The following is a 53,774-nucleotide window of genomic DNA, read 5'->3' on the forward strand; positions in this document are numbered from 1 at the left end:
AATAAATATCCTCCGGCATAGCCGGAGGTTTTTCTGATGCGCCTATAAGGCTCTGTTACCAGCCGCGCCCTAACAGGCGCATACGATCTGACATTTGCATCAGACTTCGTTACTTACGGCCCGTAAACGGGCTACCCGGATAAGGGATCGATAACTGCTCGCCCATTTTATCCTCTGCAAGCTGGTGCTTTATGTATTCCTGTATCCTTGCTGTGTTCTTACCCACCGTATCTACGTAATACCCACGACACCAGAACTCCCTGTTCCTGTATTTAAACTTCATATCACCAAACTGCTCATACAACATCAGACTGCTTTTACCTTTCAGATAACCCATAAAACCGGATACGCTCATTTTGGGCGGGATTTCCACAAGCATATGGATATGATCTGCACAGCATTCCGCTTCCAGGATCCGCACGTTTTTCCACTCACACAGCTTTCTTAAGATGCTGCCTATCGCCCTACGTTTCTCCCCGTAGAATGCTTGTCTTCGGTATTTGGGCGCAAAAACTATGTGATATTTACAGTTCCATCGGGTGTGCGCTAAGCTCTTTTCGTCCCCCATTGGGACCCCCTTTTGATTTCTTGTTTAACCCTTGCAGTTGCCAGACCGCAAGGTGTTTTAACAAATCAAAAGGGGTTTTAATAACTGGCCCAAAGCTGAAAGCTTTCCGGAACCCCCAGCCTAGCTGGGGGTTTTCTGTGCACAAAAAAACGGCCTCCGAATGGAGGCCGTCAGGGGAAGCTTAACCCATCGCGCTTTCGCGCAGGCTGGCTTTCAGCTTGGTGTACTCATCAATGACATACTGCTCGGCAGCGCGCTGATCGGCAATGCGTTCAACGTTTACAGCACAGTACTTGTACTCCGGCGTTTTGGTAATTGGACTTAAGTTCTCGGTTACCAGTTCATTACATGCGCCAATCCACCACTGGTAGGTCATGTAAATCGCGCCTTTGTTTGGACGATCGCTGACTGCCGCACGGGTAATGACCCGGCCTTTACGCGAGTTCACCCACACCAGCTCTTCATCCTGGATGCCCAGGCGTTCTGCGTCGGCGGTGTTGATCTGGGCATAGCCCGGTTCATCCGCCAGCGCGGCCAACGCCGCACAGTTACCGGTCATCGAACGGCAAGAGTAGTGGCCGACTTCACGCACTGTAGACAGTACCATCGGGTACTCCTCAGTGAGTTTGTCGATTGGCGCTACCCAGTCGCAGGTGAAGAACTGCGCCAGGCCGTTCGGGGTGTCGAACTTCTCTTTGAAGAGATAAGACGTACCCTGGTCGGCTTCTGAGGTGTCGCGGCAAGGCCACTGGATATAACCCAGTTCGCCCATTTTCTCGTAAGTGGCACCGTAGAAATCCGGGCACAGATGACGCAACTCGTCCCAGATTTCCTGGGTGTTGTTGTAGTGCATCGGGTAGCCCATACGGGTGGCGATTTCACTGATAATCTGCCAGTCCGTTTTCAGATCCCACTTCGGCTCAACGGCTTTAAAGAAGCGCTGGAAGCCACGGTCAGCTGCGGAGAATACGCCTTCATGCTCACCCCATGACGTAGACGGTAAAATAACGTCTGCGGCAGCGGCAGTTTTGGTCATGAAGATATCCTGCACGATGACCAGTTCCAGATCCTCAAAGCCTTTGCGCACTGCGGAGAGTTCAGCATCGGTTTGTAATGGATCTTCACCCATGATGTACGCCGCGCGTACTTCGCCATGCGCTGCACGGTGCGGCAGTTCGCTGATGCGATAACCGGTATGAGCAGGCAGACTTTCCACGCCCCAGGCTTTAGCGAACTTCTCGCGGTTAGCCGGATCTTTCACATACTGATAGCCCGGATAAGTATCCGGCAGCGCGCCCATGTCACATGCGCCCTGAACGTTGTTCTGCCCACGAACCGGGTTAACGCCCACGCTCGGCTTACCGAGGTTGCCGGTCAGCATTGCGAGGCTGGTCAGTGAACGCACGGTTTCCACGCCCTGATAGAACTGGGTAACACCCATGCCCCACAGGATGGCCGCGCTTTTCGCCGTGGCATACATACGTGCAGCCTGACGAATATCCTGCGCGCTAACGCCAGTGATATCTTCGACGGACTCCGGCGTGTAGCCTTCGACGATCTTGCTGTACTCTTCGAATCCTTCCGTACGGGAGGCGACGAACGCCTGGTCATACAGTTTTTCTTCGATGATGACATGACCCATAGCGTTGAGCAGCGCGATGTTCGAGCCGTTTTTCAACGCGATGTGCATGTCGGCAATACGCGCGGTTTCAATTTTGCGCGGATCGCAGACGATGATTTTCGCCCCGTTACGTTTAGCATTAATCACGTGATTCGCCACGATCGGGTGGGAATCCGCCGGGTTGTACCCGAAGATGAATACTAAATCTGTGTTATCAATTTCATTGATAGCATTACTCATTGCGCCGTTACCGACCGATTGGTGCAGACCTGCAACCGATGGGCCGTGTCAGACGCGAGCGCAGCAGTCAACGTTATTGGTACCAATAACGGCGCGCGCGAATTTTTGCATTACATAGTTGGTTTCGTTACCCGTACCGCGAGATGAACCGGTCGTCTGAATAGCGTCCGGGCCATACTTCGCTTTGATGGCGCTCAGACGACTGGCGACGTAATCAAGCGCTTCATCCCAGGAAACGGATTCCAGTTTGCCGCCACGCTGGCGACGGATCATAGGGGTTTTCAGACGAGGGGTCAGGATCTGGGTATCATTGATAAAATCCCAGCCATAGTAGCCCTTCAGACACAGGGTACCCTGGTTGGTTTTCCCCTGCGCCGCTTCAGCCCGGACGATTTTGCCGTTATCGACCACCAGGTTGATTTTGCAACCTGATGCGCAATATGGGCAAACCGTGACGACTTTTTTCATCGGTCTCGCTCCAGTTAATCAAATCGCGCATACGCGCTTGTCGTTTTTGTTATGCATCTTTTATGCCATGTTTTTATCAGGGGCATTAGTCGATATTACGGGCGAATTTTGCGCAAAACCCTGACGAAAAACAGGCTGTCGTCATATTTGACGTGACGAATCTCCAATACGTGACGCCCCGGCAGTGTGACCGAGGTTATGTTTCCCGCACATCCTTGTGCCTTATCGCTGTCACTCTGTGCAGAATCAATCACACTCATTTAAGTTGGCCAGAAATGGGGAAAAACAATGAAGCCAGCCATACTGGTTGTGGATGATGACATCGCTGTCTGCACGCTTTTACAGGATGTGCTGAGCGAACACGTCTTTACGGTGACCGCCTGTCACACCGGGCAGGAGGCGCTGCGCTGCATTGAGACTCAGCCGTATATCGCTCTGGTATTACTGGATATGATGTTGCCCGATACTAACGGCCTGATGGTGCTACAACAGGTGCAGAAGTTGAGGCCCGGATTACCGGTGGTGATGCTGACCGGGCTTGGCAGCGAGTCGGATGTAGTTGTTGGGTTGGAAATGGGGGCTGACGACTATATCGGTAAGCCGTTCAATGCGCGGGTGCTGGTGGCGCGGGTAAAGGCGGTGCTCAGACGCGTTGGCGTGTTAACGGCAGAAAGCGGCAGCCCACAGACCACGGGGCTTTCTTTCAATGGCTGGCATCTGGATACCGCCGGTTGCCAGTTACATAATCCCCAGCAGTTGAAGGTGGAGTTGACGCAAGGGGAATACAGCCTGCTGTTGGCGCTGGCCCAAAATGCCCGCCGGGTGCTGAGCCGGGAACAGCTGCTGGAGCTGACGCGCAGCGACAGCGTTGAGGTGTTTGACCGCACTATTGACGTGTTAATCATGCGGCTGCGGCGAAAAATAGAGAACAATCCGCACCAGCCAATGTTGATCAAAACCCTGCGCGGGCTGGGTTATGTGTTTGCCGCCGACGTGCAACATCACGATAAGGCGGCGTGATCGTGTGCAGTTGCCGGATGCGGCGTAAACGCCTTATCCGGCCTACAAAAACGATAACGACCCCGTAGGCCTGATAAGCGTAGCGCATCAGGCGTCAGCCATTTCTGCTTTCAACTCTGCCAGCGTCTTCGCGCCATCTATCGCATTCGCGCACAGCAAGCTTGCCCGCGCACAGGCGTGTGCCAACCTGACGCTGTCCGTCAGCGACCAGCGCTCATGACAGCCATACAAAAATCCAGCGCAAAACGCATCTCCCGCTCCGACGCTGCCAACGATCTCCTCCTGCGCCAGGTACTGCGACGGGATCCAGACGCCCGGTAGATCCGGCGCTTCACCCCAGGCACCTTCCGGACAGTGGATCACCACCCGCTGGCGTACACCTGCATTCAATAATTCGCGTGCGGCGGTGGCGATGTGCGCAATATGCAGTTCGCCGTTGGGCTGGCGGATCTCCAGCCCGCTGAACTCCCCGGCTTCCAGCTCGTTAATCACCAGATAGTCGAGATGGCGCAGGGCTGGCATCACCAGCGGTTGATAGCGCGGGTCGCCCTTGCGTGAGACCAGATCCAGCGACGTTTCAAAGCCGTTGTCGCGCATTTGCGCCAGCAGCCGTGCGCTACGCGTCCCGTACTCCTCATCCGGCATGTCCAGACTGTCGAGCAGCAGCAGATATCCCAGATGGAAGATTTTCATCGAGGTATCCAGTTGCTCAAACGCAGGCAGATCGAGTAGCCGATTGGCACCGGGCGAGTGGAAAAAGGTGCGCTGACCGCTGGGATCGGTCATCACCTGCGACATCGACGTGGGGGCGAATGTGGTGCGCTGCACGTGTTGGCGATTAACGTGATACTGCTCCAGCATCGCCATAATGTAGTCGCCGTCGCTGTCCTGACCGATTAACCCCACCGCCTGCAACGGCAGCCCAGTGTGCATTTTTGCCAGCGTCAGCAGCACATTAAGCGGCGCACCGCCCGTGGCGCGTACGCTACGGGTGATTTCCGCCAGCCAGCCACGTTCCGGCCACTGCACAATTTGATGCACGTGATCGACCAGCATGTTGCCTGCGGCGATAACGCCTTTGCGTTCCATCAGACCCGTCCCGCGCTGCCAAAAATGCGCATCTGTTCCGAAACGGTATCGGTAATGGCCTCTTCAATGCCGAGCAGCAGTTCGGCGAATTCGTCGTACAGCGGCTGGCGATTCGCCATCCGTGTTTCTACCGCCGACAGCGCCGCCTGCGACATGCCGGTATAGAAGTTGATTTTGTGAATGCCGAGTTCAATCGCGCGCTTGAAATCGTCCTCGCTGATGCCGGAGCCGCCGTGCAGTACCAGCGGGATTGCCGCCTGCTGGCGAATGGCGTCCAGACGCGGGAAGTCGAGCAGCGGTTCGCCTTTGTATTTGCCGTGGGCATTGCCAATGGCGACCGCCAGCGCGTCAATCCCGGTTCTGTCGACGAAATCACGCGCCATCATCGGGTCGGTAAACAGCGACTCGTCGGCATGGCCGTACAGCGCGCCGCCCTCATCGCCGCCGACTGCACCCAGTTCGGCTTCCACCGACACGCCGACGGCGTGGCACATCTTCACCACTTCGCGGGTCTGGCGGATATTTTCTTCATACTCCAGCGTGGAGCCATCGAACATCACTGAACTGAACCCTAAGCGTAGTGCCCGAACTACCGACTCAAAGTGCAGGCCGTGGTCAAGGTTTAGCACCACCGGAATGTCATGCCGCGCGGCTTCGAACTTGACCGCTTCGACCAGAGAATCCAGCGAGATATATTTAAAATGTACTTCGGCGATATTGATGATAAACGGCGAACGTTCCTGCTTTGCCGCGGCAAACAGCGCGCGCAGGAAGTGTGAATCCAGAACATTAAATGCCCCTAAGGCATAGTGATGCTCACGGGCATGGGCAAGGCCATCAGCGAGAGATATCAACGGCATAATGCGCTCCTTGGTTAGCGGAACAGGCGATATTCGTTACACAGCACCAGCTGCGCCGGCTCGTCTTCTTCAATGTCGTTATAGCGGGCGATCGGTTGCAAAAAGTGATTATCGTGGTCGTCGTCATTAACAGAAGAAACCTCGCCGACCAGCACGTCGCCAAAACCTTCTTCCGCCCAGAAGCTGTGATACAGGCCCGGCGGCAGGCAGATGCTTTCACCCGGCGTCAGGCGTAACTGACTGCCCGCTGCATGGGTTTGCCGACAGCCGTCAATTACCACGCTGACGTCGGTCTCCTCCGTTTGTTCCCGGATCCCCGCATTCCACAGTTCCACAATTAAATTGCCGCCGCCGCGATTGATAATGTCTTCGCGTTTGCGCCAGTGAAAATGCATCGGCGTGACCTGCGCATCGCGAACATGCATGATTTTCTCGGCGTAGCATTTCTCGTAAGGCATGCCTTTCGGCGAGCCATTACGCAGAGTGAACAGCGTTAACCCTTGCGCGGCGAAATTGTTGCCGCCAAATGCGGTGACATCCCAACCGAGCTTAAGGTCGAACACTTCGCTCCAGGCTGCAGCATCAAGCTTGCGCCATTGGGTCGGGGGGAAGCTGGCAAAAGGGGGGAGATGCACGTCGTGCTGAGAGAAAAACTGGCGCGTGTGGCCAAGGATCTCGTTTATTGCGGAGCGTTTCATCGGCTGAATCCTCCTTAATATAATGCCGGATGGCACCGCGCTTATCCGGCCTACAAATTCATAGCGATCTTGTAGGCCGGATAGGGCATTTTTGCCGCCATCCGGCGTTGTTGTGGCGGGCTATTTAACCGTCCAACCCTTATAACTGCCGACGTTGTTTTTATCGATCATCGTCACCGGGATCAGCACGGGTTCTTTCGGGGCGGGTTTCCCCTGCAATATGTCATAGCCGATTTCGACCGCTTTGGCAGCCATCACCCGCGGATCTTGTGCCGGAGTCGCCACAAATAGTGAGTTTTCGCGCTTCAGCGCTTCTTCACCGTCCGGGGATCCATCTACGCCGACAATAAAGAATTCACTACGCTGCGCCTGTTTTGCCGCCAGATCGGCACCGATCGCCGTCGGATCGTTAATGGCGAATACGCCGTCGATCTTCGGATTCGCCGCCAGCAGCGCGGTCATGATCTCTAGCCCGCCTTCACGACTGCCTTTGGCGTTTTGGTTATGCGACAGCACCTTGATGTCAGGGTGGCGTTTAAACTCAGTCTGGCAGCCTTCCACGCGGTTCTGGACGGCGGAAACCGGCGGCCCGTTGATGATGACGACGTTGCCTTTGCCTTTCAGGCGGTCGGTAATGTATTTACAGGCCATTTCACCTGCCTGGGTGTTATCGGAGGTAATGGTCGCGTCTGCGCCTTCCGCTGCCACGTCAACGGCAACCACCACGATCCCGGCGTCTTTCGCGCGTTTTACCGCCGGGCCGATGCCTTTGGAGTCGGCGGCGTTAAGGATAATCATGTCGACTTTGGCGGCAATAAAGTTGTCGATCTGCGACACCTGTTGACCCAGATCGTAGCCGCTGGAAACCAGCGTTACTTTAACGCTATCACCTGCCAGCTTGCGTGCTTCCAGCTCCGCGCCTTTGGTGATCTGCACGAAGAACGGGTTGGCCAGATCGCCCACCGTAACGCCGATCGATTTCAGTTCTTTTGCCTGCACAAACGGAGCTGCAGCAAGCAGGGCGCCAGCACAGAGCGCGGTTACTAATGGCTTCAAACGCATACTCGTTTCCTCACGTAGGGTATTGTTGTTATACGCCTGATGGCGCTGCGCTTATCAGGCCTACGAATGAGCAGGCCAGTAAGCTTGTCTATGCACTTTGATGGTGTCGGGTACGGTATTTGTCGATCAGCACCGCTATGATGATCACCGCCCCTTTGATCACCAGTTGCCAGAAATAGGAGACGCCCATCAGCGTCATGCCGTTATTGAGCGTGGCGATTATCAACGCCCCCACCAGCGTGCCGGTGATGGTGCCGATCCCGCCAACAAAGCTGGTGCCGCCGAGGATCACCGCCGCGATGGCGTCCAGCTCGTAACCCATGCCTAAGTTGCCGTTGGCGCTATACAGCCGCGAGGCGCTCATCACCCCGCCAAGACCTGAGAGCAAACCGCTCATGCCGTAGACGAACAGCAGCACCAGCCACACTTTGATCCCGGTTAAACGTGCGGCCTGCATATTGCCGCCGACCGCGTAGATATGAACGCCGAGCGTGGTGCGGCGCAGAATGAACCAGCACACCACCACCACCGCCAGCGCAATGACCACCAGCCACGGAACCGGGCCGAGATAGTTGTTACCGATCCACTCAAAGCTGATATTGGAGTTAATCACCGTTGTACCGTCGGCCAGCAGATAGGCCGCACCGCGCAGCGCCGTATAGGTTCCAAGCGTGACGATAAACGGCGGTAGTCCGGCAAAAGCGACCAGCGCGCCGTTAAACAATCCCAGCACCAGACCGAGCATCAGCGCCGCCGGAATCGATAGCATGGCAAGCTCAGGAATAAGAGAAACGACCATGGCTGCGACAGCGGTGGTACCGAGAATCGAGCCAACCGAGAGGTCGATCCCGCCGGTCAAAATAATGAAGGTCATGCCAGCCGCCAGCACGATGTTGATCGAGGCCTGACGGGTAATATTCAGCAGGTTACTTTCGGTAAAAAAGTTAGGCGCGATAAAGCCAAATACCGCCACAATCAGGATGAGAATCGGTAAGATGCCGACCGTTTGCATCAGATCGCTCATCAGCATTTTTTTTGCGGAGGCGGATTTCGCCACCTGCTGGGGAGTGGTTGGATTATTCATGGGGCACCGCCTGATGGTGGGAGTCGTTCACGCCGGTTGCCAGCGTCATAATATTTTCCTGGGTAATGCTTTGTCCGTTCAGCTCGCCGGCAATACTGCCTTCCCGCATGACATAAACGCGATCGCTCATACCGACGACTTCCGGCAGCTCGCTGGAGATCATCAGGATCGCTACGCCTTTGCGCGCCATATCGTTCATGATCCGGTAGATCTCGCTTTTGGCACCGACGTCCACGCCGCGCGTGGGTTCATCGAGGATCAAAATACGTGGGCCGATCGCGACCCAGCGTGAAATCAGCAGTTTTTGCTGATTTCCGCCGGACAGCCCGCCCGCGCGTACCTGTGCGTGCGGCACGCGGATGTTGAGCAGCTTGATGGCGTCATCGGAAATAGCCTGCGCCTTTTTGCGATCGAGCATGCCCCAGTTGGCGTCACGCTCCAGCGTTGCCATGGTGATGTTTTCTGCCGCTGCCAGCTCTAAAAATAATCCCTGCTCTTTGCGGTTTTCCGTCAGAAAGCCAATGCCGTGGTCAATCGCCTCGCGCGGGGAGTGGATCACCACCGGTTCACCGTCTACTTCAATCATGCCGCCGATGGCTTTACGCACGCCAAAAATCAGCTGAGCCAGTTCAGAACGCCCGGCACCGACTAGCCCGGCCAGGCCGACGATCTCCCCGGAGCGCACCAGCAAGCTGCACGGCTGGACTTTATGGCCGTCGGTCAGGTGATGAACATTGAGGCGTGCTTTACCTAAGGGAATATCGCGCTCTTTGTTGAACAGATCGCTCAACGGACGGCCCACCATCATGCGTACCAGCTCCGAGGCGTTGAGCTTGTCGCGGGTCAGGCTGCCAACATATTGCCCATCGCGCAGGACGCTGACGCGGTCCGAGAGTTCGTACACTTCCGCCATGCGGTGGCTGATGTAGATAATCGCCATCCCCTCATCGCGCAGGCGCATGATCAGTTCAAACAGGCGGTGAGTTTCACGTGAGGAGAGGGCGGCGGTGGGTTCATCCATTACCAGAATGCGGCTGTTACGGTGCAGGGCGCGGGCAATTTCCACCTGCTGCTGTTCGGCGATGGTCAACGTCATCACACGGTCGCTGGCCTTAAACTGGGCACCGAGTCGGTCGATGACTTTCTGCGACTGCATGACCATCTCTTTACGCTGGACCAGCCCGCCGCGCGACAGCTCGCTGCCAAGAAAGATATTTTCCGCTACCGTCAGGTTCGGCGCGAGCTGCATCTCCTGATAAATCAGCGTGATGCCTGCGCTAAGCGCATCTTTAGGACCGCGAATATGGAACGGCTGACCGTCAATCAGGATCTCACCGCTGGTGGCGGTATAGGCGCCTGCGAGGATCTTCATCAGGGTGCTCTTCCCCGCGCCATTCTCGCCCATCAGGGCATGAATCTCGCCCGGCCAGACCGTTAAATCGACCCCTTTCAGCGCGTAAAATTTGCCAAACGCTTTAGCAATGTTGCGCATCTCCAGAACCGGTGTCCTGCTCATGGCGGATCTCCTGTGGGGTGGCCGATATCAGCAGTCCATCACAGGAATGTAAATGCAAAATGTCAGAAGCCGTTCATATTTGTCATATTGCGATTTTTCTTCACGGAGCGTGATATGCCGCAACCGGGACGTCACTTTCTCGCCAGTGCTCGCGGACGATTGCTGTTCTTCAATCTGCTGGTGGTGGCTGTCACGCTGATGGTGAGCGGCGTGGCGGTGCTGGGTTTTCAGCATGCCAGTCAGATTCAGGAGCAGGTGCAGCAGCAAACCGTTGACGACATGACCGGCAGCATGAACCTGGCGCGGGATACGGCGAACGTGGCGACGGCGGCGGTGCGGCTGTCGCAGGTGGTCGGGGCGCTGGAATACAAAGGGGAAGCGGAGCGGCTGCAGGAGACGCAAAGGGCGCTGAAGCAGTCGCTGGAACAACTGGCTACCGCGCCGCTGGCACAGCAAGAGCCGGTGCTGGTCGAGCGTATTATCCAGCGCAGTAATGAACTACAAAGCAGCGTAGAAGGGATGTTGCAGCGCGGGCAGCGGCGACACCTGGAGCGTAACGCGTTGCTCAGTTCGCTGTATCAAAATCAAAGCTATTTACGTCATCTGCAAAAGTTGACCGGCGCGCAGGATGATGCGCTGCTGGGGCAGATGGACCGCTTAATTGTTGCCGCCATCGACACGCCCACGCCGCGTTCGGTGGTGAAACAACTGGATGCGGTGATGCCTGCGCTTCCCTTGCGCCATGCTAGTCCGCTGATTAGCGGTATCCTCAACGACTTCAACCAGGAGCTGCATAAGCTGGAGCCGCTCTCTTCCGCGCTGGAGCAGAGCGATTTGGCCATCAACTGGTATATGTTTCATATCAAAGCGCTGGTGGCGATCCTCAACAGCGATATCAATCAGTATGCCTCGCAGGTGGCGCTGATCTCAGAGCAACGGGTGGCGCAAAGCCATCAGGAACTGCAATCCGGCGCGTTGTTTATTTTAGTGTTTGCGTTGCTGGCGGTGGTGATCACCGGTTTTGCCGGGTGGTATATCTACCGTAATCTCGGTTCCAACCTGACGGCCATTTCACGGGCGATGACCCGGCTGGCGCACGGTGAATCAGACGTCAGCGTCCCGGCCCTGCAGCGTCGCGATGAGTTAGGCGAGCTGGCCCGCGCCTTTAGCGTCTTTGCCCGGAATACGGCGTCGCTGGAGCACACCACCCGACTGCTAAAAGAAAAAACCAGCCAGATGGAAATCGATCGCACCGAGCGTCAGGGGCTGGAAGAGGCGCTGTTGCACAGCCAAAAGCTGAAGGCGGTGGGGCAACTGACGGGTGGATTAGCACATGATTTCAATAACCTGCTGGCGGTTATTATTGGCAGCCTGGATTTGGTGGATCAGGATTCTCCCGACGCGCCGCGGGTCAATCGGGCGCTAAAAGCCGCCGAGCGTGGGGCGCTGCTTACCCAGCGACTGCTGGCCTTTTCGCGCAAACAGTCGCTGCACCCTCATGCGGTGGAGCTGAAAACGCTGCTGGAAAATCTGGGCGAACTGATGCGCCACTCTCTTCCGGCCACGTTGACGCTGGAGATTGAAGCCCAGTCTCCCGCCTGGCCCGCGTGGATTGACGTCAGCCAACTGGAAAACGCCATTATCAATCTGGTGATGAACGCCCGTGATGCCATGGACGGGCAGGCGGGCACGATTAAAATCCGTACCTGGAATCAGCGGGTCACGCGCAGCGATGGGCGCAAGCAGGATATGGTGATGCTGGAGGTTGCCGACCAGGGGAGCGGGATGTCACAGGAGGTGAAAGCCCAGGTCTTCGAGCCGTTTTTCACCACCAAACAGACCGGTAGCGGCAGCGGACTGGGGCTGTCGATGGTTTACGGTTTTGTGCGCCAGTCCGGAGGTCGGGTGGAGATTGAAAGCGCTCCCGGGCAGGGAACGACGGTCAGGCTACAACTGCCTCGTGCCGTTGTGCCGGTGCAGGCTCAGGCAGAACCGGTGGCGGTACATGCGGCGAACAGCGGTGAAAAACTGGTGTTGGTGCTTGAGGATGAAGACGATGTACGCCAGACGTTGTGCGAGCAATTACACCTGCTGGGCTACCTGACGTTAGAGGCCGCAAACGGGGAACAGGCGATGCATATGCTGGCGGCTTCATCCGAGATTGATATTTTTATCAGCGACTTAATGCTGCCAGGTGGTTTAAGCGGCGTGGATGTGGTTAACCATGCTCAGGCACATTATCCGCAGTTGTCCATCCTGCTGATAAGCGGTCAGGATTTACGTCCGGCGCATAACCCGGCGTTGCCGGATGTGGCGCTATTGCGTAAGCCTTTTACTCGGGGAGAGCTGGCGCAGGCGCTGCGGCATTCGCGTAATTGAGATTCCTCCGCTACCCGCGCAAATACGCTTTGATTACCGTGGGGCGAGTTTCTTGATGAGGCTGGTTTTATGCAACGCTCCGCGACATTCCTTCTTTTTAGTTTGCTAATGCTGACCACCGTATCGGCACAGGCGGATATTATCGATGACGCCATTGGTAATATTCAGCAGGCGATTAACGACGCATACAAACCGAACAACGGGCGGGATTATGATGACTCCCGTGACGAAAGCTGGCAGCGCCAGATGAGTGACGACCGGCGCAGGCAATATGACAATCGCCGCCGCCAGTTTGAAGATCGGCGTCGCCAACTGGATGACCGTCAGCGCCAGCTCGATCAAGAACGGCGTCAGTTAGAAGACGAAGAGCGCAGAATGGAAGAAGATTACGATCGTTAGCGGTAACGATTTAAATTTATGGGTATTTTATCTTTCTGGCAGGGATTTACCTGCTCGCCCAACAGCTCACCATTTTATGTTAATGAATGCACTTGAGCACAGTGCATGTGTGCACTACAATCTCTCTATGCTTATGGAAGTGGTGCTGGCAATGGAATGTCTAAATCATTAAATATCAGAAATTTTCGGGATACATGGCTTGAAGATTTTTTTGAACGGGCGACATCGCACAGAAAAATACCTGCGGATATTCACACTGCATTAGCCAGAAAGCTGGATATCATTAATGCGGCTGTTTCGCATCGGGATTTGCGCTCGCCACCCGGTAACAGATATGAAGAGTTAACCGGAAAATTACAGGAATATTCTTCAATCAGAGTAAACAAGCAGTACCGATTAATATTTAAATGGATTAATGGTAAGGCCGAAGATGTGTACTTAGATCCACACATCTATTAGAGAAAACGTAAGGTAACGATATGAAACAGGCATCCAGAAAACCAACGACTGTGGGTGATATCCTGCAATATGAATACCTGGAACCGCTTGATCTGAAAATCAACGATCTGGCTGAAATTCTGCATGTTCACCGCAATACAGTGAGCGCACTGGTCAACAATAATCGCAAATTAACAACGGATATGGCGTTTCGTTTGGCAAAAGCGTTCGATACCTCCGTTGATTTCTGGCGTAACCTACAGGCGGCGGTTGACCTGTGGGAAGTTGAAAATGACATGCGGGCGCAAGAAGAACTGAACCGGATTGTTTCAGTTAAAGATTTTATTGCGCAGCGAGATGTCGGCGCAAAAAAAGTCGCTTAATCATCTGTTTGTAGGCCGGATAAGATGTTTTCATCGCATCCGGCAAATTTCCTTACTCCAGCACAATCTCCATTCCGTCATATCCTGCCTCAAACCCTACTGGTAGCGGATGTTCCATCATCCACAGATCAAACTGATGGCTGATATGCGTCAGGATCACCCGTGGGCAGCGGATGACGTCGTTCAATGCGATAACGGTGTTTAAATCACAATGATTGCGCGGTGGCTCGGCGCGCGGGGCATGGCTGCAGTCAATGATAATCACCTGAGGCTGGTTATTGTGGAGAAACTTCAACGTCTTGTCGGGAAGTCCGGCGGTATCGGAGAGCCACGCCACGCGGCTATGTGCGGTCTCCAGCAGATAACCAAACGTCAGCTTTGAATGGTTGAGCGGTAGCGGCGTTACCTGCAATCCTTGCAGGTCGAACACCACGAACGGTGCCACGGTATGGCTAAAATCGAGGATGCCGGGATGCTTAAACAGATCGTCGCAACCCTGTTCATCCGGCGGACCGTACACCGGGATGGTCGCCCCCACACCCCAGCGCAACGGAAACAGCCCTTGCACATGATCCATATGATAGTGAGTCAGCAGAAACTGCTGGAAGCTGCCCGCCGGCCAGTCGTCCATCAGATGCGGGATCCCCGCGTCCAGCAGCGTCACCGCATTATTGAACTTAACCACCCCGCTACAAGGGCGTCGACGGTATTGCGCCTGTAAGTGTGCTCGTTGGCAGGCCGCACAGTCGCAGCCAAATGTCGGCACCAGCTGCGCGCCGCCCGTTCCCGTCAGCGTAATGGTCAGACTCATGGCTCCCCCTACAACGGTTTAGTGAAGCGAAAATGGCTCTGGGTATAGCCTTCGCGCTGATAAAAACGGTGAGCGTTAAGGCGTTGAGTGCTGGTGGAAAGCTCGGTCATCTCTGCACCCGCTTCGCGCGCGGTGGCTTCGGCCCAGGCCAGTAACTGACTGCCTACCGTTAATCCTCGCGCCTGCGGCATCACCACCAGTTCCTGTATTTCGCCAATCCAGTTAGCGTGGTGCAGATGAAACTGAAGGTGCAGACCGATCAAGCCGACGACCTGTCCGTCGAGCAGCGCCAGTTGGTAGTGCATATTGGGATCTTGCAGATTTGCGGCGTATCCGGCACTAAAGGCCTGCAGGTCGAATTGACCCTGTTTCAACTCACAGATGAGCGCATAAACCGCATCGGTATCGTATAGCGTAGCGCGGCGTAATTCACAGACAGACATGTTTCTTCTCCTTGCGTCCCATCAGTGTGAGTAGTGTATCGACAGACTGTAGCAAACTTCCATCGTTGTTCAGGACGTGGCAGTCATACGGGGCGTAGCGGGCTGCGCGCTCAAGACGGGCGGCGATTTCCGTTTCGCTCTCCCGTCCACGAGCCTGCAAGCGCTGGCGTAAAATTGCCGGAGAAACCTGTAAGCAAATGGGGAGTAAAGATGTGCCGTAACGGGCCTGCGCCTGGGGCAGATGCGCACGCGAGCCGTTGACCACCACATCAAAACCGGCGTGTAGCCAGAGGTCAATCTCCACGCCAACGCCGTAGTAAAAGCCATTGGCGTGCCAGCTCAGCGCCAGTAGGTTCTGCCCGGCGCGGGTAAAAAACTCTTGTTCGCTCAGCGCAATATGATTTTCATTCCCGACGTTGGCGGCGCGGGTGATGTAACGGTGCGCCACCAGCAGTTGCGCCGGTTCCTGCTGGCGGAGTTCGGCCAGCAGACTGTCCTTACCGGAGCCGGATGGCCCCATCAGCCAGATCAGTTTACCCATAGTCAGAATACCCTTTTGCCCTGATGCCAGACGTGGTCGATATGGATGTTGCCGCCTTTGCGGTGTGCCAGCACCAGATCCGCGCGTTTGCCTTCGGCAACAACGCCACGATCGTCGAGATTTAATGCCCGCGCCGGATTGTGGGTCACCAGACGAATGGCCTGTGGCAGCGTAAAGCGGTTGGCGTCGTCGTCCGCTACGCGAAACGCCGCATCGAGCAGGCTGGCGGGGTAATAGTCGGAAGAGAGAATATCCAAAAGCTCCAGCTCAGCCAGCTTATGCGCCGCTACGTTGCCGGAGTGAGAACCTCCGCGCACGATGTTGGGCGCCCCCATCAGCACGTTCATACCATGCTGGCGCGAGGCTTCAGCCGCTTCGAAGGTAGTGGGGAATTCGGCGATCACGCTGCCAAGCTGGTGCGATTCCAGCACATGATCATGGGTGGCATCATCATGGCTCGCCAGCGCAATCTGGCGCTCACGACACATCTGGGCAATCGCCGTGCGATTGGGCTGTGACCAACGCGCCGCCAGCGCTAACTGTTCTTCTTCATAGCGGGCCATCTGCTCGTCGGTGAGCGAATACTTGCCTTGATAATACTCGCGGTACTTCTCGCGATTGGCGAACTGACGCTGGCCTGGCGAGTGATCCATCAGCGACACCAGCGTTACCGGCTCGCGGCTGACCAGTTTTTCAAACAGCGGCAGGGTAGTGTGATGCGGCAGCTCACAGCGCAGGTGCAGGCGATGCTCGGCGCGATTGACCCCGCGTTTTTGCGTCTCTTCCACCGCATTGATCATCTTCTCCAGATTTTCCAGACGGTCGCCGCCGTCGCGTACATCGCCAATTGCCACCGCGTCCAGCACGGTGGTAATGCCGCTGGCGACCATTAGCGCGTCGTGGCTGCTCATCGCCGAGTGGGCAGGCCAGTCTACCTTCGGGCGCGGGGTGAAAAATTTGTCGAGATTATCGGTATGGAGCTCGATAAGCCCTGGTAACAGCCAGCCGCCTTCGCCGTCCAGCGCCTCAGGTAGGCTGCTCGGACTTTCTGCAAAGGTGCGAATGACCCCGCCCTCGATTTCCAGCGATCCTTGCACCACTTCATCTTCCAGTACCAGCTTTACATTATTGATAATCATGCTGTTGTTCCCATCAGATGCAGACGATCCGCTACGCGGTCGCGCACGGTTTGATCGTGAAAAATGCCGACAATTGCTGCGCCGCGGGCTTTCGCTTCTTCAATCAATGCAACGACGGCGGCGCTGTTTTTGGCGTCCAGCGAGGCGGTAGGCTCATCGAGCAGCAGAATTGGGTAATCGACGATAAACCCGCGGGCGATGTTGACGCGCTGCTGTTCGCCGCCGGAAAAGGTCGACGGCGCCAGGTGCCACAACCGCTCCGGCACGTTCAGGCGGGTAAGCAGGTTAGCTGCTTTGGCTGCACACTCCTCACGGGAGACCCCCAGATCCAGCAGCGGTTGCATCACCACGTCCAGCGCGGAAATCCTCGGGATCACGCGCAGGAACTGGCTCACCCAGCCGATGGTTGAACGGCGAACCTCCAGTACTTTGCGCGCCGGGGCCTGCACCAGATCGACCCATTCATCGCTGTGGCGGATGTGGATGTGTCCTTCATCCGGCAGGTAGTTGGCGTACAGCGAACGCAGCAATGTGGATTTGCCGCTGCCCGAGTGACCGTGCAGCACCACGCATTCGCCGCTTTTAACGTCCAGAGTGGCGTTTTGCAGCACCGGCAGACGCACGCCGTTTTGCTGATGCAGGACAAAGGTTTTACTGACATTTTCAACGCGGATCGCGTTCATTTTTAGCCTCTTTAGACATTTTTGCGTTCGATTGCCTGATGGCGCTTCGCTTATCAGGCCTACAACCAATGCCGCTCCGTAGGCCGGATAAGGCGCAGCCGCCATCCGGCACAACAAAAAATCAGTTCTGCAACACCGACGACACCAGCAACTGGGTATACGGATGATGCGGGTCGTCGAGCACGCGGTCGGTTAACCCACTTTCCACCACCTGACCTTGCTTCATCACCAGTAAACGGTCGGCCAGCAGGCGCGCGACGCCCAAATCGTGGGTGACAATCACTACCGCCAGATCCAGTTCCACCACCAGGCCGCGCAGCAGGTCCAGCAGTTTGGCCTGTACCGAAACGTCCAGCCCGCCGGTAGGTTCGTCCATAAACACCAGTTTGGGATGGGTGACGAGGTTGCGGGCAATCTGCAGGCGCTGCTGCATGCCGCCGGAAAAGGTGGTGGGCAGATCGTCGATACGCGAGGCAGGGATCTCTACCTCCTCCAGCCAGCGCTGCGCGGTGGCGCGGATGTCGCCGTAGTGACGCGCGCCGGTGGCCATCAGACGTTCGCCGATATTGCCGCCTGCGGAGACCTGACGGCGCAGGCCATCCAGCGGATGCTGATGCACCACGCCCCATTCGGTGCGCAGCAGACGGCGACGGTCGGCCTCGTTCATGCCGTACAGCGAACGGTTCTGATACAAAATCTCACCGCTCTGCGGCGTCAGCCGTGAAGAGATCGATTTCAGCAGCGTGGTTTTGCCGGAACCGGACTCGCCGACGATGCCCAGCACTTCGCCTGGCCACAGGTCAAAAGAGACATCGCTGAAGCCCTTGCCCGGCGCGTAGAGATGGGTCAGGTTGTTGACTGAAAGCAGCGGTTGCGTCATTTGCTGAGGGCCTCGCTCTGTTGGCGGCAGTAGTCGGTGTCGGAGCAGACAAACATGCGTTTGCCGGTGTCATCGAGCACCACTTCATCGAGATAGCTGTGGGTTGAGCCGCAGATGGCGCAAGGCTCATCCCAGCTCTGCACGGTAAACGGGTGATCGTCGAAATCGAGGCTTTCCACGCGGGTGTAAGGTGGAACGGCATAGATACGCTTTTCGCGGCCAGCGCCAAACAGTTGCAGGGCTGGCATCATGTCCATCTTTGGATTGTCGAATTTCGGGATGGGCGACGGGTCCATGACGTAGCGGTCATTGACCTTCACCGGATAGGCGTAAGTGGTGGCGATATGGCCGAAGCGGGCGATATCTTCATACAGTTTCACCTGCATGATGCCGTACTCTTCCAGCGCGTGCATGGTGCGTGTTTCCGTTTCACGCGGTTCGATAAAGCGCAGCGGCTCAGGGATCGGTACCTGGAAGATGATTATCTGATCTTCCACCAGCGGCGTTTCCGGGATGCGGTGGCGGGTCTGGATCAGCGTTGCATCTTCCGTACGCTCAGTGGTATTCACCCCGGTCACACGCTTGAAGAAATTACGAATCGACACGGCGTTAGTGGTGTCGTCTGCGCCCTGGTCAATCACCTTCAGTACGTCCGGCTCGCCAATCACGCTGGCGGTAAGCTGAATACCGCCGGTTCCCCAGCCGTAGGGCATCGGCATTTCACGTCCGCCAAACGGGACCTGGTAACCCGGGATTGCCACCGCTTTCAGAATTGCGCGGCGGATCATGCGTTTGGTCTGCTCATCAAGATAGGCAAAGTTGTAGCCGGAGAGGTTAGTGGTCACGGGTGGCCTCCTGTTGCAGGCGTTTGAGCAGTTCCAGTTCGGCCTGGAAATCGACGTAATGGGGAAGTTTGAGGTGCGAAACAAAACCCGCCGCCTCGACGTTATCCGCATGCGCCAGCACGAACTCTTCGTCCTGCGCCGGTCCTGTGACCGTTTCATCGTATTCGGCTGCCTGTAGGGCGCGGTCCACCAGCGCCATCGCCATCGCTTTACGTTCGCTCATACCGAACACCAGCCCGTAGCCGCGGGTAAAATGGGGAGATTCGTTTTCTGGTGCGACAAACCCGTTCACCATTTCGCATTCGGTCATCAGCAGTTCGCCGACGTTCACCGCAAATCCCAGCTCTTCCGGCACCGTTTCCAGTGCCACATAGCCGCTGCGGATTTCGGCGGCAAACGGGTGATTGCGCCCGTAGCCGCGCTGGGTGGAGTAGGCCAGCGCCAGCAGATAGCCTTCGTCGCCGCGCATCAGCTGTTGCAGGCGTGAAGCACGTGAACAGGGATAAACCGGCGGTGTGCGGGTGATGTCGTCGGGTGTCGCGCCATCATCCTCTTCACGCTTTGCCAGTCCCTGGTTGGCCAGCAGGGAAAAGACGTGCGGGGAGGCATCCTGTACGGCGTCTGCGCTGCGCAGGGGCGGCGTTTCGCCATTGGCCAGCAGGGTAAAATCCAGCAGGCGATGGGTGTAGTCATAGGTTGGACCCAACAGTTGCCCGCCGGGAATATCTTTGTAGACCGCCGAGATTCGGCGCTCAAGGCGCATTTCTGCGCTGTTAACCGGTTCACTGACCGCCACTTTTGCCAGCGTAGTGCGGTAGGCGCGGAGCAAAAAGATGGCTTCGACGTTATCGCCGCTGGCCTGCTTCAGCGCCAGTGCCGCCAGTTCACGGTCGGCAATACCGCCTTCGGTCATCACCCGGTCAACGGCCAGGTTCATCTGCTGTTCGATTTGCGCCACGCTCAGTTCAGCAATGGTTTCATCGCCCCGGCGTCGGTTTTCCTGCAGGGCGTGGGCGTTGGCTATCGCCTTTTCGCCCCCTTTGACGGCGACGTACATCAGCACACCTCCACATGGGTGGTTCGCGGAATAGCCAGCAGGCGTTCGCCGCAGGTGAGGATCAAATCGACCCCCAGTGGGAACGGGTGCGGGCGTTCGGTGAGTTCGTGAATCAGACATTCCGGCAGCTGTGGCGCGATCATGCGCTCTTCGGCGATGCCCGCGCCGGTCAGACGCAGCATGCGTCCGCCGCTTAAGCCAGAGACCTGCACAATCAGCGTGGCGCTGGTCTCTGGCGCGACGGCTGAACCGGCGGAGAGGGCGTTAAGCTGTTCGCTGCTGATGCGCTCGTCGGCGACGGCAAAGGCCGCCAGCTGCGGCTGATCCACCAGCGGCGCGTTGGTATGAAAACGCAGGTTCTGGCGGGCAATATCGTTATCCATCGACGGCGCCAGCCAGACCGGCGTGTCGCCATCGACCAGGGTCAGCAGCACGCTGGTGGTTGCCAGACCCAGCGGCTGCCAGCCGTGTTTCAGTTGATGCAGGGCGACGATTACGCCCGGTTCGCTCATGGCTTTCAGCAGGCGACGAAAGCTCTGCTGAGCATCCTGAACGGGTAAATTAAAAGCGGTCAGAAGTGCTGTAGATCGTGTCATGCGTTATCTCCGCGTACCAGCGTGAAGAAGTCGACCCGGCTGGCGTTGACTTCGGCACGGCGTGCGTTAATCAGCGCATCGCGTTCCGCTTCCAGCGGGGCAATTAAGGTTTCCATTAGGTTCTGGAAATGCGTTTGTTCCTGCAGCAGTGCGTCAATCACCGCGCACTGCTCGGCATGTTGTTTATTGCGTCCCAGCAGGTAGCTGTAACCCAGCGTGCCGCTCTTCAGACGTACCACTGCGCGAGTTAGCGTGGTGTCACCGGCAAAGAAGCGGTTGCCGGTACCGCCCATACGGGCCTGGATCTGCATCAGTCCGCTTTCCGGGGCGCGGATAAGTTCATAGTCCGGCGTCAGTTTGAGCGCGGTGATGCGGGCGTTCAGGGCATCGGCATTGCTGTAAGCCAGCGCGCGCATCCAGCGCTGGCGGGTGGCGGTATCGAAATGCATTCAGTGCTCCATAGTGAATTCGATCATGTCGGCGCGGGTCAGGCTGACGGAGTATTCCGCCGCGAGTTCTTCGCCTTCACGGTGGTTCAGGGTGCGCACGCACAGCAGCGGCGCCATATTGGGGATTTCCAGCACCTTGCTCTCTTTGGCCTGCGCACGGCGGGCGCTGATGCGCGTTTGCGTGCGTAGCAGCGTCAGACCGGACTGTTCGCGCAGATAGTCATGCAGCGAACCGCTGTTGAAGCCTTGCAGCAGCGGCCACAGCGAGAGGTCGGAAAAATAGTGGTCGATCTGGCACAGTGCGATGCCGTTAACCCGGCGCAGGGTGCGCAGGTGAATCACGTTATCGCCCTCGTTTATGCTGAGCGCATCGGCAATGTGGCTGGAGGCCGGACGCAGCACCGCCAGCAGTTTTTCGCTGGTGGGATGGCTGCCCTGGTCCAGCAGATTCTGACTAAAGCGCGCCTGGGCATTAAGCGGGTAATCGAACGGGCGCATCAGCACCAGCACGCCGACGCCCTGACGACGCTGAACCCAACCGCGTTCAACCAACTGGTCAATGGCGCGGCGCAGGGTGTGGCGGTTTACCTCGTAGCGCGCGGCAAGCTGATGCTCGGCGGGCAGATAGTCACCGCAGCGATAATGTTGACGTAGCTCCTGCTCAAGTCTCGCGGCAATTTCCTGATAACGCGTTGGATAACTGGTCGGATGTGTAGACAAGTGCATAGCAATCAATGCCTCGCTAATCAGATAAAGTGCTTACGCAAACGCTGGGAAAGGAAATCCAACAGGCTGACGGTGACGATGATTAACACCATCAAGGCGCAGGTTTGCTGGAACTGAAAGCCGCGAATCGCCTCCCATAAGGTCACGCCAATACCGCCTGCACCCACCATTCCGACCACCGTGGCCGAGCGAACGTTGGATTCAAAGCGATACAGCGAGTAAGAGATAAGCAGCGGCATGACCTGTGGCAGAACGCCGTACAGAATCTCTTCAATTTTGTTGGCACCGGTGGCGCGAATGCCTTCTACCGGACCTGGCTCAATAGCTTCTACCGCTTCGGAAAGCAGCTTGGAGAGCACCCCGGTAGTGTGGATAAACAGCGCCATCACCCCGGCGAATGGGCCTAACCCGACGGCGACCACGAACAGCATGGCGAAGACCATTTCATTGATGGCGCGGCAGGCGTCCATCAGGCGACGCATCGGCTGGTAAATCCACCACGGCACGAGGTTATCGGCGCACATCAGGCCGAAGGGAATCGACAGCACAACGGCGAGGGCAGTCCCCCAGACGGCAATTTGCAGGGTGACGGCCATTTCACCGAGATAGTCCTGCCACTGGCTGAAGTCCGGCGGGAAGAAGTCGGCGGCGAAGGTCGCCATATTGCCGGAATCCTGGATCAGCGTGAGCGGGGCCATTTCGGCACCTTTCCACGAGACCACCAGCACGGCGAGAAGAATGGCCCAGCTCAGCAGCGAGAACCAGCTACGTTTGGGCGGGGCGACGGTGATGGTTTGCATGTTTAGCTCCTGGGTGTCGATGTTTCGGGTCTGTTGTAGGCCGGATAAGGTGCTGGCACCGCCATCCGGCATGGAATCCCTTGCATTGCCTGATGGCGCTGCGCTTATCAGGCCTACAATTTGGTCACCAGGTTTACTGCACCGCTTTGGTGACGCTGGTCATAGCGCCCAGTGCGGCGGTCAGACGGTCAAGGTCATCGAGCTGCGCTTTCAATGCCGAGGTTTTGCTGGTTTTCTCTTCCTCGTTCAGCCCTTTGTTGTCCTTCACACCCTGCATCTCTTTAAACAGTGCCAGCTGGCGAATCGGCACCAGTTGCAGATCGCTGGAGGCGCGGAACGGTGCCCATCCCAGGCGTTCCAGTACGGTTTTCTGTTCCGGCGTTTTGCCGTAATTCATAAAGAAGTCGTACACCTTGTCCTTGGTGGTTTCGGAGAGGTTTTTACGCCAGACGATCGGATCGCCCGGGATCAGCGGCGACTTCCAGATCACCTTCAGTTCTTTCAGTTTTTCCGGCGCGGAAGTTTTCAGCTTGTCGAGGTTTTCGGTGTTGTTGGTGGCGACATCGACCTGCTTGTTGGCGACGGCCAGCGCGTTGGTTTCGTGTCCGGCGTTAACGGTGCGTTTGAAGTCGCTGGCGGAGATGTTGTTTTTGGCGAAGACGTAGTAACCGGGGACGAGGAAGCCTGACGTTGAGTTGGGATCGCCGTTGCCGAAGGTCAGATCCTTACGTTTGGCGATCAGATCGTTCAGGTTATTGATCGGGCTGTCTTTGTTAACGATCAACACGCTCCAGTAACCTGGGGATCCGTCGGCGGCGACGGTCTGGGCAAACACTTGCCCGTTAGCGCGATCCACAGCTTCCATTGCCGAGAGGTTGCCGTACCAGGCGATATCAACTTTGTTAAAGCGCATTCCCTGGATGATCCCGGCGTAGTCCGGGGCGAAGAAGGCGTTCACTTTCACGCCCAGTGATTTTTCCATGTCCTTCAGGAACGGTTCCCACTGCGGCTTCAGATTTTGCTGTGATTCGGTCGAAATAATGCCAAAGTTCAGCGCTTTTTCCTGCTCTTCGGCATGGGCCGGGGTGAGCAGTGTGCTGAGACTAAACATGCTGGTGAAAGCCAGCGCGGCAATTGTTCTATAACTCATTTCCATTCCTCATTGTGGGGATGTCAGGCAGCCTGCGCGCTCTGTTCGATGCGGTTCATGCTGCGGTAGAGATGGTCAAAACGATCGTTATCAAAATGCTGGCTGCTGCCATCAAAGAAGACGTTGCCCTGGCGCAGCGCGACGATGCGTTCGCAGTAGCGCAGGGCGTAATCCACCTGATGCAGCGTGACGACCACGGTGATGCCGTCGGTCTGGTTTATATCGCGTAGGGTGTCCATCACGATGCGTGCGGATTCCGGGTCCAGCGAAGCAATCGGCTCATCGGCGAGGATCACTTTGGCCTGCTGCATCAGCGCGCGGGCGATTGCAACGCGCTGCTGCTGACCGCCCGAAAGCGTGGAAACGCGCTGGTATGCAAAGTGCGCCATGCCCACGCGGGTCAGCGCCTGTAATGCACGCTGTTTTTGTTCCTGGCTAAACCAGCTAAAACAGGTACGCCAGAACGGCGTGCTGCCGAGCGCGCCAATCAGGACGTTCTCCAGCACTGTCAGGCGGTTCACCAGATTGAACTGCTGGAAGATGTAGCCGGTGTGGGCGCGGCTTTTGCGGATATCGCGCGCCAGGCGGCCTTCATGTTGAACGGTGCGGCCCAGCAGCTCGACACGGCTACCGGGGGATTTATCACCGGTGATCAAACCGCTTAAATGACGTAAAAGGGTGGATTTGCCGGAGCCAGACGGCCCAAGCAGAGCCACCATCTCACCGGAACAGATGTTCAGATCAACCGCATTGAGCGCCTGATGTTGATTGAAGGACTTGGAGAGTTTCTCGACGCGAATAATCGTTTGCATGATGCGGCCTCCCTAAAAAAGTGGCCCCATCGTGGCGGATTAATGTGACGTTTTCGTTAAGGGATGGTTACTCGACGATGAAGAGTTGAGCGCTGTTTGATGACAGTACGGGAGGGCTGGCCTCCCGTTGGATTACTCTGTAGGGGGTTGCTGTTGTTTGACGACGTTGATCATCCACGGCACGCCATACTGGTCGCTCACTTTACCGAAACCGTGGGCCCAGAAGGTTTCCTGCCAGTCCATTTCGATTTTTCCGTTTGCTGCCAGGTTATCAAACCAGCGTTTGCCTTCATCGACGTTTTGCGTGTCGAGCACCAGCGTGAAGCCAGAGTAGTGAGCATTTCCGTCCGGGGCGCTATCGCTCATCATGATGTCACTGCCCGCAACGCGCAGGTTGGCGTGGGCGATGGCGGTGTCGGGGAATTTCATGCCTGAAGGGCAACCATCTTCGCTTGCCTGCGCCGATTTGGGCATTTCACCGAAGTTGATTTTGTAGAGTAGCTCAGCGCCTAACGTTTTTTGATAGTAGGCGATAGCGTCAGCGCAGTTGCCTGCAAAGGAGATATAGGGACTTAACGGCATAATCTTTACCTCAGGTAAAAGAAGCCAATTAAGTGTAGTTAGCGTCTGCAAAAATAAACCAGGCGGGAAGTATGAGCTTCCCGCCTGGCAGATGAGCTGGTGTTGACCTGATTAGCGTCGCGCTATCAGGCAATTTGCATCAGTTCTTTTTCACAAACTCAGATTTCAGCTTCATTGGGCCAAAGCCATCGATTTTGCAATCGATGTTGTGGTCACCTTCAACCAAACGAATGTTTTTCACTTTGGTACCAATCTTCAGCATGGAAGAGCTACCTTTTACCTTCAGGTCTTTCACGACGGTCACGCTGTCGCCGTCAGCCAGCAGGTTGCCGTTGGCATCTTTAACGATCAGTTCGTCGCTGTCCTGCGCCGGTTCAGCATCGTTCCATTCGTGAGCGCATTCCGGGCAGATGAACATGCCGTTATCTTCGTAAGTGTATTCGGAGTTGCATTGCGGGCAGTGTGGTAATGACATGTGGATTTCCTCAAAAGTCAGCAGGGGCAAATGCGCCCAAAAAATGGCAGATTGCCGAAAAAGGCCGCAATTATACATAAAATCCCTGCATTTGTCGGGACTACTGCGCGATTACGCAAAATGATCTGCTGCAAAGACCCTTTGCTTTCACCTCAATGAAAGTATGGCGGAATATTTTTTAAGGGAAATTGCTACGCTTAGATATTTAAGATAAGGTGAGGCGAAATATCTGATATTCATAGGTAACATTGCTTAGAAATGCCTAAGTCATTGTGATTGAATATCATTGAACCCCTTAAATTTAGTAGGGGGATTCCGCTGGCATTTTTTAAAACTGAACTACGCTGTCTATCTTTCTTACTTATTTTCATAAGTGAGAGGCATCAGGCCAGCGGTTATACACCAAATTTATTTTAATAATATCAATTGGTTGTTTTGATTTTAATTATTTCTATACGTAATTATAAAAGCCAAAAAATCTATAAATAAAACGATTGGGCTAAATAAAAGCAATGCCATTTGCGTTAAGGAAAAATTTTCCATGCACACACAGACAATATATGAATTAAGTCAGGAAGCGGAACGCTTGCTGATGCTCTCGCTTGAACATCTCAGGCAATTGCAAAAATTGCCTATGACGTCGTTGGATGATGTCGCGCTAAAACAAGGAGAGCATAGCAGTCAGGTTGTTCAGCCCCTGCATTTCAGCGCGCGTGGCATGGATGTCCAGCAAGCAACGCTCAATAATGAGCTGCGCAAGATTACGCGTCTGGAAATGGTGCTGGCGATTGTTGGCACGATGAAAGCGGGAAAATCGACGACGATTAACGCGATTGTGGGGACAGAGGTGTTACCTAATCGTAATCGCCCCATGACGGCGTTACCAACGCTAATACGCCATACGCCGGGGCAGAAAGAGCCGGTGCTGCATTTTTCACATGTCGCGCCGATCGATGCCTTAATGAAGGTTTTGCAGCAGCGCGTGCGCGAGTGCGATCGCCTGCGTCTTACGCAGACCCTGGAAATTGACAAGGATATGAATGTCCTGCTGCAACATATTGAAAATGGTGTGGCATTTGAACGGTATTATCTTGGCGCACAGCCTATTTTCCATTGCCTTAAAAGCCTGAACGACCTGGTGCGCCTGTCAAAAGCATTGGACGTTGATTTTCCTTTTGCTGCCTATGCTGCGATTGAGCATATTCCGGTTATTGAGGTTGAATTTGTCCATTTGGCCGGACAGGCAAGCTACCCAGGGCAATTAACGCTGCTGGATACGCCGGGGCCGAACGAGGCGGGACAACCGCACTTACAAAAAATGCTCAATGAACAGCTGGTGCGGGCCTCTGCGGTGCTGGCGGTGTTGGATTACACCCAACTGAAATCGATTTCCGATGAGGAAGTGCGTCAGGCGATTATGGCGGTCGGCAAGTCAGTTCCTCTGTATGCGCTGGTGAACAAGTTCGATCAGAAAGACCGCAACAGTGACGATGAAGACCAGGTGCGGGCGTTGATTTCCGGCACATTGATGCAAGGCGGAATCGCCCCTGAAAGAATTTATCCGGTCTCCTCAATGTGGGGCTATCTGGCAAACAGGGCGCGTCATGAGCTGACGACGCGCGGGCGACTGCCGGATCATCAGGAGCAACGTTGGGTGCAGGATTTTGCCGAAGCGGCGCTTGGCAGACGCTGGCGCACCACCGATCTTGACGATACGGAACACATCCGCCATGCCGCCGACCTGTTGTGGGAAGACTCGCTGTTTGAACAGCCAATTCAGAAAGTGATCCACGCCGCTTATGCTAATGCTTCGCTGTATGCGCTTCGCTCTGCGTCACATAAGTTATTGAACTATGCACAAAGCGTGCACGAATATCTGGAATTTCGCGCCCACGGGTTAACGGTCGCCTATGACAAACTGCGGCTGAACATCACGCATATTGAAGAGGATATGCAGCAGTTAGAAGTGAGCCAGGGGCGGGTGAGCGATGAAGTCAGCCATGAAGTAGAACTGGCGCTGGAGGCTGCCGCTGCCTATCTCAGTGAGCAACAGACTGAGATTCTTTGCGGTATCAATACGTTCTTTGTCAAAGATAACGTCCTGATGATGTCACAACACGGTCTGGGGAATGCTGTGAATACGGCAGAAATGGCCGGAGAGATGTTGGTGCTGCATGATGAAGGGCAGGCGAAAATTGTGTTAGATAAAATTCGCTCATCCTGTGAGGGGGTATTGCTGGCGGCGCAGGAAAGCATCAGCCGGGACTTAGCCCTGCGTTTTGAACAGCTTGAGTCGACGCTCTCCCGGGCGCTAAATGACGCGATGCGGCCAATTGAACAAAGGGTGAAGGAGGAGCTAAACCACGCCGGTTTTCGTGCGCGGATCCGTTTTCCAGCGTTCCATACGGCGATGTTTAATTTCAATACCCGCCAATTGTTTAACGAGGCCATTGAGCAGGATATTCCGGCAGAAAATGCGCCGTCTACTGGCGGTGTGGTGCGTGACACTTTCTCTCGTTGGCTAAATCAACCCAACTGGGGATGGAATGATTATGTCGAAACAAAAACGCGTTATCTCATTGATATGGGCGCATTGCATAAAAACCTTGTGCAGTACGTCTCCCAGTTTTGCCAACAAATTCGTAAAGCTTTAGCTGCTCAGGTCGATATTTCCGTTACGGCTGGCATGGCCACATTTTTTGCTGATTTCTCTCTGTGCCTGGCGCAATTGCAGGCTAGTCTGAGTGAGAGCCTGACGCTACGCCAACAAAATGAATCGGCGGTGAATGCAATGAATGAGCAATTGCAGCAGCGCATTACGATTGCGGCATGGCTTTATGAAGATTCCCGATTGCTGCGTGACGATATCAATACCCTTTTTGCAACCGAGCACACATGACTAACGTTTTACTGGAAGGCCCCGGGAGGACGCTGGAGTGTGTCTACCCGAAGTTTATGGTCGATCTGGTTCAGGGAGATGAAACCAAACGTTCCGGCGGTTTTCTGCAACAGCAGCAGCGGCTGCGCGCGCGTCTGACGCAGGAGGTGCTATCCCAAACGCAACTGCGTGCGTGGGTGATGGCGGGAGTGTCCAGCGAACATCTGGTGATGCGCCTTAAGCTGGTGGAGAAGCTGGCAGGCATGATTGATCCGGGTCATCTGGCGCTGGTACGGATCGTTGAAGGGTTGATGTTGTTGCAACAAACCGAACACCCGCGTGGGCTTTCAACCCCCGGTCTTTTACAGCAAATAAATTCACTGACTGACTGGTTTACCCAACGCGGTGCGTATAAAGAGAAGGCGCTGACCCAGCGCGGCCTGACGGTTCAGGCGGGCGAACACAGCGAACAAATTTTTACCCGCTGGCGGGCTGGCGCGTATGACGGTTGGTCGTTACCTGGACGCTGTTTTGTCGCGCTGGAGGAGCTACGTTGGGGAGCTTTTGGTGATGCCTGCCGGTTAGCGAATGCCGATGTGGTGTTAATGCTAAAAGACAACCTGCGTACCATGGCGGCTCAGGCATTGGCGGACAGCGTGAATGCAGCGCCCGCTACGCGTCATTACTATCATCATTGGCTCAGCACGCCAGCTGTTGGCGGATCGGGCGAGTATAACGATATGCTGAGCTGGCTGGGGAGCTGGTGCGATGCGCAACGCCATCCGGTAAGCTGGTCGGTGACGCAGCGTTGGCAAAATGTGGCGCTGGGAATGCCGCGATTGTGTTCGGCAAAGCGGCTGGTCGATGCGATGGTTGAGGAGATTTTTGCACCGACCCTGCTCGTCAATTGAGCAGGGCTGGTGAGTAGGATAATGGCAGGTTTAGTGGTGTAGAGAGTCTGCCGGGGTGGCCACCGCTTCGTTGGCGACCAGGTTTTTATTAAAACGTTTGGCGTACAGCGCGGTGATAATCGGCACCAGAATGGCGGTGACAATTACGCTGGCGGCAACCAGCGCCGTAGCGGATGCGGCAACCGGTTCGAACGCCGGGTTAATCTGGGCGATAATCACCGGGTTTGCTACCGCAGCGCCTGCTGCTGAAGAGGCTGCGACGCCTGCCGTACCGTTCCCGCCACCAATAACACGGTCAGCAATAATCAGCGGGATACCGGTGATGACGATAACCGCGACACCCAGCAGGATACCCAGCAGACCGGTATCAACGATCACGCTCAGGTTAATAGTGTTACCCAACGCGAAGCCGAAGAACGGGATCAGCACCGGTGTGGCTTTGCTGAAGAAAGAACGCAGGTCGTGATCCAGGTTGCCCAACGTAAAGCCAATCAGGAACGGTAATACCGCGCCGATGAAATGGTGTGGCTCGAAGGAGGCCAGACCCGCAGAGCCGAGGATCACCATGGTCATTAACGGACCGGATTCCAGAGACATCAACACAAATGCGCCGGACTCTTCTTTGGTGCCGTACTGGTTCATCAGGCTGGCGTACAAACCACCGTTGGTCATGTCCATTGCGGAGACAATTGCCAAAACTGAGAGGCCTGCAAAGAACCCGGTTTGAATACCGGTATCAGGAATAAATGAAGCAGCAATCATTGCCACTACCCACGCCACGGCTATTTTGGTTATTACCAGCGTACCGGACTTGCGTAATACCGTACCGGTTGCCCGCAAATCAATAGATGCGCCGATACAAAAAAACCACACTGCCAGAATCGGTACCGTTCCGCTGATCATTCCTTTGGTAAACGAACCGAAATACGCACCGGTATCCGGAGCTAACGTATTTAACACTGCGCCTAATAACAGAGGAATCAACATCATTCCGCCGGGGATGCGTTCAATCGTGGCTTTAATTTTCATAAACGTCCTCATGTCTTGTCGCTGCTAAAACTCGCGCAAGAGGGTAAAAATTAATAAATTCAAATGGTTACTGGTATTTCTTAACAAAGAAAATCGCTATCTCTTTGTTTTATAAAATCTAACGCGGCATACGTTGAGCGTGTTGCTGCTCCCAGGGATATTGCGTCTGGAATTAGTTTGCATTCATGGGAACATTGATTCAATCAAAATAAAACGATGTTTTAGTTATCTTCATCACATATTCCGAGCAAAAGTTCCAGGTCGGTCTGATTATTAAAAAAGCTGTGATCTTTTTGTGAAGGGATTAGGTGGTTTTTTTGCTAGCAGAATAATAGTGACCGCTGTGATTGTTGGTGCAATAAAGCGATTTATTCTTGTATTTAATTGTCAGTAAATCGCAAGCATTACATGTAAAAAAGCTGACTAAGAATGACCTAATTTACGCATGTTGACGAAATGAAAAACTATATGTGAAGTTGATCACAAATTTAAACGCTGTTAGGGTAAAGAGGTCATTAACCGCCCAATCAGGCGTCAACAGGTTCGGTTGTACTGTGCGTTTCTCGTCAGTGTAAGTAAACCTGCTACGCTTGTTACAGGGAATGCGCCTGTGCATTCCCCGCTCGGTGATGACCCTGACGCATGGGCGTTAGGGGACTCGAACTGGAGCGTGACAGGGCTAAGTCTATGAGGACGAGTATGCTAAAAAGGAAAAAAATAAAACCGATAACGCTGCGCGACGTTACCATCATTGATGACGGTAAATTGCGAAAAGCTATTACCGCAGCGTCGTTAGGTAATGCGATGGAGTGGTTCGATTTTGGTGTTTATGGATTTGTTGCTTACGCATTAGGTAAAGTGTTCTTCCCGGGGGCTGACCCCAGCGTGCAGATGGTTGCTGCACTCGCCACCTTCTCTGTTCCCTTTCTGATTCGACCGCTTGGCGGATTGTTCTTCGGTATGCTCGGCGATAAATACGGTCGTCAGAAGATACTCGCTATCACCATCGTGATTATGTCGATCAGTACCTTCTGTATCGGTCTTATTCCCTCTTATGCCTCAATTGGTATCTGGGCACCGATTCTGCTGTTGCTATGTAAGATGGCGCAGGGGTTCTCGGTCGGCGGAGAGTATACCGGGGCATCGATTTTTGTCGCAGAGTACTCGCCAGACCGTAAGCGCGGATTTATGGGCAGTTGGCTGGACTTCGGCTCGATTGCCGGTTTTGTGCTGGGCGCGGGCGTGGTGGTCCTGATCTCAACTATCGTCGGCGAGGATAACTTCCTTGAGTGGGGCTGGCGTATTCCGTTCTTCCTGGCTCTACCGTTAGGCCTGATTGGTCTGTACCTGCGCCATGCGCTGGAAGAGACGCCGGCGTTCCAGCAGCACGTGGATAAACTGGAGCAGGGCGATCGTCAGGGTCTGCAGGAAGGTCCTAAGGTCTCGTTTAAAGAGATTGCAACTAAGCACTGGCGCAGCCTGTTGGCATGTGTTGGTCTGGTGATTGCCACCAACGTCACCTACTACATGCTGCTCACCTATATGCCGAGCTATCTGTCGCATAACCTGCATTACTCTGAAGACCACGGCGTGTTGATTATTATCGCCATCATGATTGGTATGCTGTTTGTGCAGCCGATTATGGGTTTGCTCAGCGACCGTTTCGGGCGTCGTCCGTTTGTGATCATGGGCAGTATTGCGCTGTTTGTGCTGGCGATTCCGGCATTTATTCTGATTAACAGTAATGTTATCGGCCTGATTTTCGCCGGGTTGCTGATGTTGGCGGTGATCCTCAACTGCTTTACCGGGGTGATGGCGTCAACGTTACCGGCGATGTTCCCGACGCATATTCGCTACAGTGCGCTGGCCGCCGCGTTTAATATCTCGGTATTAATCGCCGGTCTGACTCCGACATTGGCCGCATGGCTGGTGGAAAGCTCGCAGAATCTGATGATGCCCGCTTATTATCTGATGGTGATTGCGGTAGTAGGTTTGATTACCGGCGTGACCATGAAAGAGACGGCTAATCAGCCGCTGAAAGGCGCGACACCTGCTGCTTCGGATATTCAGGAAGCGAAAGAGATCCTCGGCGAACACTACGATAACATTGAACAGAAAATCGAAGATATCGATCAGGAAATTGCTGAGCTACAGGTTAAGCGCACGCGTCTGGTGCAGCAGCATCCGCGTATTGAAGAGTAACGGTGTTATTGCCTGATGGCACTACGTTTATCAGGCCTACGGGCAGCATTGTACTCAGTAGGCCGGATAAGGCGCTAGCCGCCATCCGGCGCATGGCCCGGGCATTCGTGTTAATGCCTGATGGCACTACGTTTATCAGGCCTACGGGCAGCATTGTACTCAGTAGGCCGGATAAGGCTCTAGCCGCCATCCGGCGCATGGCCAGGGCATTCGTGTTATTGCCTGATGAGACTACGTTTATCAGGCTTACGGGCAGCATTGTACTTTCGTAGGCCGGATAAGGCGCTAGCCGCCATCCGGCGCATGGCCAGGACATTCGTGTTATTGCCTGATGGCACTACGTTTATCAGGCCTACGGGCAGTGTTGTACTTTCGTAGGCCGGATAAGGCGCTAGTCGCCATCCGGCGCATGGCCTGGGCATTCGTGTTATTGCCTGATGGCACTACGTTTATCAGGCCTACGGGCAGCGTTGTACTCAGTAGGCCGGATAAGGCGCTAGCCGCCATCCGGCGCATGGCCAGGGCATTTGTGTTATTGCCTGATGGCACTACGTTTATCAGGCCTACGGGCAGCGTTGTACTCAGTAGGCCGGATAAGGTGTCTTATGATATCAACTTAAGGTTGGCTTAATCTGTGTCAGGCAAACTCTCCTCCATAGTTTCGGAGGAGAGTGTCATGAAAACCCGTATTTATGAAAGTTTGACCACCGTGTGCAGCGTGCTGATCGTCAGCAGCTTTTTGTATGTGTGGGTGAGCTCTTACTGATTTTTCGCCAATTCCACCCATGCGCGAGTGCCGCTGGCTCCCTGGCGATTTTGCAGATAGAAATGACCCTGATGTAACTGGGTGATACGACTGACAATACTCAGCCCCAGCCCAATCCCACCAAAACGGCTGTCCATTCGGACGAATGCTTTACTTAACTCCCCGCATTTACTTTCATCAATGCCCGGCCCTTCATCTTCGACGGCCAGGACGGCATCATGCTCGGTGTTCAGGCTAATCGTAATATGGGTGCCTTCCGGGCTGTAACGATGCGCGTTTTCCACCAGATTTCGTAGCAGCATCCGCAACAGCGTAGCATCGCCACGCACGACAACGTCCGCCGCGCTTTGTGGCAGGAGCAGCGTCTGTTTACGTTGGTCCAGCATGGTGCTGAGTTCATCGTAGGATGGCAGAATAACGTCCTCCAGCAGTTTGACATGCTGGTAGCTCCCGGCTGAAAACGACTGCCCGACGCGGGCGAGTTGCAGCAGCTGCGATACGCTGTCCATCATTTGATCAAGGCGGGCAATCAACGGCGTAACGTCGACCTTATGGGTTTTGGATAATAATTCCAGATGCAGGCGAACGCCTGACAGCGGTGTGCGAAGTTCGTGGGCGACATCGGCGGTAAATAAACGTTCGTTTTCAATAGTGCTGGTCAGCCGCGTTACCAGGTCATTGAGCGCTGAGACAACGGCCTGGATCTCAACGGTTGAGCTGTGAATTTCAATCGGGGCCAGGTTATCAGCTGCTCGCGCTTCTAACTCTTTTTGCAGATCGGCAAGGGGACGGGTAATACGTCGCACCGCCTGGTAGCAAATTAGCAGCGTCAGGCTGACCATAAAGATGCCGGGGACGATCAGGCTGGCGATAGCCTCGCGGATCTCATGCATGATGTGGCGATCGTTGTTACGGTTATCGCGCAGCGCCTGTTCGAATAACTGTATTTGTTCGGTACTTTCGTGCCACAACCAGAAGGTGCTAATCAACTGAAAGACCAGCAGAATTAGACCGATCGTCAGTATTAACCGTTGGCGAAGAGGGAGAGGTCGTTTTAGATATTGCAGCAGCTTCACTTAGCTTTCCTCAGTGGCGACCAGCATATAGCCAAATCCCCTGACCGTGCGGATACGTGATTTCCCCACTTTATCGCGCAGATTGTGAATGTGCACTTCCAGCGTGTTGGTAGACGGTTCGTTATCCCAGCTGTAGATGTCGTTATACAAAATTTCCCGGTGTACCGGGCTGCCCGCTTTGAGCATCAGGCGTGACAGGAGCGCGTATTCTTTCGGCGTTAAGATAACCTCTTGTCCGTCCATCCACACCTGGCGACGACCGATATTCAGCGTCAGATTGCTGACAATTAATTCACTTTCACCCTGATTGTTGTGGCGACGCAGAAGTGCCCGGATGCGGGCGTGCAGTTCTTCCAGTGCGAACGGTTTGACCAGATAGTCATCGGCACCCACGTCCAGCCCGCTGACCCGGTCTTTGAGCGTGTCACGGGCGGTGAGGATCAGCACGGGGAGAGAGTATTTCTTCTGTCTGATGCGGGTCAGGAAGTGCAAACCGTCTTCATCCGGCAAGCCCAGGTCCAGAACAACCAGACTGTAATGTCCGGTCTCCAGACACTGCTCGGCTGCACGGGCGGTTGACACGCCATCACAGGCGTAGCCTTCTGTTTGCGCAGCGAGTATCAGTCCCTGTAATAACAACGTATCGTCTTCAACAATCAGGATTTTCATTCGTTTAGCCTCCCCGGCAGGGTTGCAGAATATCATCTGCCGCCTGATATTTCTGTGTTTGCACGCCCGTTAATCCCAGCAGAGTTGAGAAGAGATTATCCTGCGAGAAGTCTTCTGAGCTTGCCCGTTTTTGCAAACATGTCTGAGAGACCTGATAGCGTTGCTGATAATCCTCGGAGAGCCACAGCAGCATCGGCACATGTTTTTGCGTATCTGGTGCAATCGAATACGGCAGGCCGTGCAAATAGACGCCATTTTCCCCTAAGGATTCGCCGTGATCGGAAAGATACACCAGGCTGGTGGTGAAATTATCCTGATGTTCTTTCAGTATATTGATCGCTTTATCAACAATATAGTCAACGTAAAGAATGGTGTTGTCGTAAGTATTGACCAACTGTTGCTGCGAACAGGTCTGGATTTCGTTGGTATCGCAGGTTGGCGTAAATTTCTTAAACTGCGCAGGATAGCGGTTGTAATAGGTCGGACCGTGGCTGCCGATGGTATGCAGCACAATCACGCCGTCGCCTTGCAGATTATTAATGTACTCTTCCAGCCCGTGGAACAGGACTTCATCGTAGCATTCGCCGTCAATACACTGCCCTGGCAGGTTCAGCTTAGTCATATTCTGGTGTGGAACCCGGTCGCAAGCCCCTTTGCAGCCGCCGTCGTTATCGTTCCACAGAACGTTAATTCCCGCCCGCTGAATGATGTCGAGTACGCCTTCCTGATGCTGTGCCAGTTCTTCGTCGTAGTGCGCGCGTGGCATATCCGAGAACATGCAGGGTACTGATACTGCCGTTGCCGTTCCGCAGGATGTGGTGCGGGGGAAATAGACCACATCATCTTTTTCCAGCAGCGGGTTGGTCTGGCGCGAGTAGCCTGACAGGGAGAAGTTATCGCCGCGCGAGGTCTCGCCGAGAACCACAATCGTCAGGTTCTTACGCTTTTCTTTTACCATCAACGGATTGCGATGGGCATCTTCGCCAATGCGCACCAGCGGCAGGTGGGCCAGTCGCTGGTGTGAATACCAGGATGACGTCGCCACAATGCTGTTGGATGGACTGAGGGATTTCACCAGTTCTTTGTTGTTGCGAAACAGTGAGGCGTAATCTTTATAGAAGAACGCAGCGACCAGCACGATCAGCAGCGCGGAGATCAGAATGTTCGCGCCACGAAACAGTATGCTGCGCATGACTGGCGTGATCGGTTTGATTTTTACCCAGCAGGCAATGAGCGCGGCCAGAATACCGCTGATCCCAAGTGTAAGCACCATTCGTGGCGTCATGAGGGCGAAGGTTTCAGCGGGCGTAGTATCCATCATATTGGCGATCATCGAGCGGTCGATGATGATGCCGTAGGTCATGATGAAATATTGGGCCGATGCGCCAACCAGAATGAAAATGCACGCCACCAGGCGATTAAGCCACAGGAATGAGGCCAGCGTCAGCACAATGTTCATGACGCTGAACGCGACCACCGGCATTGATAAAAACACCAGCACGTTACGCACAGAGTCCAGAGGCAGGTCTTGCAGCACTTGTTTGTAGAACGCAATGTTCAGGAAAGTCGCAAGATAAAATGAGATCAGCAGAAGCCAGCTGATTAGCCCGAGAGTGGGCCTTTTAAACAAGAGCTTTAACATTAAGGGGGTTCCATCGACTATGTGGAGCAAATCCTCTCAAAGTAAAATTAAGCCAACCTTAAGTTCTTAATGTTGATTTTTCGAAGAGCGGTAGGAGAACGTTGACCCGATGAACTTACGCCATCGGGCCACGACGATTGTTGGCGTTAGTTATTGTTTACCGGGGCATCCAGTGGATACGGGTTTTTATGGATCCGGTTGTAGTTCAGTGCGTACAGCGCGGTGATGATCATCAGCGTGACGAACGACCACATCACTTCTTTGGCGCCGGAACCGACAACCGCCCAGATGCAGTAGACAAAGGCGATAAAGGTCACCAGTAAGTACATCGGGCGTGCTTTACCAAAGTGGCCATGGCCGAGCAGCAGCAGCGCGGCGCAGGTATACAGATACGGCACCAGGGTGAAGATAACGGAGACCGAAGAGACCAGACCAAACTCTTTTGCTGCGTTCGGCGACATGCTGCTGAACTGGAAGATGGTCATCAGGATGCCGACGATAATTAACCCAGCCACTGGCGTACCGGCTTTGTTCACGCGGGCAAAAATTGGTGGGAACAGGCCGTCATCGGCTGCGGCTTTGGCGGTTTGCCCGGCAAGCAGCGTCCAGCCGCCCAGAGAACCAAGACACCCGGCAGCAGCACAGAAGGAAACTATCGCCCCAGCGGTGTCACCCAGCGCCATACGTGCGGCATCACCGAACGGGGAGGCTGATACACGCAGCGCCGCGTTAGGGATCATACCCATGATTGCGGTGGTGGAGAGCACGTAGCAAACAGCGGCAATCAGCACGCCGCCCATGGTAGCGATAGGTACGTTACGTTTGGGATTTTTAACCACGCCAGCCGCAACGGAGGCGCTTTCCACCCCGATAAATGACCACAAGGTGACGTTCAGAGTGCTTTGAATCGCGCCGAAGGTGTTCATCCCGCTGACGTTCCAGGCTGCCATATAGGTTTCACCGCGGAACCAGAACCAGCCGAAGACGGCAATCCCGACAATTGGCACCAGTGCCAGTACCGTTGCGACGGCCTGCACGCGGGTGATCATTTTCGGTCCGACAATGTTCAGTAATACGAAGATCCACAGCACTACGACGCAGGTCAGCGTCAGGACCAGCGGATCTTTTAAGATGGGGAAGAAGTAGCTCAGGTAACCGACGCCAATGACCACCATGGCGATGTTACCAATCCAGCAGGCCAGCCAGTACAGCACGTTGGTCTGGTAGCCCAAAAAAGGACCGAAGCAGCGGCGGGCGTAAGCATAAGAACCACCGGGACTGGAGTCTAAGGACGACATTTTGGCGTACACCATCGACAGTGCCAGAGCACCGATAATCGTGACCAACCATCCGTAGATTGCAATCCCGCCAGTTGACGCAAGGTTTGCGGGTAGCAGGAATACACCGGAACCCATAATATTCCCCGACACCATAAGGGTGACGGGGATTAAGCCCACTTTGTGAGCATCAGCATCCGTCGACATATTTTTTAACTCCTGATAAGGATAAATGACGCCTTATCATACCTCGTCAAAAGTCTATTTAATGATGACGGAGCTGGGGTATCGCTAATGCTGATATTATTATGGCTTATCGCTAACTGATTAAAAATCAGGCGGCGGATGGCTCCCTATGTTGACTCACATAATGCAGAGGCGTCATCCCATAGAACTCTTTGAATACGGAGATAAAGTATGAGGTACTGTTATATCCACACAGTTGAGAGACCTGAGAAATGTTTTTGCCGTCCATCAGTAATTGATTGACGGCATATCGCATGCGACATGTGGTAATTATTTGGCTGTAACTTGTATTTTCACTTTTGAGCTTTTTCTTTAACAAACTGGGACTCAGGCATAAGCAACTGGCAACCATGCTTAAATTCCAGTCTTTATGTATATCGCTCTCAATAATGTGATAAACGCTATCGCTGATACAGTTGCGCAGCATATACATGAGCAAAGAAATAAACTTTTTGCTGTCGAGAAAGCGTGATAACACCGTGAACAGTAGCGAGCGCGTACGCTCTCTTTCAGCTTCGTTCACTGTGTCCATTACGCTGTGTTGGGCTGCCACCCTGAAGACATCCGGCGTCAGACACGCGGCGGTCATCACTGGGCTGGCACTGCGTTGCCAGAGTGGGATCTGTGAAAGGTCTTTATTTAAAAAGCGCAGATAATCTTTAATGATATCGCGGCTGATATGTACGACCAATGCGTTATTAAGTGATGAGAAATCGATAATATTATTATCGCATGCCACCAGTGCCATATGATTAGCTTTTAAACTGATGGCTTCTTTACCGTTAATCCTTAACCAAACATCCTTCTCCGTTAATACAACAACACAAGCTTCTTTGCTGCAAAGCCTCATACCCAACTCCAGGAATATGAACATAAAACACCGTAGCTCAACATCAGATGAGCCAAATCGGCTAAATTGAAATTGTATGATGAAACCAGGACTGCAATAAAATAACGTGTCTGAAATTAATTACAATGTTTGGCGGGATTTTTCTTATGTACACATTTTTGTACGCAAGTGGAAAGGCGCTATTTGCGTATAAAAAAAGCGCGGGGTGGTCCCGCGCAAAAAGGTATGACAATGTTATTGTTTTGCAGCAATACTCAGGAATTACTCAAGCATGACATGTCTACCTTAAACATCGGACTATCTATAAAACGACATTATGCTTTCACGCACATAACGTGGTACACACCGTCAATAATTTCCGTTCCTTCGGTTTCATGTTCAAATCCAGGGAAATGGTGGTCCCAGGACTGCAACGAACGTAGATAACTAATCTGCGGGCTATTGGCGTCGCCAAAGTTTTCCCCGGACAGCAGCATCGGAATTCCTGGTGGGTAAGGAATAACGGAATTCGCGGCTATACGACCCGGCAGATTTTCAATGGCCACCATCTCAACGTTATCGCTGACTATCGCGTTATAAGCTTCACGCGGGGTGATTTCAGCAACAGGCAGGCCGGAGTAGGCCGCGTTAAGACGTGCGCCAGGGTTGTTCTCTTTCAGCCAGGCGAACATGGTGTCGCCCAGATCGTGAATGCCCATGTTGGCGTAAGTGTCTGGATGTTCCTCAACCAGTTCTGGCATCACCTGTGCCAGCGGGGTATTGGCATCGTAATGGTGTTTGAAAGAGCACAACGTGTTGATCAGTGTGCCCCATTTCCCGCGGGTAATCCCCATGGAGAACAGGAACATAATCTGGAAATCGGTGGTACGGGTCGGCACGATGCCGTGACGGCCAAGCCAGGCGGTGACCAGTGCAGCCGGTACGCCGTTCTCTTCCAGTTCACCATCGTCGCCCATCCCCGGTGCCAGAATGCTGACTTTGATCGGGTCCAGCATGCTCCAGTTATCCGGCAGGTCTTTAAATCCGTGCCAGGATTCACCCGGGCGCATTACCCAGCAGTTCTGGTCGGTGGTCAGGAGTTGGGTTGGCGCATCGGCAAAGTCATAGGTTTTGCCGGTCTGCGGATCGGTCACAATCTCTTTGTTCCACGGTTTGAAGAACCAGTCGCCTTCGGCGGTGAATTCTTTGTACAACCGTGCCATGGCCTGACGGAAATCGACCGCTTCGTCGATCACTTCCTGGGTGAGCGACAGGCCGCTGTTACCGTCCATCATGGAGACCGCCACGTCGTTTGAGGCGCAGATGGCATACAGCGGAGAGGTAGTGGCGTGCATCATGTACGCTTGGTTAAAGCGGGAGAAGTTCACGGCCCCACGACCTTCACGAACGTGAATGTAAGATGCCTGAGAAAGCGCATTCAGCAGTTTGTGGGTCGAGTGGGTGGCAAAAACGGTAGGACCGTTATGATCGCCCGGCGCGCCACGCATGGCGTAGTGATCGGCGTAAATTGGGTTGAAGCGAGCATAGCCGTACCAGGCCTCATCGAAGTGGATGCGATCGCTGGTTTGCGCGAGCAGGTCCTGGGCCTCTTTGGCGTGGTAGCAAACACCATCGTAGGTACAGTTGGTCACAACGCTGTAAGACGGTTTTTGCCCTGCTTTACCTTTGGTCAGCGGGCTTTCGCTGATCTTTTTCTGCAATGTTTCAGGCTGCATTTCCTGCGGGTAGATAGGCCCGATAATGCCGTACCGGTTGCGGCTTGGCACCATGTACACCGGTTTTGCCCCGGTGAGGATAAGCCCCTGCTCGATGGATTTATGGCAGTTACGATCCAGCACCACGACGTCATCATCGGTCATACAAGCTTGCATGATGGTGCGGTTAGAGCCGGAAGTCCCGACCACCACGGACCAGGAGCGGTCAGCGCCAAACACGCGGGCGGCATATTTTTCGCTCTCGCCAAACGCGCCGGTATGATCCAGCAGCGAGCCGAGCGATGCGCGTTCAATACCCATATCGCTACGGAATAAGTTTTCACCATAGTAATCATGGTAGAAACGACCGGCTGGCGTTTTGGTGAATCCGACGCCGCCCTGGTGACCCGGAGCTGCCCAGGAGTATTCATGGATGTCGCCGTACTTCATCAGCGCGCTGAACAGCGGTGGCAGAAGTTGTTGGCGGTAGCGGGTCATCGCCGCAACGGCGCGACCGGCGATAAAGTCTGCGGTATCTTCCAGAATCCAGGCGAATTCATCGACAAGCTCCAGCAGGTCGCGATCCAGCGATGCGGTGGCTTTTTCGCGATCGCCCAGCAGGAAAACGGGAACGTTTTGCTGGCGCTCGTGGAGCTTGCCGATCAATTGCCTGACGTTCAGGTGCTCGTCTTGTTGTTCCATTTGATAGCTGAACATCAGGCAATCAATGGCTTCATTGGCGGCGAGGATTGCGTAACCATCGTCGAATGAGGTGGACTTAATGACGGTAACATTTTGGCGGCTTAATGCGTCAGCCAGACGTTCGACAGCGCTACCGACCCAGGTGTCCTGATGCAGAAACTCACTTTCAACAATTAATACTTTCATCATCTTTTACCCGGTTGTGGAAAGGTTGCAATCTATGAATTGCAGACACACCGTATGAATGTGACGCAGGCAAGTATTATCCTGTCAAAATGGGCTGTAAAGCGGGTGAAAAATAGTCTAATTTGTGTTTAATTTGTTTTTAAACAGTAGGTTATGTTTGCTTGTTGGCGGTTTTTCACCGCCGTTTATCGACAGGGGGAATATTTTTTTGGCTGATACTGATATTGCCGAATGATATCAACCAGCGATTGTTTGCCGATGCTGCTGGCTTAGTTTGCGGTACTGCTGCGGCGACATGCCGACAAACTTGCTGAAGGTGTCATAAAAACGGCTGCTGGATCGGAATCCGGCGGTCAACGCAACGTCGAGAATGGTTTTATCGGTATCGCTAAGCAATGCGCGGACGTGATTGATCCGCATTGCCGTGATGTACTGCTTCAGGGTGAGTTGCATTACGCGTTGGAAAATCCCCATCGCGTAGTTGGCGTTGAGCTTCACGTGTTCCGCGACGTCGTTGATGGTGAGCGCCTGATCGTAGTTGTCGGCAATAAAGCTCAGCATTTGGCTGACGTAAAACTGGGCGTGCCGCGACACGCTGTTTTTGTGGGTCCGCGAGGTTTTATTGACCAGGATAGGCTGCCAGCCGGAAAGGCTAAACCGCTTGAGCATCAGACCAATTTCATCAATGGCGAGCTGGCGAATTTGTTCGTTCGGGTTGCTCAGTTCCTGTTGCCAGCGCTGAACCTCAAAGGTGCTCAACTGCTGCGACGCCAGCGATTTGATGACCATTCCATGGGTAACATGGTTGATCAGCTCGCGATCCAGCGGCCAGGAGAGGAAAAGGTGCATCGGTAAATTGAAGATAGCCATACTTTGGCAGCTGCCCGGACGCGTGAGCTGATGCGGTGTACAGGCCCAGAATAGCGTGATGTGTCCCTGTTTTATCTGCACGACTTCGTTGTTGATAAGGTACTCGACGTCACCATCAAACGGAACATTGATCTCCACCTGCCCATGCCAGTGGCTGGCAGGCATAGCATGCGGTGAGCGCAACTCGATATCCATCCGTTGATATTCTGAGTACAGCGATAGCGGGCTGCGGGTTTGTTCTTCATCGCTACTGCACATGTGCGGATCGGGAGGGAGAGGCGATGTCGGTAATGTACTCATGGTTGCTCCATTTCCTGAATTATCAGAATCATGTCATTTAACACGTATTAAGGCTGAGAATCAGGACACAAATTGGACCGTTACCATTGAGCATAGCGACATTTTGCGGCCGCATACTCTGCTTTTTGGGTGATTTTGTCCCATAAACTCAGATCCAATAGGGCGCAGAGTGATGATCTGAGTTTATGGGAATGCTCAGCAGGGAAGTCGGAGGTTTTCATCTATGCGCTGTGCCACCATGACTGTGTTCACTAATGTTCTGGAGAGTCATGATGTCTGCACCCAAAATTACCTTTATCGGCGCCGGTTCCACGATTTTCGTCAAAAATATTCTTGGGGACGTCTTTCACCGCGATGCGCTTAAATCTGCGCATATCGCCTTGATGGATCTCGATCCTACGCGTCTGGAAGAATCACACGTTGTTGTGCGCAAGTTGATGGATTCTGCGGGCGCGTCTGGACGAATCACCTGCTATACCGATCAAAAAGCGGCATTACAGGATGCCGATTTTGTGGTGGTCGCTTTCCAGATCGGCGGCTATGAACCCTGTACCGTTACCGATTTTACGGTGTGTAAACGCCATGGTCTGGAGCAGACGATTGCCGACACGCTGGGGCCGGGCGGCATTATGCGTGCGCTGCGCACCATCCCGCATTTATGGCAGATTTGTGAGGATATGACCGAAGTCTGTCCGCAGGCCACAATGCTTAACTACGTTAACCCGATGGCAATGAACACCTGGGCAATGTATGCGCGCTATCCGCATATTAAGCAGGTTGGGTTGTGTCATTCGGTGCAGGGGACGGCGGAGGAGTTGGCCCGCGATCTGAACATCGACCCTGCTTCTTTGCGCTATCGCAGTGCCGGGATCAACCATATGGCGTTTTATCTGGAGCTGGAGCGCAAAACGGCGGACGGTGCCTATGTGAATCTCTACCCGGAGCTGCTGGCGGCCTATGAATCCGGTCAGGCGCCGAAACCAAATATTCACGGAAATACCCGTTGCCAGAACATTGTGCGTTATGAAATGTTCAACAAATTGGGGTATTTCGTCACCGAATCGTCGGAGCACTTCGCTGAATATACGCCGTGGTTTATCAAACCGGGGCGTGAAGATCTGATTGAGCGCTATAAGGTGCCATTGGATGAATATCCGAAACGTTGTGTGGAACAGTTGGCGAACTGGAAAAAAGAGCTGGAAGAGTACAAAACGGCTGAGCGGATCGACATTAAACCGTCGCGCGAATATGCCAGCACTATCATGAACGCTATCTGGACCGGTGAACCGAGCGTCGTGTATGGCAACGTTCGCAATGACAATCTGATCGATAACCTGCCGCAAGGCTGCTGCGTTGAAGTCGCTTGTCTGGTAGATGCGAATGGTATTCAGCCAACGAAAGTCGGGACTCTCCCGTCACATTTGGCGGCCATGATGCAAACCAATATCAATGTTCAGACCCTGCTAACGGAAGCCATCCTGACGGAGAATCGCGATCGCGTTTATCACGCGGCAATGATGGATCCGCATACCGCCGCGGTACTGGGGATTGAAGAGATTTATGCGCTGGTGGACGACCTGATCGCGTCTCACGGCGACTGGCTGCCGGCCTGGCTGCACCGTTAATACACAATCACGCCGGGCATTGTATCCGGCGTTTAACCTCTGACGTTTCCTCTTACAGAAGGCGGGCGCTGGTAACAGCGACCCGATACCCTATGAGCATATCTCTGACAACAAAACTCAGTTATGGATTTGGAGCGTTTGGTAAGGATTTCGCCATCGGTATTGTGTACATGTACCTGATGTATTACTACACCGACGTGGTGGGATTATCGGTGGGGCTGGTCGGAACGTTGTTCCTGGCGGCAAGGATTTGGGATGCGGTAAACGATCCCATCATGGGCTGGATTGTGAACGCCACCCGATCGCGCTGGGGAAAATTTAAACCCTGGATTTTACTCGGTACGCTGGCGAACTCATTGGTGCTGTTTTTGCTTTTTAGCGCACATCTTTTTGAGGGTACTGCGCAGGTCGTATTTGTTTGCGTGACGTATATATTATGGGGAATGACCTACACCATTATGGATATTCCATTCTGGTCACTGGTGCCAACTATTACGCTGGATAAACGCGAGCGTGAACAACTGGTGCCGTACCCCCGTTTCTTCGCCAGCCTTTCTGGGTTTGTTACCGCAGGCGTGACGCTGCCTTTTGTGAGCTATGTTGGCGGAGCCGATCGTGGTTTTGGTTTTCAGATGTTTACGCTAATTCTCATCGCGTTCTTTATCGTTTCCACCGTTGTGACGCTACGGAATGTGCATGAGGTTTATTCGTCAGACAGTGAGGCCACGGCAGACAGCAGTCGTCTTGGGTTGAAAGCGATCGTTGGGCTTATCTATAAAAATGACCAGCTATCCTGCCTGTTAGGTATGGCACTGGCTTACAATATTGCATCCAATATCATTGCTGGCTTTGCCATTTACTATTTTACCTACGTCATTGGCGATGCAAGTCTCTTCCCGTACTACATGTCTTACGCAGGTGCGGCAAACCTGTTGACGTTGATTTTCTTTCCTCGGCTGGTAAACGCGTTGTCACGACGGATCTTGTGGGCTGGGGCATCGGTGTTGCCGGTGCTTAGCTGTAGCGTACTACTGGTGATGGCGCTGGCAGATTTCCATAATATCTTACTGATTGTTATAGCGGGTGTTTTACTGAATATTGGTTCGGCGCTTTTCTGGGTGTTGCAGGTCATTATGGTGGCAGATACCGTTGATTACGGCGAATACAAACTTAATGTTCGTTGTGAAAGTATCGCTTATTCGGTGCAGACAATGGTGGTAAAAGGTGGGTCAGCATTTGCCGCTTTCTTTATCGCGTTGATACTCGGGGTGATTAATTACGCGCCAAATGTCGCGCAGTCTGCCGAAACCATCGTTGGCATGCAGTTTATTATGATAGCGCTACCCGCACTCTTTTTTGTGGTAACCTTAGTCCTGTATTTCCGCTTTTATCGACTGAATGGCGACACCCTGCGCAGGATCCAGATCCATTTACTGGATAAGTATCGCAAGGTGCCGCAGCACTATGAGCAACCGGATATCCCGGCTATTGCGGTAGTGGCTCCAGGCGATGTGAAGGCATAGCGATGGAATGGCATTCGTTGATTGGGTATTTGGCGGCCAGCCTGACGACGCTCTCTTTCTTACCGCAAGCCATTAAGGTTATTACCACCCGCAACACACAAGGCATCTCCGGTTTGATGTATGTGATGTTTGTGTGCGGGCTGGTTTTGTGGCTGATTTACGGATTATTGATTGAAGATACTGCCGTCAGCATGGCGAACTTTCTGACACTGTTGTTCGCCTTGCCGATTCTGGTTATCAAGTATCGCAGTAGGTAATGTAGATTGCCGGAGAAGCGTTAGCGCTCTCCGGCCATTTTCAACTGCCGATTGTGCCAGGCCGCCAGTGCGAGGACCGTTGTTAACGCACCGAGCAGGGCGCATAACATGTCCGACTGGGTATCCCACGGGTCACCCTGCGTGCCAAGGAAGTCATCCGCACCTTGTCCCATTGCCAGCGCAGCCCACCATTCGATCAGTTCATACATTGCGCTAATCGCCAGTGCTACGCAGCAGACCAAAAATGCCAGCATCTTACGACCACGGACAATATTGCCGCGCACTAAAATCTCTCTTGCCGTCAGGGCTGGTACCAGTCCCTGGAAGAAGTGGCCCAGCTTGTCATAGGGGTTTCGACTGAGATCCAGCCATTCCTGAACCTGAAAACCGACGGGGACTTTGGCGTAGGTATACATCCCGCCTACCATCAGAATGATGGCGTGCAAGAAAATCAACGTATAAAGCAGCGGCGTCAATGGGTACTGCTTCATGGTTGCCAGTAACAGCGGGACGACAATAATGACTGGCGTGACTTCCATCAGCCAGGTGATTTTCTCCGAGGCAGAGATACCGGTGTAGATAAGAATCAGCGCCAGGATCAATGCGCCGGTGCGCAAGATTGTGGGGTTCAGAGTGCGGAGCATTGCGAATTCACACGTAATGGAAAAGGTCACTATTCCCTGTGAACGGCAAAAATTCAATACCAGTAAATGGGGGGATAAAGTTGGCCCGGGGGGATCGCTGGACTGACGCCAAAAATTTAGTGCCAGTCCAGTGCCGGGCCGAATGGGTTACTTCGCGCAGTTAGCGCATTGTTTGCTGACGATTTGCTGGAAGAAATCGTTGCCTTTGTCATCGACCAGAATGAAAGCCGGGAAATCTTCTACTTCGATTTTCCAGATAGCTTCCATACCCAGCTCCGGGTATTCCACGCATTCCAGATGCTTAATGCTCTGCTGCGCCAGTACCGCTGCTGGTCCACCGATGCTGCCCAAGTAGAAGCCGCCATGTTTGTGGCAGGCGTCAGTCACCTGCTGGCTACGGTTACCTTTTGCCAGCATGATCATGCTGCCGCCGTGAGACTGCAACAGGTCAACGTAGGAGTCCATACGACCCGCGGTGGTTGGACCTAAAGAACCGGACGGGTAGCCTGCAGGTGTTTTGGCCGGACCCGCGTAGTAGATCGGATGATCTTTCACGTACTGCGGCAGACCTTCGCCGGACTCAATACGTTCTTTTAACTTCGCGTGGGCAATGTCACGACCAACAATGATAGTACCGCTCAGTGACAGACGAGTAGAAACCGGGTACTGAGAGAGCTGGGCGAGGATCTCTTTCATTGGGCGGTTAAGGTCAACTTTAACCACTTCGCCTTCGCCCGCCTGGCGCAGAGATTCCGGAATGTACTGACCTGGGTTATGTTCCAGTTTTTCAATCCAGATCCCTTCGCGGTTGATCTTGGCCTTGATGTTACGGTCTGCAGAGCAAGAAACGCCCATACCAACCGGGCAGGACGCGCCGTGGCGAGGCAGGCGGATCACGCGGATATCATGTGCGAAGTATTTCCCGCCGAACTGAGCACCAAGGCCGAGTTTCTGCGCTTCTTCCAGCAGTTCTTGTTCCAGTTGCAGATCGCGGAACGCCTGGCCGTGAGCATTACCTTCAGTCGGCAGCGCGTCATAGTAGTGTGTGCTGGCCAGCTTCACCGTTTTGAGGGTGCTTTCCGCTGACGTACCGCCAATAACGAATGCGATATGATACGGCGGGCAAGCTGCGGTACCCAGCGTGCGCATTTTCTCAACCAGGAAGTTTTTCAGTTTGCCGGGAGTCAGCAGCGCTTTGGTTTCCTGATACAGATAGGTTTTGTTGGCTGAGCCGCCGCCTTTGGCCACGCACAGGAATTTGTATTCGTCACCGTCCACGCTGTACAGATCGATCTGTGCGGGCAGGTTGGTGCCGGTATTTACTTCTTTGTACATATCCAGCGCCGCGTTTTGCGAGTAGCGCAGGTTATCTTCGATATAGGTATTAAATACGCCTTTGGAGAGCGCCGCTTCATCGCCGCCGCCGGTCCAAACACGCTGACCTTTTTTCCCCATGATGATTGCCGTACCGGTGTCCTGGCAGGTTGGCAACACGCCTTTGGCGGCGATTTCGGAGTTTCTCAGGAACTGCAGCGCCACGTACTTATCGTTTTCGCTGGCTTCGGGATCATGGAGAATTGAGGCGACTTGCTGTTGGTGTTCTGGGCGGAGCATGAAGGAGGCATCGTGGAAGGCTTGCTGGGCCAGTAGCGTAAGTGCTTCAGGGGCTACTTTCAGGATTGTTTCGCCTTCAAACTCGCCGACGCTGACGTGATCGGATGTCAGCAGGTAGTACTCAGTTTTGTCTTCCCCCAGTGGGAAAGCCGCCTGGTAAGTGAATTCAACTTTTGACATTTGCTTCCAGCCTTTTCATTTTTCTCAGGAATTTTAAAATTCTCTGTGTCTTCATGGTGGCGTGCCGTACCAACGTGGACGGCACGCGAACTGTGATTACAGGAAACCGTACATTGCGGCGAAGATCCAACCAAAGACACAGGATACGCTTACGCCGATCAAGCCAGGCAGAATGAAGCTGTGGTTGATAACGAAGCGGCCGATGTGGGTGGTGCCGGAACGGTCAAACTGGATTGCAGCCAGATCGCTCGGGTAGGTCGGCAGAATGTAGTAACCGTAACATGCCGGAGCAGAAGCCACGATGTACGCGGGATCAACCCCGATTGCAAGCGCGACCGGAACAATCGCTGCCAGCGCCGCTGCCTGGGAGTTTACAAATTTGGATACCAGCAGCAGAACAATTGCATAGGCCCACGGATACTCTTTCACCATATTGCCCAGCACACCTTCGATTTCTGTCATGTGCGCGCCGAACATTGTTTCGGCCATCCAGGCAATACCGTACACCGCCACAATCGCGATCATACCGGAACGGAAGACTTCGTTTTTAGATATTGAAGCGGGATTGGTCTTCGTCAGGATAATAATCAGCGCACCGGTCAGCAGCATGAACATCTGGATAACCAGCACCATTGACAGCGGTTTGCCGCTAAAGGTAGGACGCAGCTCAGAGAACGCGCCAAGCACGGCAACCACGGCAATAGCGGCCAGGAAGATCCACATGGCCAGCCAGTTGCTTTTCGGCAGCTTTTTGTCTAACAGCGTGGCGGTATCGCCATACACATAGTTATGGTTTTCAGGTACGGAAATGAACTTCTGGAACTCTTCATCTTTATCCAGATCCTTACCACGGAACCAGCTGAAGATACCGATCGCCAGGATACCCAACAGGGTAGACGGGATGGTGATGCTGAGCAGGTCGAGGAATTCGAGATGCTTGCCTTCAAACGTTACGTTACCCAGCATTGCCACCAGTGACACAACGGCTACAGAAACCGGGCTGGCGATAATCCCCATCTGTGCACCGATAGAACTCGCCGCCATCGGACGTTCCGGGCGAATATTGTTCTTAATGGCAACGTCATAAATGATTGGCAGGATGGTGTATACCACGTGCCCTGTACCGCAGAGAATCGTCAGGGTGCAGGTAACGAAAGGTGCGACGATGGAAACGTATTTTGGGTTACGGCGCAGCAGCTTTTCAGCGATTTGCAGCATAACGTCAAGGCCGCCGGAGGCTTGCAAGGTTGCCGATGCGGCCACCACGGCAATAATAACCAGCATTACATCTACAGGTGGTTTACCCGGCTGGAGATGGAAAACGAAAACCAGAATGACCAGGCCGATACCGCCTAATAAACCCAGCGCGATACCGCCCTTTCTGGCACCATAAAACAAACATATTAATATTATGAGAAGTTGTATACTAAATAACATTTTATTTACCCTCGCGAAAAACCCAGTCAATTTTTTGAAAAATGGATCTGTGCCACATTCTTTTTTGCCAGAATAAGCATCAAAAAATGGTCAGTATTCGATATGTCCGTATTTGCGATTAATGTTCAAATGTCTTGCTAGAATGTTTTTTCAAATTTATGGAAATATTTAGCTTTTTTCTGTGGCTTTGATCAGAGGAGAAAATCCTCAGGCGATGGGAAGCAGAGCTGGGCATGGAAAGCTGCGGTTGACGCTGTAATTTATCTGTTTTGCGTTTTCCGCTATTACATGAACCACCGACAGAATGAGTGAGTGGGTTATTTATGTGATCACGGTCACGCCATTTCATGATGTGATGAAGTTGGCGTGGGGATACTTTTATTTGCTCACAAAAATGTACGGTGTCCATGGTACGTAGCATGGTCTCCATTGCTACCAGTCTAGATTTTGTATGTCTGGTTAATTTCAGACTAATCCTTTATGGGTAAAAATACACACTCTGCGAGTTAGATAATACTTAATTAACTTTTGTTAGCGATTTTGAAATTAAAAACAGTGTGACGTTTGTCAATATTAAAATAATACATTTAACATGCCGGATACAAATATATTTGATCTAACGCAAATTTATAATTTTACAGTGCCAGATGGTGAAATTGGGATTTTTCATTATTTTAATAATTGTTACTTTCAAATAACAAATAATCCCAAGTGTATTTATTGGCAATATTGTTTAAGCAATGAGTAGTGTTCAGCCTGCACGCGATAACGATAAACAGGTCTGCCGGTCACGCCATAATGGATGCTGGTAAATAAGATGTGACAATTGACGAGCCAGATAAGGTATTTACGGCAAGAGACGCGCGAGATATTGACCTCGTTGGCCAGCTCATCCGTGGAGAACTCCTGATCCTGGTGCTCATCAATCCACTGACACAGCGTGCGTAACGTTTGTGGCGTTAACCCTTTAGGTAAGCGCCGTGCTTCCTGTTCATTGGAAGAGCTGCCGTGAATCAGCTGGTCAAGCTCAGACTGTTCATAATACTGATGCTTGTCCATCTCATTTTTCTTGTGCAGCCAGCCGGTGAGCGCTTCTTCAAACCGGGAAGCCTGGAAAGGTTTGATCAGGTAGTCAACAACACCGTAGTGAAGTGAATCTTTGATGGTGGTGGCATCAGCGGCGGAAGAGATGACGATGACATCACACTTGCAACCTTCGCTGTGCAGAACCGGCAGCAGGTCCAGACCGTTTTCTTTTTGCATATAAATATCTAGCAAAATCAGATCGATATGATGACCGCTATGAAAGATTATCTCTTTTGCTTTCTCCAGCGTGGAGGCTGTGCCGCAGCAGTGAAAACCGGAGAGTTGCGCGACATAACGGCGGTTTAATTCCGCTACCATTGCATCGTCATCGACAATTAAGACATTGATCATCTGCTGGCCCTCTCACCATTCCACGGTAACTGTACAAAAAATTGGGTGAAGATCCCAGGTTCAGACTCGACGGAAATATTACCGCCAACGTTTTCAACCTGTTGTTTAACAAGCGCTAAACCAACGCCCCGTTCGGTTCCTTTTGACGAAACGCCCTTCTCAAAGATGTGCTCAATGTTTTCGGGGGCAATCCCCGGACCATCGTCATTCACTTCGCAATGCAACCAGCCGTGTCGATAATGCAAGGATACGCTGATCTCACCACCAGGTTCTTGACCTAGCGCTTCCAGGGCGTTTTCAATCAGATTCCCCAGAACGGTAATCAGCACCGCCACCTGATCTTCGTTGCTATTTTCCGGTAACTGGCTTTCATTGCTAATGACCAGACTATGGCCTAAATCAGATGTGCGATTAATCTTACTGAGTAAAAATCCTGCGATCACCGGTGATTTTATTTTTCCTAACAGTGAGCCAATTTCTTCCTGATAATTGTTCGCGGTCTTCAGGATGTAATTTTCAAGCTGCTTATAACTTTTCAGATGCAATAATCCCAGAATCACGTGCAATTTATTCATGAATTCGTGGGATCGTTCACGAAGTGCGTCGGCATAGTTGACCATACCATCCAGACGTTGCATTAGTTTTCGGACTTCTGTCTTATCTCTGAATGTTGAAATGGCACCGATGATTTTACCGTTGCTGAGTACCGGGACCGTGTTAATTAAGAGTAGCCGATCCTTCACCATGATCTCTTCATCGCGGCGCGGCGTTCCGTCATGTAGTACCTGTGAAAAATCGACCACCTGTGACCACGCATGGCTGAGTGTGGAGAGCTGGGCATCATCTTGTGATTTGTGATAATCCAGCAGCTCCTGCGCAGCCTGGTTAATCAGGGTCACTTCACCGCATTCGTCAACGGCAATAACACCTTCCTTTATAGAGTGCAGCATCGCCTGGCGTTGTTCGAACAGATTGGAGATTTCATAAGGCTCCAGGCCAAACAGAATGCGCTTGAGGACTTTGACAAATACCCATGTACCGAGCAGTCCAACCAGTACGCCAAATAAGATTGACCAGATGATGCTGCCGCGGCTGTTATTGATCTGCTCAGTCACCCGGCTTAGCTCAAGGCCGATCGACACGACGCCAATCTGCCGGTGATGTTCGTCATAGATAGGAGTAAATACACGTAGAGCTTTAGCCAGGAATCCGCGATTAATGGCGACATTCTCTTTACCCTGCAGGGCCAGCAATATGTCATCACCTTTAAATGGCTGACCGATTCGCTGCGCTTCGGGATGGGAGTAACGAATGCTTTGCATATCAGTGACGACGATGAACAAAAAGTCGTTGCTCTTATTCACCGCCTGGGCAATCGCCTGAATGCCGCTTTCCTCGGGCTTTTTCATTAGTCCCTGGCGGATCTCCGGAGAGTTGGCTAGCGTTCGCGCGACCGCAAGCGCTTTACTCGCTAATGCATCGCGCGTCATGTTGCTGATCTGCGAGAAATAAATCAGATGAACGACAAGCAGCACGGAGAAGAGTACTGCACTAACCATGAGGATCACGGTGGTGCCAAGCTTCATCGGGCGTTTACGTATAGCAGTACGTTGCAGGGAGTATCTCATCACGGTCCTGAAATCACGGTTTGTGCGGGTATTATTGCCTGATGGGGTGCGTAATTCAAAGGTGGTAGGGATTATGGCGCTTAAGTTGTCAGTCCTTCTTCTTTATATAGCGTAGAGTGAATTTCTTTCTATATAGAGGTTTTCATACCGATTCTCTCCCTTTTTAGGGACGCTTACAGATAATTTCCTTACGATTGTGGATAACTCTGTGTGTAAATGGGTATAAGGCGGGGTTTTGCTGTGGAATGCAGCAGTCAGTCATTTTTCTGTCATTTAAGGGTTGCGGGCCGCAGGAAACTCCCTATAATGCGCCTCCA

General features: G+C 53.5%; 49 protein-coding genes. 12 read left to right on the top strand and 37 right to left on the bottom strand.

The window, feature by feature from the left end; all coding sequences use genetic code 11:
• Nucleotides 1-109: 109 nt before the first annotated feature.
• Both tnpA and fdhF read right to left on the bottom strand, forming a co-directional pair.
• The gene (gene tnpA, locus OGY08_RS07070; RefSeq protein ID WP_057069660.1) at nucleotides 110-568 is read right to left on the bottom strand and encodes an IS200/IS605 family transposase; all 459 of its coding nucleotides are present in this window, start codon (nucleotides 566-568) and stop codon (nucleotides 110-112) included.
• A gap of 181 nt (nucleotides 569-749) precedes the next feature.
• Complete coding sequence (gene fdhF, locus OGY08_RS07075; RefSeq protein ID WP_081003612.1) at nucleotides 750-2,897, bottom strand: formate dehydrogenase subunit alpha; 2,148 nt, start codon at nucleotides 2,895-2,897, stop codon at nucleotides 750-752.
• A gap of 288 nt (nucleotides 2,898-3,185) precedes the next feature.
• On the opposite strand from fdhF, the gene OGY08_RS07080 reads away from it, so the two are divergent.
• Nucleotides 3,186-3,917 (top strand): response regulator, encoded by a 732-nt coding sequence (locus OGY08_RS07080; protein WP_057068926.1) that lies wholly within the window; start codon nucleotides 3,186-3,188, stop codon nucleotides 3,915-3,917.
• Between the two features lie 87 nt (nucleotides 3,918-4,004).
• Here the strand turns inward: OGY08_RS07080 and OGY08_RS07085 are convergent, their stop codons facing one another.
• From OGY08_RS07085 to OGY08_RS07110, 6 genes are all read right to left on the bottom strand, one after another.
• The gene (locus OGY08_RS07085) at nucleotides 4,005-5,009 is read right to left on the bottom strand and encodes a carbohydrate kinase family protein (RefSeq protein WP_286565850.1); all 1,005 of its coding nucleotides are present in this window, start codon (nucleotides 5,007-5,009) and stop codon (nucleotides 4,005-4,007) included.
• Nucleotides 5,006-5,866, bottom strand: a complete 861-nt coding sequence (locus OGY08_RS07090; protein ID WP_125363580.1) for a ketose 1,6-bisphosphate aldolase — start codon at nucleotides 5,864-5,866, stop codon at nucleotides 5,006-5,008. The genes OGY08_RS07085 and OGY08_RS07090 overlap by 4 nt, the downstream gene beginning before the upstream one ends.
• Nucleotides 5,867-5,880: 14 nt before the next feature.
• Nucleotides 5,881-6,564, bottom strand: coding sequence for a D-lyxose/D-mannose isomerase (locus OGY08_RS07095; protein ID WP_032942114.1), 684 nt, complete (start codon nucleotides 6,562-6,564; stop codon nucleotides 5,881-5,883).
• A gap of 120 nt (nucleotides 6,565-6,684) precedes the next feature.
• Nucleotides 6,685-7,626 carry an ABC transporter substrate-binding protein gene (locus OGY08_RS07100; RefSeq protein WP_125363581.1) on the bottom strand — a complete coding sequence of 314 codons (942 nt, stop codon included), beginning with the start codon at nucleotides 7,624-7,626 and terminating at the stop codon, nucleotides 6,685-6,687.
• An 88-nt stretch (nucleotides 7,627-7,714) separates the two neighbouring features.
• Nucleotides 7,715-8,710, bottom strand: a complete 996-nt coding sequence (locus OGY08_RS07105) for an ABC transporter permease subunit (RefSeq protein WP_008786947.1) — start codon at nucleotides 8,708-8,710, stop codon at nucleotides 7,715-7,717.
• A complete protein-coding gene (locus tag OGY08_RS07110; RefSeq protein WP_003844755.1) occupies nucleotides 8,703-10,226 on the bottom strand; it encodes a sugar ABC transporter ATP-binding protein in 1,524 nt (507 codons plus the stop codon). The genes OGY08_RS07105 and OGY08_RS07110 overlap by 8 nt, the downstream gene beginning before the upstream one ends.
• Before the next feature lie 114 nt (nucleotides 10,227-10,340).
• Here OGY08_RS07110 and OGY08_RS07115 point away from each other — a divergent pair, with 114 nt between their 5' ends.
• The 4 genes from OGY08_RS07115 (at nucleotide 10,341) to OGY08_RS07130 (ending at nucleotide 13,825) form a co-directional block, all read left to right on the top strand.
• On the top strand, nucleotides 10,341-12,605 hold the full coding sequence (locus OGY08_RS07115; RefSeq protein ID WP_125363582.1) for a hybrid sensor histidine kinase/response regulator: 2,265 nt from the start codon (nucleotides 10,341-10,343) through the stop codon (nucleotides 12,603-12,605).
• A 69-nt stretch (nucleotides 12,606-12,674) separates the two neighbouring features.
• Nucleotides 12,675-13,004 (top strand): DDRRRQL repeat protein YjdP, encoded by a 330-nt coding sequence (gene yjdP, locus OGY08_RS07120; protein WP_125363583.1) that lies wholly within the window; start codon nucleotides 12,675-12,677, stop codon nucleotides 13,002-13,004.
• Nucleotides 13,005-13,160: 156 nt separating this feature from the next.
• Entirely contained in the window at nucleotides 13,161-13,463 is a 303-nt protein-coding gene (locus OGY08_RS07125; RefSeq protein ID WP_032942116.1) for a type II toxin-antitoxin system RelE/ParE family toxin, read from the top strand.
• Nucleotides 13,464-13,483: 20 nt separating this feature from the next.
• The gene (locus OGY08_RS07130; RefSeq protein WP_008786950.1) at nucleotides 13,484-13,825 is read left to right on the top strand and encodes a HigA family addiction module antitoxin; all 342 of its coding nucleotides are present in this window, start codon (nucleotides 13,484-13,486) and stop codon (nucleotides 13,823-13,825) included.
• 52 nt (nucleotides 13,826-13,877) lie between these two features.
• On the opposite strand, the gene phnP is transcribed toward OGY08_RS07130, so the two are convergent.
• The 16 genes from phnP to OGY08_RS07210 form a co-directional block, all read right to left on the bottom strand.
• Nucleotides 13,878-14,636, bottom strand: a complete 759-nt coding sequence (gene phnP, locus OGY08_RS07135) for a phosphonate metabolism protein PhnP (RefSeq protein WP_125363584.1) — start codon at nucleotides 14,634-14,636, stop codon at nucleotides 13,878-13,880.
• 8 nt (nucleotides 14,637-14,644) lie between these two features.
• Complete coding sequence (gene phnO / locus OGY08_RS07140; RefSeq protein ID WP_048215113.1) at nucleotides 14,645-15,079, bottom strand: aminoalkylphosphonate N-acetyltransferase; 435 nt, start codon at nucleotides 15,077-15,079, stop codon at nucleotides 14,645-14,647.
• The gene (phnN, locus tag OGY08_RS07145) at nucleotides 15,066-15,620 is read right to left on the bottom strand and encodes a ribose 1,5-bisphosphokinase (protein ID WP_125363585.1); all 555 of its coding nucleotides are present in this window, start codon (nucleotides 15,618-15,620) and stop codon (nucleotides 15,066-15,068) included. Before phnN ends, phnO begins: the two co-directional genes overlap by 14 nt.
• Nucleotides 15,621-15,622: 2 nt before the next feature.
• A complete protein-coding gene (gene phnM, locus OGY08_RS07150; protein WP_125363586.1) occupies nucleotides 15,623-16,759 on the bottom strand; it encodes an alpha-D-ribose 1-methylphosphonate 5-triphosphate diphosphatase in 1,137 nt (378 codons plus the stop codon).
• Nucleotides 16,756-17,442, bottom strand: coding sequence for a phosphonate C-P lyase system protein PhnL (gene phnL, locus OGY08_RS07155; RefSeq protein ID WP_003826708.1), 687 nt, complete (start codon nucleotides 17,440-17,442; stop codon nucleotides 16,756-16,758). Before phnL ends, phnM begins: the two co-directional genes overlap by 4 nt.
• 121 nt (nucleotides 17,443-17,563) lie before the next feature.
• The gene (phnK, locus tag OGY08_RS07160; protein ID WP_003844769.1) at nucleotides 17,564-18,322 is read right to left on the bottom strand and encodes a phosphonate C-P lyase system protein PhnK; all 759 of its coding nucleotides are present in this window, start codon (nucleotides 18,320-18,322) and stop codon (nucleotides 17,564-17,566) included.
• On the bottom strand, nucleotides 18,319-19,110 hold the full coding sequence (phnJ, locus tag OGY08_RS07165) for an alpha-D-ribose 1-methylphosphonate 5-phosphate C-P-lyase PhnJ (RefSeq protein WP_049259807.1): 792 nt from the start codon (nucleotides 19,108-19,110) through the stop codon (nucleotides 18,319-18,321). Before phnJ ends, phnK begins: the two co-directional genes overlap by 4 nt.
• Nucleotides 19,111-19,156: 46 nt before the next feature.
• Complete coding sequence (locus OGY08_RS07170) at nucleotides 19,157-20,224, bottom strand: carbon-phosphorus lyase complex subunit (RefSeq protein ID WP_125363588.1); 1,068 nt, start codon at nucleotides 20,222-20,224, stop codon at nucleotides 19,157-19,159.
• Nucleotides 20,224-20,820, bottom strand: a complete 597-nt coding sequence (phnH, locus tag OGY08_RS07175; RefSeq protein ID WP_008786957.1) for a phosphonate C-P lyase system protein PhnH — start codon at nucleotides 20,818-20,820, stop codon at nucleotides 20,224-20,226. The genes OGY08_RS07170 and phnH overlap by 1 nt, the downstream gene beginning before the upstream one ends.
• Entirely contained in the window at nucleotides 20,817-21,269 is a 453-nt protein-coding gene (phnG, locus tag OGY08_RS07180) for a phosphonate C-P lyase system protein PhnG (RefSeq protein ID WP_008786958.1), read from the bottom strand. Before phnG ends, phnH begins: the two co-directional genes overlap by 4 nt.
• Nucleotides 21,270-21,995 (bottom strand): phosphonate metabolism transcriptional regulator PhnF, encoded by a 726-nt coding sequence (gene phnF, locus OGY08_RS07185; RefSeq protein ID WP_071445601.1) that lies wholly within the window; start codon nucleotides 21,993-21,995, stop codon nucleotides 21,270-21,272.
• 20 nt (nucleotides 21,996-22,015) lie between these two features.
• Entirely contained in the window at nucleotides 22,016-22,795 is a 780-nt protein-coding gene (phnE, locus tag OGY08_RS07190; protein ID WP_016155398.1) for a phosphonate ABC transporter, permease protein PhnE, read from the bottom strand.
• 133 nt (nucleotides 22,796-22,928) lie between these two features.
• Nucleotides 22,929-23,945, bottom strand: a complete 1,017-nt coding sequence (phnD, locus tag OGY08_RS07195) for a phosphonate ABC transporter substrate-binding protein (RefSeq protein ID WP_060683108.1) — start codon at nucleotides 23,943-23,945, stop codon at nucleotides 22,929-22,931.
• Between the two features lie 23 nt (nucleotides 23,946-23,968).
• On the bottom strand, nucleotides 23,969-24,757 hold the full coding sequence (gene phnC / locus OGY08_RS07200; RefSeq protein WP_125363590.1) for a phosphonate ABC transporter ATP-binding protein: 789 nt from the start codon (nucleotides 24,755-24,757) through the stop codon (nucleotides 23,969-23,971).
• Nucleotides 24,758-24,889: 132 nt separating this feature from the next.
• Nucleotides 24,890-25,339 carry a VOC family metalloprotein YjdN gene (yjdN, locus tag OGY08_RS07205; protein ID WP_125363591.1) on the bottom strand — a complete coding sequence of 150 codons (450 nt, stop codon included), beginning with the start codon at nucleotides 25,337-25,339 and terminating at the stop codon, nucleotides 24,890-24,892.
• A 139-nt stretch (nucleotides 25,340-25,478) separates the two neighbouring features.
• Nucleotides 25,479-25,814, bottom strand: coding sequence for a zinc ribbon domain-containing protein YjdM (locus tag OGY08_RS07210; protein WP_003031835.1), 336 nt, complete (start codon nucleotides 25,812-25,814; stop codon nucleotides 25,479-25,481).
• A 541-nt stretch (nucleotides 25,815-26,355) separates the two neighbouring features.
• Between OGY08_RS07210 and crfC the strand changes: the two genes are divergently transcribed.
• Nucleotides 26,356-28,713 carry a clamp-binding protein CrfC gene (gene crfC / locus OGY08_RS07215; protein ID WP_125363592.1) on the top strand — a complete coding sequence of 786 codons (2,358 nt, stop codon included), beginning with the start codon at nucleotides 26,356-26,358 and terminating at the stop codon, nucleotides 28,711-28,713.
• A complete protein-coding gene (locus OGY08_RS07220; protein WP_060683111.1) occupies nucleotides 28,710-29,603 on the top strand; it encodes a diguanylate cyclase regulator RdcB family protein in 894 nt (297 codons plus the stop codon). Before crfC ends, OGY08_RS07220 begins: the two co-directional genes overlap by 4 nt.
• A gap of 30 nt (nucleotides 29,604-29,633) precedes the next feature.
• Here OGY08_RS07220 and kdgT read toward each other — a convergent pair whose 3' ends face one another.
• A complete protein-coding gene (gene kdgT, locus OGY08_RS07225; RefSeq protein ID WP_003826735.1) occupies nucleotides 29,634-30,632 on the bottom strand; it encodes a 2-keto-3-deoxygluconate transporter in 999 nt (332 codons plus the stop codon).
• Between the two features lie 699 nt (nucleotides 30,633-31,331).
• Here kdgT and proP point away from each other — a divergent pair.
• The gene (gene proP / locus OGY08_RS07230; protein ID WP_003826737.1) at nucleotides 31,332-32,834 is read left to right on the top strand and encodes a glycine betaine/L-proline transporter ProP; all 1,503 of its coding nucleotides are present in this window, start codon (nucleotides 31,332-31,334) and stop codon (nucleotides 32,832-32,834) included.
• Nucleotides 32,835-33,510: 676 nt separating this feature from the next.
• A complete protein-coding gene (gene pmrR / locus OGY08_RS07235; RefSeq protein ID WP_003826741.1) occupies nucleotides 33,511-33,600 on the top strand; it encodes an LpxT activity modulator PmrR in 90 nt (29 codons plus the stop codon).
• Here the strand turns inward: pmrR and pmrB are convergent.
• The 7 genes from pmrB to melR form a co-directional block, all read right to left on the bottom strand.
• Nucleotides 33,594-34,676 (bottom strand): two-component system sensor histidine kinase PmrB, encoded by a 1,083-nt coding sequence (pmrB, locus tag OGY08_RS07240; RefSeq protein WP_071445611.1) that lies wholly within the window; start codon nucleotides 34,674-34,676, stop codon nucleotides 33,594-33,596. The genes pmrR and pmrB overlap by 7 nt on opposite strands.
• Nucleotides 34,677-35,345, bottom strand: a complete 669-nt coding sequence (gene pmrA / locus OGY08_RS07245; RefSeq protein ID WP_008786966.1) for a two-component system response regulator PmrA — start codon at nucleotides 35,343-35,345, stop codon at nucleotides 34,677-34,679. It abuts the gene before it with no gap.
• A 4-nt stretch (nucleotides 35,346-35,349) separates the two neighbouring features.
• Nucleotides 35,350-36,987: a phosphoethanolamine transferase EptA gene (gene eptA / locus OGY08_RS07250; protein ID WP_003826749.1), complete on the bottom strand. Its 1,638-nt coding sequence runs from the start codon at nucleotides 36,985-36,987 to the stop codon at nucleotides 35,350-35,352.
• A 146-nt stretch (nucleotides 36,988-37,133) separates the two neighbouring features.
• Nucleotides 37,134-38,471: an arginine/agmatine antiporter gene (gene adiC, locus OGY08_RS07255; protein ID WP_003031853.1), complete on the bottom strand. Its 1,338-nt coding sequence runs from the start codon at nucleotides 38,469-38,471 to the stop codon at nucleotides 37,134-37,136.
• Between the two features lie 127 nt (nucleotides 38,472-38,598).
• Entirely contained in the window at nucleotides 38,599-39,360 is a 762-nt protein-coding gene (locus OGY08_RS07260) for an AraC family transcriptional regulator (RefSeq protein ID WP_008786968.1), read from the bottom strand.
• Between the two features lie 314 nt (nucleotides 39,361-39,674).
• On the bottom strand, nucleotides 39,675-41,942 hold the full coding sequence (adiA, locus tag OGY08_RS07265) for an arginine decarboxylase (RefSeq protein ID WP_286565851.1): 2,268 nt from the start codon (nucleotides 41,940-41,942) through the stop codon (nucleotides 39,675-39,677).
• Between the two features lie 237 nt (nucleotides 41,943-42,179).
• Nucleotides 42,180-43,112 carry a transcriptional regulator MelR gene (melR, locus tag OGY08_RS07270; RefSeq protein ID WP_003826756.1) on the bottom strand — a complete coding sequence of 311 codons (933 nt, stop codon included), beginning with the start codon at nucleotides 43,110-43,112 and terminating at the stop codon, nucleotides 42,180-42,182.
• Between the two features lie 269 nt (nucleotides 43,113-43,381).
• Between melR and melA the strand changes: the two genes are divergently transcribed.
• The 3 genes from melA to OGY08_RS07285 all read left to right on the top strand — a co-directional run bounded on the left by melA (nucleotide 43,382) and on the right by OGY08_RS07285 (nucleotide 46,517).
• Nucleotides 43,382-44,737, top strand: coding sequence for an alpha-galactosidase (gene melA / locus OGY08_RS07275; RefSeq protein WP_286565849.1), 1,356 nt, complete (start codon nucleotides 43,382-43,384; stop codon nucleotides 44,735-44,737).
• A 92-nt stretch (nucleotides 44,738-44,829) separates the two neighbouring features.
• Complete coding sequence (gene melB, locus OGY08_RS07280; protein WP_060683115.1) at nucleotides 44,830-46,260, top strand: melibiose:sodium transporter MelB; 1,431 nt, start codon at nucleotides 44,830-44,832, stop codon at nucleotides 46,258-46,260.
• 2 nt (nucleotides 46,261-46,262) lie between these two features.
• Nucleotides 46,263-46,517: a SemiSWEET transporter gene (locus tag OGY08_RS07285; protein WP_032942140.1), complete on the top strand. Its 255-nt coding sequence runs from the start codon at nucleotides 46,263-46,265 to the stop codon at nucleotides 46,515-46,517.
• A gap of 20 nt (nucleotides 46,518-46,537) precedes the next feature.
• Here the strand turns inward: OGY08_RS07285 and OGY08_RS07290 are convergent, their stop codons facing one another.
• From OGY08_RS07290 to OGY08_RS07310, 5 genes are all read right to left on the bottom strand, one after another.
• Nucleotides 46,538-47,161 carry a DUF2238 domain-containing protein gene (locus tag OGY08_RS07290; protein WP_125363593.1) on the bottom strand — a complete coding sequence of 208 codons (624 nt, stop codon included), beginning with the start codon at nucleotides 47,159-47,161 and terminating at the stop codon, nucleotides 46,538-46,540.
• 147 nt (nucleotides 47,162-47,308) lie between these two features.
• The gene (gene fumA, locus OGY08_RS07295) at nucleotides 47,309-48,955 is read right to left on the bottom strand and encodes a class I fumarate hydratase FumA (protein WP_008786974.1); all 1,647 of its coding nucleotides are present in this window, start codon (nucleotides 48,953-48,955) and stop codon (nucleotides 47,309-47,311) included.
• Between the two features lie 96 nt (nucleotides 48,956-49,051).
• A complete protein-coding gene (gene dcuB / locus OGY08_RS07300; RefSeq protein WP_003031873.1) occupies nucleotides 49,052-50,392 on the bottom strand; it encodes an anaerobic C4-dicarboxylate transporter DcuB in 1,341 nt (446 codons plus the stop codon).
• A 717-nt stretch (nucleotides 50,393-51,109) separates the two neighbouring features.
• The gene (gene dcuR, locus OGY08_RS07305; RefSeq protein WP_008786975.1) at nucleotides 51,110-51,829 is read right to left on the bottom strand and encodes a two-component system response regulator DcuR; all 720 of its coding nucleotides are present in this window, start codon (nucleotides 51,827-51,829) and stop codon (nucleotides 51,110-51,112) included.
• Complete coding sequence (locus tag OGY08_RS07310) at nucleotides 51,826-53,457, bottom strand: sensor histidine kinase (RefSeq protein WP_003826772.1); 1,632 nt, start codon at nucleotides 53,455-53,457, stop codon at nucleotides 51,826-51,828. The genes dcuR and OGY08_RS07310 overlap by 4 nt, the downstream gene beginning before the upstream one ends.
• Nucleotides 53,458-53,774: the final 317 nt, after the last annotated feature.

This window comes from Citrobacter sp. Cpo069 (assembly GCF_030332785.1).
GTDB classification, from domain to species: Bacteria; Pseudomonadota; Gammaproteobacteria; order Enterobacterales; family Enterobacteriaceae; genus Citrobacter; species Citrobacter portucalensis.

Bases quoted from the DNA above. Each gene is read 5' to 3' on its own strand.
- tnpA (WP_057069660.1), bottom strand. From the start codon at position 568: ATGGGGGACGAAAAGAGCTTAGCGCACACCCGATGGAACTGTAAATAT.
- OGY08_RS07080 (WP_057068926.1), top strand. From the start codon at position 3,186: ATGAAGCCAGCCATACTGGTTGTGGATGATGACATCGCTGTCTGCACG.
- OGY08_RS07090 (WP_125363580.1), bottom strand. From the start codon at position 5,866: ATGCCGTTGATATCTCTCGCTGATGGCCTTGCCCATGCCCGTGAGCAT.
- OGY08_RS07095 (WP_032942114.1), bottom strand. From the start codon at position 6,564: ATGAAACGCTCCGCAATAAACGAGATCCTTGGCCACACGCGCCAGTTT.
- OGY08_RS07100 (WP_125363581.1), bottom strand. From the start codon at position 7,626: ATGCGTTTGAAGCCATTAGTAACCGCGCTCTGTGCTGGCGCCCTGCTT.
- OGY08_RS07105 (WP_008786947.1), bottom strand. From the start codon at position 8,710: ATGAATAATCCAACCACTCCCCAGCAGGTGGCGAAATCCGCCTCCGCA.
- OGY08_RS07110 (WP_003844755.1), bottom strand. From the start codon at position 10,226: ATGAGCAGGACACCGGTTCTGGAGATGCGCAACATTGCTAAAGCGTTT.
- OGY08_RS07115 (WP_125363582.1), top strand. From the start codon at position 10,341: ATGCCGCAACCGGGACGTCACTTTCTCGCCAGTGCTCGCGGACGATTG.
- yjdP (WP_125363583.1), top strand. From the start codon at position 12,675: ATGCAACGCTCCGCGACATTCCTTCTTTTTAGTTTGCTAATGCTGACC.
- OGY08_RS07125 (WP_032942116.1), top strand. From the start codon at position 13,161: ATGTCTAAATCATTAAATATCAGAAATTTTCGGGATACATGGCTTGAA.
- OGY08_RS07130 (WP_008786950.1), top strand. From the start codon at position 13,484: ATGAAACAGGCATCCAGAAAACCAACGACTGTGGGTGATATCCTGCAA.
- phnP (WP_125363584.1), bottom strand. From the start codon at position 14,636: ATGAGTCTGACCATTACGCTGACGGGAACGGGCGGCGCGCAGCTGGTG.
- phnO (WP_048215113.1), bottom strand. From the start codon at position 15,079: ATGTCTGTCTGTGAATTACGCCGCGCTACGCTATACGATACCGATGCG.
- phnN (WP_125363585.1), bottom strand. From the start codon at position 15,620: ATGGGTAAACTGATCTGGCTGATGGGGCCATCCGGCTCCGGTAAGGAC.
- phnM (WP_125363586.1), bottom strand. From the start codon at position 16,759: ATGATTATCAATAATGTAAAGCTGGTACTGGAAGATGAAGTGGTGCAA.
- phnL (WP_003826708.1), bottom strand. From the start codon at position 17,442: ATGAACGCGATCCGCGTTGAAAATGTCAGTAAAACCTTTGTCCTGCAT.
- phnK (WP_003844769.1), bottom strand. From the start codon at position 18,322: ATGACGCAACCGCTGCTTTCAGTCAACAACCTGACCCATCTCTACGCG.
- phnJ (WP_049259807.1), bottom strand. From the start codon at position 19,110: ATGATCCGCCGCGCAATTCTGAAAGCGGTGGCAATCCCGGGTTACCAG.
- OGY08_RS07170 (WP_125363588.1), bottom strand. From the start codon at position 20,224: ATGTACGTCGCCGTCAAAGGGGGCGAAAAGGCGATAGCCAACGCCCAC.
- phnH (WP_008786957.1), bottom strand. From the start codon at position 20,820: ATGACACGATCTACAGCACTTCTGACCGCTTTTAATTTACCCGTTCAG.
- phnG (WP_008786958.1), bottom strand. From the start codon at position 21,269: ATGCATTTCGATACCGCCACCCGCCAGCGCTGGATGCGCGCGCTGGCT.
- phnF (WP_071445601.1), bottom strand. From the start codon at position 21,995: ATGCACTTGTCTACACATCCGACCAGTTATCCAACGCGTTATCAGGAA.
- phnE (WP_016155398.1), bottom strand. From the start codon at position 22,795: ATGCAAACCATCACCGTCGCCCCGCCCAAACGTAGCTGGTTCTCGCTG.
- phnD (WP_060683108.1), bottom strand. From the start codon at position 23,945: ATGAGTTATAGAACAATTGCCGCGCTGGCTTTCACCAGCATGTTTAGT.
- phnC (WP_125363590.1), bottom strand. From the start codon at position 24,757: ATGCAAACGATTATTCGCGTCGAGAAACTCTCCAAGTCCTTCAATCAA.
- yjdN (WP_125363591.1), bottom strand. From the start codon at position 25,339: ATGCCGTTAAGTCCCTATATCTCCTTTGCAGGCAACTGCGCTGACGCT.
- OGY08_RS07210 (WP_003031835.1), bottom strand. From the start codon at position 25,814: ATGTCATTACCACACTGCCCGCAATGCAACTCCGAATACACTTACGAA.
- crfC (WP_125363592.1), top strand. From the start codon at position 26,356: ATGCACACACAGACAATATATGAATTAAGTCAGGAAGCGGAACGCTTG.
- OGY08_RS07220 (WP_060683111.1), top strand. From the start codon at position 28,710: ATGACTAACGTTTTACTGGAAGGCCCCGGGAGGACGCTGGAGTGTGTC.
- kdgT (WP_003826735.1), bottom strand. From the start codon at position 30,632: ATGAAAATTAAAGCCACGATTGAACGCATCCCCGGCGGAATGATGTTG.
- proP (WP_003826737.1), top strand. From the start codon at position 31,332: ATGCTAAAAAGGAAAAAAATAAAACCGATAACGCTGCGCGACGTTACC.
- pmrR (WP_003826741.1), top strand. From the start codon at position 33,511: ATGAAAACCCGTATTTATGAAAGTTTGACCACCGTGTGCAGCGTGCTG.
- pmrA (WP_008786966.1), bottom strand. From the start codon at position 35,345: ATGAAAATCCTGATTGTTGAAGACGATACGTTGTTATTACAGGGACTG.
- eptA (WP_003826749.1), bottom strand. From the start codon at position 36,987: ATGTTAAAGCTCTTGTTTAAAAGGCCCACTCTCGGGCTAATCAGCTGG.
- adiC (WP_003031853.1), bottom strand. From the start codon at position 38,471: ATGTCGACGGATGCTGATGCTCACAAAGTGGGCTTAATCCCCGTCACC.
- OGY08_RS07260 (WP_008786968.1), bottom strand. From the start codon at position 39,360: ATGAGGCTTTGCAGCAAAGAAGCTTGTGTTGTTGTATTAACGGAGAAG.
- adiA (WP_286565851.1), bottom strand. From the start codon at position 41,942: ATGAAAGTATTAATTGTTGAAAGTGAGTTTCTGCATCAGGACACCTGG.
- melR (WP_003826756.1), bottom strand. From the start codon at position 43,112: ATGAGTACATTACCGACATCGCCTCTCCCTCCCGATCCGCACATGTGC.
- melA (WP_286565849.1), top strand. From the start codon at position 43,382: ATGATGTCTGCACCCAAAATTACCTTTATCGGCGCCGGTTCCACGATT.
- melB (WP_060683115.1), top strand. From the start codon at position 44,830: ATGAGCATATCTCTGACAACAAAACTCAGTTATGGATTTGGAGCGTTT.
- OGY08_RS07285 (WP_032942140.1), top strand. From the start codon at position 46,263: ATGGAATGGCATTCGTTGATTGGGTATTTGGCGGCCAGCCTGACGACG.
- OGY08_RS07290 (WP_125363593.1), bottom strand. From the start codon at position 47,161: ATGCTCCGCACTCTGAACCCCACAATCTTGCGCACCGGCGCATTGATC.
- fumA (WP_008786974.1), bottom strand. From the start codon at position 48,955: ATGTCAAAAGTTGAATTCACTTACCAGGCGGCTTTCCCACTGGGGGAA.
- dcuB (WP_003031873.1), bottom strand. From the start codon at position 50,392: ATGTTATTTAGTATACAACTTCTCATAATATTAATATGTTTGTTTTAT.
- dcuR (WP_008786975.1), bottom strand. From the start codon at position 51,829: ATGATCAATGTCTTAATTGTCGATGACGATGCAATGGTAGCGGAATTA.
- OGY08_RS07310 (WP_003826772.1), bottom strand. From the start codon at position 53,457: ATGAGATACTCCCTGCAACGTACTGCTATACGTAAACGCCCGATGAAG.